Origin of the sequence: Leptospira koniambonensis, assembly GCF_004769555.1 — a bacterium.
Taxonomy (GTDB): Bacteria; Spirochaetota; Leptospiria; order Leptospirales; family Leptospiraceae; genus Leptospira_B; species Leptospira_B koniambonensis.
The window spans coordinates 1867501-1925171 of sequence record NZ_RQFY01000004.1; the positions used below are offsets into that span (position 1 = coordinate 1867501).

The following is a 57671-nucleotide window of genomic DNA, read 5'->3' on the forward strand; positions in this document are numbered from 1 at the left end:
GCATTGGCAGCACTACGGTTCATCCCCACATGCGTGGAGAATAGGTGATCTCTGCTTCTACTTCTGTTCGAGCAAGCGGTTCATCCCCACATGCGTGGAGAATAGTGGGTGATCCCCATTTTTAAACCATTGCGTAGCGGTTCATCCCCACATGCGTGGAGAATAGCTGGATAGGTAGGGTTAGGGAAGATCATAGAACGGTTCATCCCCACATGCGTGGAGAATAGCCGCTATTCCTTCTCTACATTCCAGAAACGTTCCGGTTCATCCCCACATGCGTGGAGAATAGCAGAAATATTCCCTCTGACAGTTTACAGAATCCGGTTCATCCCCACATGCGTGGAGAATAGTTTAAAATATTCTTTTCGAATAGTTTCATCCACGGTTCATCCCCACATGCGTGGAGAATAGTCCGCGCACATTAAAACAGTCATGGGTGATACGGTTCATCCCCACATGCGTGGAGAATAGTATGAATTTGATGGCGGCGATAACGATTCGATCGGTTCATCCCCACATGCGTGGAGAATAGAGATCTTCCATATTGGAAGCATCAGAGATTCTCGGTTCATCCCCACATGCGTGGAGAATAGGAACAGAAAAAGGAATAGATGCACTCGCCTGACGGTTCATCCCCACATGCGTGGAGAATAGACAAAAGAGGGCTTCAGGAAATAAATAGATGGCGGTTCATCCCCACATGCGTGGAGAATAGTTATTTACCTTTTCCTTTTCCTTTTCCTTTCACGGTTCATCCCCACATGCGTGGAGAATAGGGGCGACGATTGGTTTACTGATCTTGTGATTCCGGTTCATCCCCACATGCGTGGAGAATAGGTTTCGTTTGCAACAGGTCATGAAGGCGGACGCGGTTCATCCCCACATGCGTGGAGAATAGGGATACGCATTTCTGTAAATACCCAAGCTAATCGGTTCATCCCCACATGCGTGGAGAATAGTATCTATGAAGGTGATATTGTAAGGTGTGATGCGGTTCATCCCCACATGCGTGGAGAATAGAAGATACGCACAGCACGTTTAGGGAAACGAGTCGGTTCATCCCCACATGCGTGGAGAATAGACAACCTCAAACATATAACGATAATGAGAAACCGGTTCATCCCCACATGCGTGGAGAATAGTTTTGAAGATAGATGAGTCAAGAGCTGATTGGCGGTTCATCCCCACATGCGTGGAGAATAGAGATGAAGAAGGAATCCCAGATTTAAACATTCCGGTTCATCCCCACATGCGTGGAGAATAGCACCAGGTCTATATCTATCCTCAAAACTATCCCGGTTCATCCCCACATGCGTGGAGAATAGTTATTTTCATGGAAGTTTTGGACACTATCATACGGTTCATCCCCACATGCGTGGAGAATAGCACTACCGTAAGCATAGCCACAATTTCATTGTCGGTTCATCCCCACATGCGTGGAGAATAGAGCAGCTAGATATTCGTGCCATGAATATAACTCGGTTCATCCCCACATGCGTGGAGAATAGGAAGGTGAGATTTTACAAAGACCTTCTATTACGGTTCATCCCCACATGCGTGGAGAATAGTTAAAAAGAAACCTGCCGCTAACTTAGCAATACGGTTCATCCCCACATGCGTGGAGAATAGTTTGGGCTACGACATTAGCGGGTGTGCAATATCGGTTCATCCCCACATGCGTGGAGAATAGCGCAAAAGATTTGATCTCTCCATTGCTCCTTGCGGTTCATCCCCACATGCGTGGAGAATAGTTTCTGGGACAGATGGAATGCTACTAATTTAGCGGTTCATCCCCACATGCGTGGAGAATAGTTGGCCTGCTTTTGAAAATCGGACAGAACTTGCGGTTCATCCCCACATGCGTGGAGAATAGCCAACGCCGCACCATTCGCATTTCTGTGCGGCGGTTCATCCCCACATGCGTGGAGAATAGAGGATCTGTAGAAGGAACTCCATCTTCATATTCGGTTCATCCCCACATGCGTGGAGAATAGGAGTCAGAAATGAACTACCGGCCAATAACTGACGGTTCATCCCCACATGCGTGGAGAATAGTCGAAGGACTTCAATATGGATAAACCGTGTCCGGTTCATCCCCACATGCGTGGAGAATAGATAATTTGGCTTAAGGGTCAGGAAAAATTATACGGTTCATCCCCACATGCGTGGAGAATAGTTGCACTCTTGCGAATTCCTGGTTTCTCTTGCCGGTTCATCCCCACATGCGTGGAGAATAGGTATTCAAAACGATTGTCACATGTTTCTGGGCCGGTTCATCCCCACATGCGTGGAGAATAGTCTAAAAGATTGATTTTAAACATTTTGCCACCGGTTCATCCCCACATGCGTGGAGAATAGGAATCAGATCTATATCTCTATGGTCGAAATATCGGTTCATCCCCACATGCGTGGAGAATAGTTTTCAGAAACGTCTACAATTCCACCAGTTGGCGGTTCATCCCCACATGCGTGGAGAATAGGCTAAGAACTTGTATAGGAAAATTGAATATTATGTCTATTGAATTATTCTTTATCGTTATCTAATTCTGAAGAAAGGGAATCTGCTTTTGAACGAAAAAAATCTTCAAGACTTAAGAATGGAGAAGGAGATTCGGTCGCCGTTTCAGAACTTTCCTTTACTTCATCCGAGTCTTTCTGGCTTGCTTTTGGATCAGGTTTCGCCATTAATAATAAGCCTTCAAATTCTACGATTTCTCTGGACGGATCCCCATTAGAGCGGATTACATATCCTTGTTCTGTATTGCTGGAATATAGCATTAATGCATCTGATTTCCATTCATCACATACTTTTTTCCAGATTTGGTCTCGAACCCTTGCCCCTACAGTTGCAACAAAAACGCCAGGTTTCAGTTCAATGGCTAATCGCGACATCTCTCCCCTCTGAGAAGTCTTCACCCTCTCCAGGATCAGTACTACCATAAATCAACTCCTTTGTATCGGGAATAATACGTTTTAATAATTTACTTTGTTTGAATTTATCTCTACATGCAAATCTTACTCTTCTTTCCACATTTGCAGTATCCTCGGAAACGATCTCGAAAGAGAGGGGTATGGTTAATTCGGCTTTGTAAAGATCTGCAATATCATATATGAATGAAAGTTGTTTGCCTGTATGAACGAAGCCGATCGCGGGAGAAAATCCTGCTTGCAAAATTGCTGCATGCACCACGCCATATAAACACGCATTTGCAGATGACAATGCACGATTTATTGGATCGCTGTAATCCCAGCTACTTTGATCGTACGAACGACTTTTCCACGGAACGCCTGTTTTTTCAGACCACTCTTTATAAATTTTACGGACTCTGGCTCCTTCCATTCCTCTGATTTGTTCGATCGAAGAATTAAGCGGAATTGCTTCGGAAAATCTGAATTGATACATTCTGCGGATTACCTTATCTCTTTCCGCTCTATCTCCGTACGCTTCGACTTGGCGAAGAAGGTTCCTTGCAGAATAGGTTCCGGTATATCCTGCGGAATAAAAACGAACACCGCCCTCTCCTGTCCATGCGAGTAGGCATCTACTTTCTGAAATTCTCTTGATAGCTTCATGAGTAATCGTAGTTCCTGGGCCGAGTAGTAGGAGGCATAAGGTCTCAATCGGTATCGGCACTACTTTGTCTAAATAATGATATCCAACTGATTTTTGAAATTGGTCGATCCTACCTTTTTCGAAATATAAGTAGGACCAATTGTCTTCGAATTTTGGGAGTTCCTGCAGATTTCGATTCGCCATAACGTTATACGCATCGGAATCGGACTCTTTGAATATTAGAAAAAAAATATAGGATTTACTTTTGGCTCTATATTCTAACAATATTTGTAAATAATTTTATTCTATATTGGTATATTCGATAAGGCTCATGGATACGCTTCTCGGATATCATGGCCTCGCTAATAGCAGCATTCCGCATCCGAAGGCTTTACCGGAGCCGATCCCTTTTGTATAAGCAGTTTTAAATTTCTCTGGATCGGTGATTTTGAGGATACCCGAGAAAGTAACGGTATGGATTTTAGGGATCGTATGCTTTTCTCTTTGCTTTGTTTTGGATGCCTGATTATTCCCACTGGATTCTATAATTGCATTCAATATTTCGAATCCATTATCGATTCCTCGTCTAGATAGCCATTCCAATTGGTCTTGCTCCTTGTATATTCCGACCTTTTTAGATTTTAATTTTTCCCTTTGTTCTTTACTTACGATTTTGATCAGTTCTTCCAGTTTTACCTTTCCTTCCAAATATAAGTTTTGATTTGAATGATCACATTTTTCAGGATAATTTTTCAATTCGTCTCTAAATAAACTACGATAGTCTTTTTGCTTCTTAGTCGGATTGGCTACGACGGAAAATCGCAAAATCATACCGGTTTGTATAAATGTGGACGATATTTCTTTAATACTATATTGATCAGGGATATTTTCTAAAACTGAAAAATCTCCAAACGCGCTCTTCCAGTTCGGAACTTGAGTCGAGAATACTAAGATCCTTGGCCTAATTATACTTCCCGGATTGGCATTGGTATCGAATCTATATAGAAAAGGAGCCGATTCGGAATCCTTTTTTTCGAAATTTTCGGAAAAGGCCATCCAAAGTCTTTGGTGAATATGATAAGGATTGCGTATCCAATTCCGTGTGATTCGATTTCGGAGATCTAGTTTAAGTTCGGATAGATACATTTGGTTCTCCTACGCTTTTATTTCAACGACTGTCAGCTTCATAGTGACGTTAATAATTTTTCCGACTTATAAAACTCTTTTCTTTCGCCGAACTGCCATCGCTTACGACTTAATACGGTATCTCGGCGAGTTAGTATTTGATGGGATTCAGCTTCCGATTCATTTTCCCAAATATACTCTGTTATCTCATTCTGAAATGACGTTAGATCGTAAAAATAGGGAACCTTTGATTTTTCAAATTTTTCTTTTAGATTTTGCTCAAAAGTAGAAAAAGCCACAAATAGATTCTCTGCAATTACGAGTTGTTGAAATAAGGGTGAAGCGATAACGCAGGATTTTCTACCCAAATATAATGGGAATCGAGGAGACTTGAGCGCCTCTTCCATTTCATTGAGAAGCAATGAGCCTTTCCGTTTCCAAACGGAAACATCATAAAGAGCATCCGTATAATAGTCTCGAGAAGAAAGGATCGTGTTCAATTCCGCTTTTTCGCGTAGCTCATCTTTTCGAGTAGAATAGGTAATTTTACCCTTATTGGGCGGGGTTTGAATCGTATGATAATCTCGGAGCAATGTACCACGGCTCCAAACTTTCACCCCGAAATTGATGGAATCCGAAAGTTCTAAATGCTTTTCTTCCTCTTCTCTTTTGATACCCAATGCAGCAGCAATTAATCCTGTGATTGCCGACTTTGAAGGATACGAAAAGCTGTGTCGATTCTCACCTGTAGCAATGTCCCCCCATGAAGATAAGGGGCCGTAGAGTCGAAAAATTAAATATTCGTTCATTTTTAATCTTCCTGAATGAATTTAGAAATTGTTTCTAAATTCCCCTCCCCAGTTAGAACATTAAAGGAAAGCTCGTTATCAGAACATTTTCCGTATACCTTAGTGAAGTTCTCTTTAATTTTAAGAAGTTCTTGGATTGATTTTTCCATCAAGTTTGTATCCTCAATGGGTTGTAAGAATGCTGCATGTAAGGATCGAGGCTGCTGATTCCCTTTTTCCACAAGACAGTACATAGCCCGTGCTCGCGAAGCAAAGCTGTTTTGTTTTCCAGTTGGAGCTACAGTTGTACAAGTTTCGAGTAACGCTGCCAACGTTTTCTTTGATATCGATTCGTCCGAAAGATTTTTTTGCAACTGCTCTTGATCAATGCATATGTATAAATAAAAAAGACCGGCTCCAAATTCTGTGTCCCCAAGATGTCCTGCGCCTGCATCTACATCGTTTCTATTCAAATCATCGACCGCTGTGAAGAAGTCGTCTTCCACTGCGACTTTATGTACAGTAATTGCATGGGCAACTTGTACGGCCGCTTCCTTGTTAAATGCGGGTGAACTTGCTAACATTCGCCCAAACATGGCAATATCTACTCCAGTGTTTTCTTTTTTTAAAAGTCCAAGTTCTTCAGCATTTGGCTTTCTCTTCTCTCTGATTAGTTTTCCGATAAGCTCATTTATTTCTCTCAATTCTTCGGGACTGAAATGAGCTAATTGTTCAATTTCTAAATCGTTATTGGGAGAATCTTTTTTTTCTCCTTTCAGTTTGCCGAAAACATTTGCGATCGATTTTGCATAATCTTTGGCATCTTTTTCTTTGATTCCGCCTGCGATCAGTTTTTTGAAAATCTCTATCCCCATTTCTTTTGTGCGGGTCCCAATATAATCAGAAAGTTTTTCCTGAAAAACATCTGAGGTTCTCCAGGCTCGTTTCAAACTCTGAGAGGAAATTCGTAATCGATTGACTCCCCCTAAAATGGCAGTTTTGGGCCGATTCAAATCATCTCTATTTAAATTAGAGGGCGGATACGAAGTAAGTAAATGTAATTGTATAAATCTGCTCATTGGTTTTTTCCTTGGTCGGTTATATCATTTTCACTTTTAGTAGAAATTCCAGTTCCGTAATAATCGTAGGCCCATCTTTTCTTAACTGAGTCCCCCCAAAAATAGAGAGAGGAAAACAAATCGAGGATGTTCGCATTTCCATCCAGATGTTTAATAACTCTGATCATTTTCTGAAAGAATTGATCATCTTCCGAGAGATTTTTGTATTGTAGAATTCTTCGAAACCGAAGATCGCTAATCAATGATTGATCACTCCCCGATTTTTTATAGGATAATTGGGAAGCAAATGGGATTGTATTATTTGTCTTTACGTGGGACAAAATTCCTGCAATGGCACAGACTTTGTCTCGAGAAAGCCGATATGCGTCGTATTTAATTTTATATAACTCTGTTAGTAGTCTATGACTTGCCGGATAAAAAACGGTTTCGGAAGGATCGGAACATCTACTTAAAGTCGCTCTTTCTCCAGGGTTATTTTGTAAGTCACCCCACCAACGAAGAATAATCTCTGCGCTTGGAGAGCTTGGATCAAATAGCTTCATTTTTTGTTTTCTCCTTTGGTTGTTTTTTATCTCGGATTGGAAGACCTATCGCTTTCTTAATTTTATCACCAAAATTCCAGAGTGTAAGGTCTCGACGAGCATTCACAATCCGCTGTATATTTTCGTATTCAATGGAGCCGGATTCTACATATTGATCGAAGATTTTTAAAGACTCTTCATTTAAATATTTCAGCCAATTGAGTTTTTCGGAATCGTCAAAGATAGTTTCCGATTGCAAATCATCTCGAATCGATTTGGCGAGGGTAAAAAATTTTGATTCGGTAGCTTTGAAGAAAACAATTTTTAGATAGTTAGTGTCGCCTTTAGGTTTCTGCCTTTCGTTAAACCAGGCATCTTTAACCTTTGTTTGCAAATGATTCGCCACTTGCGTTGCCGCTGATAATATAGTTGATATTGTTGATTCGTATTTTTCGATATTATGAGGGGGGATTCGGTAAAGAGGAATTAAACTCTCATACCAACATCTTGCGGTCATAGAATCCATATCATATCCGAATGCCCAAATCAGAGTTTGCTCTTCCTTGAAAGTCCTATGTTCGTTAAAAAGATTAACTATCTTTGCATTTTTCGACTTATCCGAATTTTCGTAAATCATTGTGGCCCAGGAGTCATAAGTTATACCTCCCGGATGAGGATGGTGGCAAAACCAGTTTTCTTTGTCGAGCCTGTATGGACTGAGCGGATGTATCCAACCTCCATTTCCATAGTTAATGCCTTGATTTTTTGCTACAAAGTCCTCGATGATGACCGTTTGTTTTGCGGAGCAAATTTCGCAGTCCCCTATCTTATTATTATTGATTAGGAAGATCCTCCTTGGGTTTGACCAATATACGGAATACGAATGCAATTCATTTGAACTAATATTGCCACTGCCTTCACTTTTGAAAAATTTGTCAGTCAACCACGGAAAGATTTTCTCAAAATTCTTCCCTGGTAATTTCTTTAAATTGATGAAGGGTTCACTGATTATATTCAACCATATCTCGGTCCATAAATCTTGATTAGGGGTATTATTTTTAACAATTGTAGTTAATGGGCCTCCACCTCTGATAGAAGTGTAATTGCCAGACCCTCCTTCTGGTGCATTTATTTGCATTGTGAATAGTGCTGATGCGCTACAGGAGAAACAAGTTTTCATAATTCGGTTTCGTTTGACAAATAGATCTCTATTCTTTTCGGTCGTAGATTTCCCTGGAGAGTCTATTAAAAGGTATTCGATAGGTTTGATAGAATTTTCATTCATTTCGCTTTGAAGTCTAATATCTTGCATGAATCGGATCTTCTTGCCAAATAAGTCAAAGGCAAAGGCGACCTTATCCGTTTCTAATTTTAGAATCTCTGGCTTAGGAGGGCGATTTAATCTGTCCTCCCATTCTGATTCGTCCTTCGGGGCATAAACAGTTTGAAAAAGGCCTATCAAAAATTGATAAAGAGCGCCTTTGAAATCGGGGCGAGGGGTAATGATTTCTATAATTGGATTCGTACCTATTTTACCTGTGATTTCAAAGGGAGCAATTTTCTCTATCTCTCCATTTTTACGAACTATCGTAATCCATTTGTCTTGTAACAGATTCATACTACGACTCCGCTTTTTATTTTTCTAAAGCCAAATTTTGAATCGTATACACATTGCACGTCGTTTCCTTCTTTATCTAAGGCGGTTCCAATCCATTGGTTGTCGAAATTCTTAATCAATGGAATCAAAATTGAATATTTTCCTTTATCAGGGAGTTGTTCTTTGCATTTTCGAATTTCAGCCTCTAATTGCGGGTTTTCCTTCTCTGATTTTAAAAAATACGATAACACTTTTACTTCACTATTCGGCCATGGAGATTGTCCTATGTTGTACCAAGGAACTAATACTTCGTTTTCATATTTTGCTAATATTACCCGAACTGTTTCTTCACCCAGGCGTGTAGGTGCATTCAAATCGTTCCAAATGGCTTCATTGTCTACCGCCGTGTATCCAGACTGTAAATTGATTACGCTATTATTTGCACGAGATGCATTCTGTTTTTGGTTTTCAGTATTTTTCAGATTTCTCTCAAGTAGATTTATAGGTATTGGTTCTGTATTGCCATACACGTATTCTATTAATTTACGTGCATCTTCCGGCATTCTTAATTCTCTTTCTTGTTTTAAAATTTTTGCAGTTAAAAATATCTTTCCATGATCTGGATAAACAACCGACCCACCTTTTGAGAATGAACTATACCAATTTGCTTGTGGCTCCTCTTCGATTACAGGAGAATAGATATGAAAGGTTAAGTTTTCACGCGTATCTTTGTTTTGAACCCGATTTCCTAGGCTATTTCTCGTATGGCGATGAAGTCGTCCCGCTCTTTGGATTAAGAGATCGATTGGCGCAAGATCTGATATCATTACGTCGAAATCTAAGTCTAGTGATTGCTCTACGACTTGGGTAGATATAACAATTTTTCCTTTTCGTTGTTCGTAATTGCTGTTTGGGCCAAAATAACCTTTTACTTTTTGTTCAATATCCAGTCGATCACCCATCGCGAATCTTGCATGAAATAGTATGACCTGGTCTTCTGAAAAAATATTTCGCATAATTTCAAAGGCCTCTAAAGCATCTGCCACAGTATTTCGTATCCAACATACACACTTTCCTTCTTGGGTTGAACTTTGAATCAATGAGTGAACAATGGATTTTTCATAAATAAAATTAACTGGGGCCGATCTTTTAACTTCTTCTCGTGTAGTGATCTTGACTTCCTTTATACCTGTTCGTGAACATTGAGTTAGAAGAGGGTAATGTTTATCCAAACTTTTAGGTTCTCTTTCTTCCTCTGTTTCATTGAACGCAGATATGAATTTTTCCTTCAATGAATGTGGGATAGTTGCGGAAAGTAAAATTACAGAATTTCCTACTTTTGCCTGTGAATTTAGAAGGCTTTGGATTAACTCATTCATATATTCATCATAGGCATGGATTTCATCCAAGATCAGGACCTTATTCATTAAACCGAATAGGCGAAGAGATTGAAATTTCGATAAGAGAATGGAGATAAGAACTTGGTCAATGGTGCCGACAGCGATATCGGATAAGGTTGCTTTTTTGCTACTGTCCGCCAACCAAGCAGTGCACTGGGCAGAAGCAGAAGCCTCGTCTTGGGCGTAAGATTTATCTTTGGGAATGGTATCGGAAATTATACTTTGTCTGAATGTATCTGATAGTTTCCGGGCTCCATGCGCGAGTATGAGTGACGGAGTAGCTCCTGAATCATAAATTTTACGATAATATAAGGATACTCGATCATACATTCCATTTGCAGTCGCCATTGTGGGTAGGCCGATAAACATTCCGGTATAACCGTTAGAATTCATTAATTTCTTTGCCAAAATTAACGCCGCCTCCGTTTTACCTGCACCGGTAACGTCTTCTAATATGAATAATTGTGGGCCATCTACTAAATCCAAAGAATCGCATGCGGCTTGCAAGGGTGTTGGAGTAGAAAGATACGAAAATAATTCTATTGGTTTAGAATAGCTTGTAACTTTCGAAGGTAGGATTCCGGATTTATAAACGGCTTCGGTGGCTTGGGGAATCGCAATTTTATTCCAGTAGGATTGCAAATCTTCGACGAGCGAATTGAATTTAAAAATCTCTTTATTGGAGCCAATCCAATCGCATAAAACCGATAACCCTGCTAACCAGAACGAAAATAATCTTAAATTAACAATAGATTCTTTTAAACTTAAATCTCCTAGTTGCTTGATTTCCAAATCGGTTAGGAAAAAGTTATATGCATTTAGTAAAAATTGATAAGAATCATCGATATTCTTGGTCGTAAAGTGAAAGCTTAGATCTACCGAATTCCCGGTGTAACCGGTATTTGACGGCGGTTTTCCATGATGCCCAGTTGTAATTGAAATAAAGATGTTTAATAGATCTTTAATATCTCTATTTTGATCCGAACTTAAATAAAACAGATTTGAATCGATAAGTCTACCCGACAACTTTCCTCTCTGATTGATGAGGAAATGTTTATTCCATAACATAAAGCCAAGACTATCATGTCTTATTGAGTATGGTTTCGGAACGGTTCCCGGATTTAATTTTTCATATACTGACTTTACTTGTCCCTGAAAGGCATTTGAAAATTTTCCAAGGTCATGTATTGCTAAGAAGAATAGAAATATTTTACGAAATAGGACCGGTTCTATTTTTAAAAGATTTGAAAATTTAAATAGTAAGGAGGGGTTTTCTTGGAAGATGATTTCTCCTACTGCGGCTACATCTATGCTGTGATAAGCCAATAGATGGTAGCTATCGTCTATCCCAGCCTTTCCCCAATAGTTATAATATCCGTCTCTCATAATAGCATCTTATTCTCATCCCCGGACAAATTTCCTAATTTCCAACGTAATTCTCCCAATTCTGTTCCAGAAAACCCCTCATTCCTGATTTCGGATTATAATTAGGATATATCATACGAAATGCTGTCTCGGCAGCTTCGAGACTCGAATTGGAGATGACATTTTTTATCGCTAAGTAGATCAATCCGATGGAAGGAGATCGAGATTCGCCTAAATTGCAATGGAGGAGTAGAGGCGTATTTTTGGATTGGGCTTCTTCGATAAATCTTAACGCTGTGTCTATGATTTTCTTTGGAATATAGGCGGGATCAGCAGCATCCACTAAATTTAGGAAAAGTTGATTTTCTCTTCTCGCCAATAGGTATTCCGGATGTTGCTTAGGGGCTCCTTTACCACTGTATCCAAGTAGATTTCGGTGATACGGATCTTTACATGCATGTATAACGTACCAATTTGCTATCTTGCTTATATTTGCTTCGTAGTCGGACTGGTCGCCTACAAATAGGTTTTGCATAACTTCAATCATTTTATATATTTTTAAAAACTCGATTTATTTAATATTCCAAAATAGGATTATATTCATCTATAATGTTTTTGAATATTACTAAAGATCGAAGTAGGAAGATTGTATTTTTGAATAATGCTTCAAGGAGAAAAAAATATATTCGGATAAAATTTTAAATGACTTATGTTCCTATAAAATTATGAATTTTATGAAGCATATGAAAAAATCTGTCGGTCTACCTCCTAAATCATACCAATCTCTCCTAACGGATGTTGCCAGGATCTATGAAGATTTTCAATCATCGGCTAATTCTGACTGGAATAAGAGTTCCTTGTTGGGGAACTGGAAGATAGGGCAACGTATCGTAGAGGTAGAACAGGGAAGTCGGGAAAGGGCAGGTTATGGGGATCGAATTTTAAAGCAATTATCGCAGGATTTAAATCGCCGCTTCGGGAAGGGTTTTTCAGATCGAAATCTTAGGTATATGCGAAGATTCTATCAATTTTATAAATTGAGTATGATAAATCCGGAGCTTTCTTGGACTCATTATCGGGTTTTGCTTTTGGTGGAAGACCCTAAGAAGCGTAGAATACTTGAAACGGAGGCAATTAGGAAGGGCTGGTCTCATCGTGATCTTCTCTTAAAAGCCCAAGCTTATGTAAAAAGATCGTCTTCCAGTTCCTCTCTTTTTGACTCCGATCTTGCTATGGAAAATGAGATAGTTCTATTAAAGCGACCTATCTTACAATTATATACTTACCGCGTGGCTCAAAATTTTTCTTCAAATATGGAACGCAGCGTTCCATATTTAGATTTGGGATTCGACGTAAAGGTTGAACAATTGTTAGGTGGTTCTTCTGAATTTTCCGTAGGTTCTATCGTAAGTGTTAAAAAGGTCAAAAGAAGATATTCATTTGAAAAAATATCCGGGAATAAGAGTCTTTTTACGTTTAAGGCTTTTTTGGAGAAGGTCATCGACGGTGATACCTTATCAGTAAATATCGATTTAGGATTTCATGTTTTTATTCGCCAGCGCCTTCGTCTGAGAGCTTTGGATGCCCCCGAATTGGGGACTAAAAAGGGAATCGCTTGTAAAAAGTTTGTAGAGTCGCAGCTGCGAGATTGTCCATTTATTTTGATTAAGACTTACGGAAGTGATAAATACGATCGTTACCTCGTAGATGTAATTTATCTAAAGAAAGAAGAGACTATTTCCATTGTAGTTAAAAATGGATTATTTCTAAATAATGAATTGCTTGAGAAAGGATTTGCTGTCCCTATTTGAGATTTTGCTTTACTTCTTTCAGCAATCCGTTAGGTTTTTCGCTTCCTGTGGGTCGCTAAAAGGTCACTGCGGCCAAATGCAGTGTGTTTATTAAGATTATGTTTTCGATTTAATATTTGGCTTTGATTAGAGCGTAATACTCGTTTGCAATCTGGCGATTGCACCGACTCGCTTTCGCGGTCGTTTCCTCGCTCCTAGGGTCGCTGCGGAAGGGATACGAAGGACGCGAAGCGGACCACGCAGCCGAAGGCGAGTAGTCCGAAGCGTTAGCGTAGTCCGTAGTAGCCCGACCACACTGTTAAACGATAGGGGTTTTGTTTTTGGGAATGGTGTGTGGGACCGCCCAAGTCTTTCCAGCATGTTCCCGAGAGGACCGGGATGACGAGCCATCCGCAGCGACCCTAGGAGCGAGGATGCCAGCTGCGAAGCAGACTGGCGGGCCGAGCAAAGCGAGGTCAGTGTATCAGTTGTTTCGCCAGAAGCAGCGCTGAGTAGCTATGTTCGGCAGGAATAACCGCTGAAAGCATATAAGTGGGAAATCCTTCTGAAGATAAGATCTCCCTGGGGGTAACCCCCTGAAGAGCCCGGGAAGATGACCCGGTTGATAGGTCATAGATGTAAGTGTGGTAACACATTGAGTCGAGTGATACTAATAGCTCGTGAGGCTTGACCATATTACGAAAGTTCCAAAGAAGACTTACTCTTCTTTGGTGGTAACAACGCCAATAGAGCATCTCTAATAAAGATGCTCTGCATGAACATCCATACAATGATGATCAGCAACAGCTCAATTCAAAGTTATATTCAATGTTGAAGTTTATTTAAAAAGCCAGAGTGATTAGCTCTGGCTTTTTTATTTGTAGATAGGAGGAGAAAAAGAGGTATTAGGATTTTAGAATATTCTTAAATCTTAAGGACGAACTTTCCAGAGATCGTTCTGAAATTCATTGTTTCCGTTTGAATCAATACCCTGTCCGCCAAAGATCCAGATATTTCCTTTGGAGTCTGCCCATCCGTTCGATCCAAAGCGACCTCCTGGATAATAATCTGTACCTGCTTTTCCTTTTGCTCCGAAGTTACCAGCTTGTGTTGCAAGATCAGTTCCGCCTTTCCAGGTCCATTTTTTCCCGTCGAAGATCCAAAGATCGTTTAGTTGACCTTCATTGCCGGCTGAACCAAATCCGGATCCACCGAAAACCCAGATCTTCCCGTTTGGAAGTTTTCCTCCAATGGCGCTGCTTCTCGATCCTATTATATTATTGGAACTTGATACATTCTTCTTACCATAAACACCTGGCTCATTTGATGTGCTGGAACCGCTTACCCACACCCAATTTGTGCCGTCAAACTTCCAAATATCATTCCAATCGCCGTCGAAGCTAGATCCTCCGAATAACCAAAGGTTGCCAGCAGAGTCGATCCAGTACACAGACTTTCCTCGAGACGACGGAACATTACTTGCGACAGCGACACCTTTTACGCCACGATCGCCATCTCCAGGATTTCCTAAAATTTTAGGTCCAGCTACCCAGGTCCAATTTGTTCCATCGAATTTCCAGAGATCGTTAAGTGTTGAGGGGAAGGATCCAGTTTCTGCCCGACCGGAATTCGCTCCGAATATCCATACATTACCGGAAGAGTCTAACCATCCTGCTGCGCCTTGCCTTCCTCCGGGAAAGTTCGCAGAGTTCGCTAAACCTTTTGTACCGTAGACTCCGTTTGTATCTTTGGTATTTGGCCCTGACACCCAAGTCCAATTGGTTCCATCGAATTTCCAAAGATCACTGAAACATTCCGAACTGTTAATATTACCACAACCTCCGAAAAGCCAGAGATTTCCGGAGGAGTCTACCCAAGTAGTTCCTCCCATTCTTGCTCCAGGATCATTCCCAGGATCAGCCACACCTTTTGTTCCATATGATCCACTCGAGTTTACAGTGTTGGCTCCTTTTACCCATGTCCAATTTGTTCCGTCAAATTTCCAAAGATCGTTTAGTCTTCCGAAACCTGTTCCAGGATCTCTTCCTGTACCACCGAATAACCATAATTGGTTTGAAGAATCGGTCCATTGCATCGCGTCTTGGCGTCCTCCCGGAAAATTTGCAAGATCCGCGACTCCTTTTGTGCCATAGACTCCGATACCGTATCCGCCTCCTACAGTATCAAACGCTCTTCCACTTACCCAGGTCCAGGTAGTAGGGAGTTCTGGAGATCCTCCTAATAAGGCCAATAAACCGAGAGAATTACTTCCTCCTCCTTCTGAACAAGAGAGAAGAAATATAATAAAAATCGAATATAGAATTTTTGTTTTTCGTATCAAAGAGATCATACGCATGTCCTGAAAATACAGATGAGACAATAATATCAGAACAAATGTATAAGCGATATTGGTACTAATACCTACGAGCTTAGGCAAATCCGTAGTTATACGATATTTCTGCAGGAATGTCTTTCGATGACCGCGAAGAAATACTTAAGTAAATGCTTGACTATTTATTTCGCATCCGAATACTTAAGCAAATGCTTAACAATTATTCACTGGACAGGATATTCTATGCTTTGTCTGATCCGACTCGTCGCGATATAGTAGAAAGACTGAGTAAGAAGCCAGCTTCTGTAAGTGAGCTTGCCAGTCCCTTGGCTATGAGCATGGCTGCAGTAGTCCAGCATGTGCAAATTTTGGAAGAAAGCGGTTTGATCAAGACCCAAAAGATAGGTAGGGTGCGGTCATGCAAGGTAGAAACGAATTCATTAGAGCTAATCGAGAACTGGCTGAACCAGCGTAGAAAATTCTGGGAAAGGAATTTTGATCGATTAGGAGAATTTTTGGAAAAAACGGAGAAAGGTAAGAAGTAAATATGGAAACACTGAAAATCGCTCACGAAATTTTTAGTATAGAAAGGGTTTATCAATCAGATCCAGAATCCGTGTATTCTGCATGGAGTAATATAGAAGCAAAAGCAAATTGGTTTATAGGTCCAGGCGATTGGTCAGTTGTGGAGAGAAAACTGGACTTTCGCATCGGAGGAGAAGAGATACTACATGGTCGTTTTCCTAACGGAAAAGAGACCTTATACAAAGCTAGATTTTCCGATCTAATAAAAAACCAAAGGATCGTTTTCGTTTACGATATGATCTTAAGCGGAATAATCCACTCAGTCTCCATCGCCTCTGTAGAAATTGAAAGAGTGGATCCATCCAGCACTAAATTAACATTCACAGAACAGGTCGCATTTTTGGACCGGACTATCGGAAGAGAAGGTGTTGCATCTAGAAGGGAAGGCACCTTGGCACATTTAATAAGATTAACAGATTATCTTGAAAAGGTAAAATAAGGAGAATTAAAATGAAAGTTTCTAATTTATTATATTATATTTCTATATTGTTCACGGTTGTTACTTGTTCCTCAGGCAAGCCATTTCAAATCAGAGAAACACCGACTCTGATTATATCCGAACCGATCGAAAAAGGCCTCGCTCCTATCAAAGATATCCAGATGTATTATGAGATCCATGGTAAGAAGGATGGGATACCTCTTGTTCTACTGAATGGAGGAGGTTCCACGATAGAAGTAACTTATAGCAGGATACTTCCTCTTCTTGCTCAAAACCGTAGAGTGATTGCTTTAGATGAACAAGGACATGGAAGAACTACAGATAGAAATGCTCCTGTCAGTTTTGAAACTTCTGCGGAAGATGTGGTTGCTCTTCTAAAATTTCTTAAAGTGGAGCAAGTCGATATTTTTGGTTTTAGTAATGGTGCAAGCGTTGCGCTGAATGTGGCGATCAAACATCCGAAACTCGTACGAAAACTTATATTTGCTTCTTCCATCACAAAGAGAGACGGTGCTTATCCTATGTTTTGGAATTTTATGAAGAATGCTACTTTCGAGAATATGCCTCAAGCTCTTAAGGATGCTTTTCTAAGGGTAAATCCTGATCCTCAAAAATTACATACTATGTATGAGAAAGATGCTGCGAGAATGCGCAACTTCAAAGATCTTAGCGATAAAGATATTAGAACTGTCGGAATTCCAACATTGATCTTACTTGGGGACAGGGATGTTCCTAAACTTGAGCATGCTGTGGAGATGGTCCGAATGATCCCCAAAGCAAGACTTTTGATTTTGCCTGGAGGACATGGAGATTATTTGGGCGAAGCGATCATGTCACAGGGAAAGGATCGATTCCCTGAATTGACCTCTGCTTTGGTCCAAGATTTTCTGGATTCTCCATAAAGATAAGATCAAAATCCGTATACCGACAGTCTATTTTCTAAATATAGATCGGGAAATAAAATGCTAGATTGGATTAATAACTGGATTAAGGATCGAAAGACTCTACAAAGAGGAAAAGAATTATTTTCTAAGATCCAAAACGGAGACAAACAAGGTTTCAGAAAAATTTTAGATCTGATCCCAAATAAAGGAGAGCTAAAAGAATGTACCAAAGGACTTCTTGGGTTTTGTGCCTCTGAGATCCAAGATCCATTTTACTTGGAGACTTTGTTGAACGCTGGCTTGGATCCAAATCTTCCGGATAGAAACGGGATTTTTCCTATTCATAAAGCTGTTGAAAATGGTAAAATCCAACCTGTTCAGATCCTTTTAGAACATGGAGCTGATCCCAACGTTGCGGATCCCCAAGGTGTGACTCCATTACATATTTCTTATAGTTATGATGGATTAGCGGAAATTTCAGATCTTCTAATTGCTAAGGGTGCGGACACGGAAAAAAGAGATAATTTGGGCAAAAGATATTTAATGTAATTTCTACTGCAGGAACTCCAACATTTTTTACTTGTAAAAGTTACTACTCAGTTTGTTGGAATTCCCACATTATGTAGGAGTTCAAACCTCACGGTATAAACAGTTTTGGGCGGCCCGCTCGCTTTTGCTCGGGCCGCGCTACTTCGATTTCGCTATCGCTCATCCGGACTTGGTCCGGACTAAAGATCTACGTATCGCTGCCGCAGGAAATTTTGCTTTGTATTTAAAATTTCATATTCAATCCGAATATTTTGGAATATTTTATAGTTCGGACCTTTCCCATTTATGTCCGAGAGTTTTCGATGGGAACGTATTTCAAAAAAGTCTGGCTACTTCTTCTAATATTCTTTGGTGTTTGCTCCGGAGTAGAAAATTTCCAGTATTCCGCTTATAATATTAATATTAGCGAAAAGGAAGAAGTAATATCGTTATCTAAATGGGCGACGGAAAAACAATTTCAAACAAGCAAATCTAAGATCCGCACAAATGCAATTTTGGTCATCCAAGACGGAAAGACAATATTAGAAGCTTATTCTTCTGGATTCGGACCGAAAACGTTACATCCAACCTGGTCCATCAGCAAATTTTTATTGAATGGAGCTGTAGGTCAGGCAGTTGCTTTAGGGAAATTGGATATGGAAAAACCTGTCCGATTTTATCTGCCAAAATCACCAGATCCAAATTCGGAAGAATTGAAAGTGAAACATTTGCTCTTTTTCGCTTCCGGGATCGACTGGAAAGAGAGATACGAATGGGCGCCTTTCAATTCTGATATTCTGGAAATATTATACGGAGAAGGAAATCGAGATATCGCAGATTATATTTCTAAATTAAAGTTTTCTCATGCTCCAGGGGAAAAAATTTCTTATTCAAGCGGAGATTCTAATTTATTATCTGCAGTTTTAGATTCAGTCGAAAAAGATTTTCCTGAAGTCTATTTTAAACGGATCGGGATCCAATCCTATGTTTGGGAAAGGGATGGCAAAGGAGTTCCGGTAGCTTCTTCTTACGCATATCTATCTGCAAGAGATCTTGCAAAAATTGGATCACTGTATTCGGAAGAAGTTACAGGAAAGTCATCTGGGATCTTTCCGAAGGATTGGATCTCTAAAACTTTTAGAATTTACGATCTTAAAAGCAAAAGACCTTGGTATCTGGATATATTTCATATTCCGACTATGGGAGGACATGTGTATCTAAATCGGTTCTCTCCTAATTCGGAAGATCTTTATTACCCGAAACTTTCTTCCGAGTCTTTTTTTGCCTCTGGACATTGGGGGCAATATATGATCGTAGATCCAAGTAAAAAATTGGTAGTGGTCCGTTTGGGGAATGATAGAGGTGCAAGATTTCCAATGAAAGAGTTTCTAGATCGTTTACTTCCTATCTTGGATAAAAAGGATACAGGGAAAGCTCCATGAAGAATTTTATAAAAGTATTATATATTTTGGGTGCTGCAGTCTTAATATTGTTCTTATTTGTCTTTTCAATCTGGAAATGGAAGATACTTCCAGATTCTCTCGGAAGAGTATATTCTTCTTTTGTAGCGAAAGAAGGTTGTTCTTGTTTATTTGTTGTTAAAGGTTCGGAAGAATATTGTAAAGATTATACAAAACAATTTTTCTCCCCGGATCGTTGGATCCAGGAAGAGAATTCTCTATCTGTTGAATTTTCTAGCCTGTTTACCAATTTTAGATCAAAGGCTGTTTTTAAACCGAAGCAGGGTTGTAGCTTGGATTTTCCTTAATCCATCTCTAAAAGTTTTTTTAGTTTTCGGATATTCTTATTATCCGGATCTATTTCTTCTACGGATTTTGTGAAACCGATTGCTTCTTCTCTGTTTCCTAAAAGTCGATTTAGATCAGAAAGATGGACCAGATTTTGTACATTCATTGGCTGCATTTGGTTTACCATCATTGCTGCTTCTAAGGATTGAGCCAAATTACCAATTCGCTTTTCTGCAATGGATAGATAATACCAAAGCTCTGCTGTATCCGGATCCTGGCTCAGATATTTGCTGAGCACTTTTACAGCTAATGGATAATCTTTTTCTTTAAAGCTGATCAACCCGAGTAGTTTGTTCAGTTTTTGATTATTATTATCTGTTGCATACGCATCCAGAAGGATCGAGATCGCTTTCTGAGCCTCTCCATTACGATATAATTCTTTTCCTTCTTTATAAAGACTTTGTAAAACTACTTTGTCTGCGAAGTCATTTCGATCTTCTCTTTGATCAATCGCAGGCGCGTTTACTTCTTGGAATCCTATTCTTAGAATAGAAAGGTCATCGATGACTTCTCCAATACTTCGGATATTTTTTTCAATGGATTTGATCTCTCCGTGAGATCTTTCTACCACATCTAAGAATACATTTTCGTCTTCGTTGATGACCCTCTTATTATTCTGTATGTCTAATAATAGATCGTCTCTTCCGTCCGACGCCAGTATGATCAAATCTCCAGGATGAAGTTGGAATTTTTTCACCTTAAATTCGAACTCTGAATCCAATCCTAATTTACGAAGTTCTAATGTGTCTTCTAGGAAAGAAGCTTTGCCATCTCTGTATAATACAGAGAACGGGTGTTCTGCGTTCCAATAGAACATCTCTCCTGTTTCATCGTCGATCAATGCTACGGTCGCGGAGATGACCATGGTCCCATCAAAACTTTTGAATACTGAATGGATTTCCGTATAGGTTTCCGTCAGCCATTCTTCCGGTGTTTTTGATAGGACTCTCTTGTTTGCAGCGGATCTTGCCATGATTGAGTTCATCACAACTCCCATGACCAAGGAACCTCCTGCTCCTTGCATTGATTTTCCCATGGCGTCCCCATTCATGGCCATAGTGAATTTTTTATAATTATCAGGAGTTCCTAATCTTAAATTCCCAGTTAAGCAGATATCCCCCCCGAGTTCTCCTTGCTTATTCCGAAATTCGAAATATTTTTTTTGCCTGATAAGAAAGCTAGTGTTTACTTTAGAAGACTTGTTCGCATTATAGAAGAGAGGTTTTGCAAGTAGGGAAGTTAAGAAATAGTCCCCGTCTTGTTGGATTTTCAGTCTTTGGACTTCTTCCATTTTTTCTTGGACTTCTTTTGTACGTTCTTCTACCTTTTCTTCTAGATGGTCTGCATGTTCTTGTAATTGTTCTCTGGCGCCTCGGATTGAATCTACCATTGAGTTAAATGATAGAGATAAGAAACCGATCTCATCCATTGTTTTGATCGGAACGTTTACATTTAAATCTCCATGGTTAACCTTTTCCACTCCGGATAATAGGTTATTGAGAGGATGGATCAAACTTACTCTTAATAGGATAGGGAATGCTATTAATATAAAAATTGTTGTTCCAAGGATGATCAGTATTAACCAACGAGCGACATCGTGGATAACTTGTCTGAATTCTGCATATGCGAATCCAACTTCGTATCTAGTTTGTCCTATCACGAAATCATAATGAATATAAAATTCTCCTGCTATCCTGAAAAGTCTGGAGCTTAAAGGAAGATTTGTTTCTTTCATTTCTTTTAGGGTGATCGCCTCTAATTCGGATTCAGATTTTCCTTTATGTAATTTTTTATTCTTCTCGATAGCCTCCTTGAGCTGTTGGTTTTTATAATACCTTTCTCCTTCTTTCAAAATCGTTTGGTTCAAGCCATCTTTGGAAAATAAGATCTCATATTTATGATCGAATATGCCTGGGCCAACCGGGCGAGATAAAACGTATCTTACGTTCGGAGGAAAATTTGTGTCTCCGTTACGGATTTCGGTTTTGACAGAGTTCATCTCCACTAAATCTTCTTTCTCGATGGATTTATCTGTGGAGAATAAGGTGATATAACTGATGGCTCCTAACGCTAATACAACAGTGACCACAGCACTTGAGAGGATCTTTCCCATAAAACTTGTAGGTTCTGGAGAATGATTTAGATAAGCACTCTGTATGAAAAATATTGTGATTACAGATAAGATAAAATATGTGATCGCATACGTGTCGTATGATAGAACTCCAGACTTATTCAGCACGTTATTATATGCATTTAGTATATTTAAGATCACTGTGAGTAAGAATGCTCTTAGCGCGATCCCTTCCTTTCTGGCAGGAAGCAAGATTCTCATAATATTTAAAGGAAGAAAGAGTAGGGTTTTAACCAATATACGAACAGGAAGAGCCGAAGAGCTTACTGCAGTATTCCATCTTTGGAATATTCCCGTATAACGAGAAAAGTAAATGATCTTTCTGATTAGAATAACTGTGCTGATAATGAAGCAGAGAAGAATTGCAAAACTCGCTTCTTTTCCAAAATCGAAACTATAATGGTGAGCAGAAAATAGATAAATTTTTTCCATTCCCGCTGTTTTCAGAATGAAATGGATCCATGCCGCGAGTGCGATCACCAATGATAAAGGGATGATGATCTTGGATTCTCTAGGATAAATATTTCTCGGGAAATGATAACAGAAGCCTATAAAACCTACAATCCCGAAGATTACAAAAACTGTAAGATATCTATGATAGGCTGCTAATGGACTGAATATGGAGTAAGAAAGAAAATAACCAAAAAACATGGTCCCATATCCCAGATACATTAGGATTAAATAATATGTGGGTAAAGACCTGTGCTTATTGAATACCAAGAATCCACTTAGAACGAAGGTTAAGAGGAACAGAGAGAAGACGCCGCTTGCATGATGGGAGAATAGAATGGAGGCTTCCATATTGGAGTTGTTAGATTTTGCATAAACGACTAATTGTCAAGAGGATTCCTGAATGCAGGATAAATAGCACCAAATGAGGCGGCTATTTTAGATTTTTATCGAGCGTTTGATCGACAAAAGAAAATCATTTCAAATCTGTTTCAGAATTTATGATAAATTGCTATATGCACTAAAACTTTTGTATTATTTTCTTCTTTCGACTTTTTATAATTAGGTGAATTTGGCTTCGTAGCCGTTGTCCCACCTTAATCGATCTAAAAATGTCTCGATTAAGGTCGAACAAGAGACGGTTTTAATTTAACCAAACCTTTTTGTTTTGTTCTGCATACTCATCAAAGGAGATTGGGTCCTTTCCTGTAATCTCCCGAACAGTATTTAGTATAGGAGAAGAATGGCCATCTTTCAGTGCTCCAGCAATAAATACCATAAAACTTGCATAGTCTTCAGGAACACCTGCTTGTAAAAGGCCGGACTTAAATTCCTCTGGGCTGATATCTATGTAACTCACCTTCAAGCCGGTATGTTTAGAAATTTTTTCGGCTACTTCTTCATGAGTAAGCGCTTCTTTTCCGGTCAACGTTATACCTTTTCCATTGAACCCGTCATTCAAAAGAGCAGAAACAACAGAAGAAGAAATATCATCTGTATGGATAAAACTAGTTTTTGCATTTCCAGCCGGGAAGAATATTTTCTTATCTTTTAAGATCCCAGACAGCCAATATGTTTGGAAATTTTGCATGAACCAATTCGGTCTTAAAATTGTATAAGGAACTCCAGAATTTTCTAAACTAATCTCTAACTTTCTGAATGGAGCCTCAGGAGGTGCGAATTCAACTCCCATCGCACTCATTAAAACCACCTTCTTCAAAGAATAAGTTTTAGCTTTTTCAAACCAAGGACTTAATACTGAATATTGGTCTGTGTATCCTGGGGGAGAAATGAAGAAGGCTCTCTCCACTTTTTCCAAAATTTCAGTTCCCTTTGATGCTTGAGTTGCATCCGCAAATACCCAATGTAGCCCCGGAAGTTTTTTACCTGCATCTGGATTTCTGGTGCCTGCATATACCTCATGTCCTAGATCCAATAGTTTAGAAATTACGGAACTAGAGATCTGTCCTGCTCCGCCATAAACGAAAATTTTCATTTGATTTATTCTCCTGTAACTTTGAATGATACAAGATGTCCTGAAATTAGGCTATGTCCCAGGATCTAAAAAACATATCTAAGAGTATAAAGGAATCGACTTTTGGATATTATATCGTATTCTTAAAATATGGATATTTTATCGGAAATATTGACCAATGCGGGTTGGAAGGCGGATCTACTCGCAAGAACTTCTCTGTATAAACCTTGGGGATTTCGTTTTCCATGCGAGAAGAGCGGAGGATTTCATATTCTTTCCCAGGGTTCCTGTTATGCAAGGATCAAAGGAAAATTGATCCACTTAGAAAAAGGGGATATTCTATTCGTCGCAAAAGGTTTGGATCACGACCTTGTATATTCTCCTGATGATAAGGTCGTACATATTTCCAAGTTTATGGAAATGTCTGAAAAACAAAAGAAGTCTGAAAAACTTCCCTTAACCACATTCGTTTCTGTTCGTTATGAGGTTCCAGATACTGCTCAGCATCCGTTCTTCTTAGAACTTCCTGATTATATTTTAGTAAAGTCATCTGATGTTCTGGCTCATCATCCGTTAAACACCACTCAAGTATTAATTTCTCAGGAATTAGATTCAGGCATTGGTTCTGATCTGATATTACAAAGGTTAACCGATATTCTTTTGTACTACGTAATCCGGCATTGGTTGGAAATCCATCCTTCTTCTTCTCCTGGATGGAGAAGCGCTTTTAAAGACGAAAAAGTTTTAAGAGCGTTAGAGGCATTGCATCGAAAACTTTCTTATCCTTGGACCTTGGAAAAATTATCCAGAGCGGTCGGAGTTTCTAGAGCTTCCATTGCAAATCGATTCAGAGATGTTTTGGGATGTACTCCTATGGACTATTTGGCAAAATTAAGAATGGATAAGGGAAAAATTTTGATGGCAGAGGAGAATTTTACCTTAGAGGAGATTGCAAGGACAGTGGGTTATTCCTCTGCATTTGCTTTTTCCAAAGCTTACAAAAGAATTCATGGACTTTCTCCTAGAAATTCGGAGCAGGAAAGATTGGGGGCTTGAAAATTTAGAATATTCCTTCTTTTTGATTTTCAACATTCTTTTCTATTTTAATTTGTCCGTCTTTAGCGGAGAAACGATAATTTTATTGTTCTATGTTACTTACTATTTCTACAACTAGGGAGCAGGCTACCGATCTAGGTTTTTTGCTGCATAAACATCCTGAAAAATTTCAGACTTCTGATTTTTCTTTTGGGAAGGTTCGTCTTTTTTATCCTGAAAGAGATCCAAATAAAACCACCTTCTGTTTAATGTTGGAAATCGATCCGATTGCTTTGGTTCGAGGAAGGCGAAAAAATGGAGAGTCTCAATTTGCTTTAGAACAATATGTTAACGATAGACCATATGTAGTTTCTTCTTTCTTGTCAGTTGCGATTGCTCAAACTCTTTCATCTGCCTTGAACGGAACTTGTAAAACAAGACCTGAACTAGTTCAGGAAAAGTTCCCTCTAGAGATTCACATTCCAGTATTGCCTGCCCCGAAGGGAGGAGAACCTTTAATTCGTTCATTTTTTGAACCTTTAGGGTACGAATGCGAAATTAAGAGAATTCCCTTAGATCCAAAGTTCCCTGACTGGGGAGAAAGTAGATATTACTCTCTGGCATTAACGAATAATATCACAATTAAGGAACTTCTCTCTCATTTATATGTCTTAATTCCTGCCTTGGACTTGGATAAACATTATTTTATAGATAAGGGAGAAATAGATAAGTTAGTCAAGAAGGGAGAAGGTTGGCTTACTTCTCATCCTCAAAAACAAGTGATAGTTGGACGTTATTTATTGAATATTAAACATTTTGCAAGAAGTGCGTTGCAAAAACTTAATGATGAAGAACATATTGAAGAAAAGAATGAAACACAAGAACCTGAGGATAAAGTAAAGAAGGAATCTTTAAACAAGATCAGGCTCAAAGAAGTTGTAAAAAAGATATCTGAATCTGGCGCAGAGAAAGTTTTAGATCTAGGTTGTGGGGAAGGGAAACTCACTAAAATTCTTTTACAGAATAAACAATTTTCTGAAATTTTGGCGATGGATGTTTCTTATTCAGAACTTTTAGTAGCGAAAGAACGATTAAATTACGAACAACTCCCCGAAAGGCAAAAGGAAAGGTTAAAATTTATACAAGGATCTCTGATTTATAAAGATCCGAGGCTGCAAGGTTTCGATGCAGCCGCAGTAGTCGAAGTGATTGAACATATGGATTTGAACCGATTGAGATCCTTTGAAAGGGTACTTTTCGAATTTTCACGCCCTAAAACTGTTGTACTCACTACTCCGAATAGAGAATACAATGTACTTTACGATAAACTAAAGAATTTCAGACATCACGACCATCGTTTTGAATGGACTAGATCCGAGTTTCAAGATTGGTCCGGAAAGGTTTGTGATAAATTTGGATATTCCGTAGAATTTTTTCCAGTAGGAGAAGTTGCGGAAAACATAGGAGCTTCAACTCAAATGGCGGTATTCACGCTTGGAGATTAATATACCTGAGTTATCCGTAGTGGTAATGATTGGAACTTCCGGTTCCGGCAAATCTAGTTTCGCCAAAAAACATTTTTTAAAAACGGAAATTCTTTCTTCTGACGAGTGTCGGGGAATTGTTTCCAACGATGAAAATGATCAAGAAGCTACTACGGAAGCGTTTGAGCTTCTGCATTATATATTAGGCAAAAGACTAAAAAAGGGACTTTTGACCGTAGTGGATGCTACGAACATTCAGAAAGAATCGCGCCGTCCCATTATTGAAATCTCTCGTTCATACCATTGTTTACCTGTTGCGATTGTTCTGGATATACCGGAAAATATATGCATAGAAAGAAATAAAAATAGAACAGATAGAACTTTCGGACCTCACGTTATACGAAACCAAAGAAGCCAGTTGAAAAGATCTATTCGTAATTTGCGAGAAGAAGGTTTTCGCAAAATTTACGTACTAAGATCACCAGAGGAAGTAGATTCAGTTCTTTCGATAATTAGAGAAAAATTATATAATAATAAAAAAGAAGAGTTAGGGCCATTTGATATTATAGGTGATATTCATGGTTGTTATGCAGAGACTAAGGAGCTTTTAGAGAAGCTTGGCTATACAATCCGCGAGGTGGAGGATGACGGATCAAATTTTGGTTTTGATATACTGCCTCCGCAAAATAGAAAAGCAGTGTTTGTGGGAGATTTGGTAGATAGAGGACCAGATTCTCCTTCTGTACTTCGACTTGTCATGTCCATGGTCCACTCCGGTGCTGCTTTCTGCGTGGCCGGAAATCATGATTGGAAATTGCAAAAGTATTTAAATGGCAAAAAGGTCAATTTAAAACACGGATTAGAAAGAACAGTCGAACAATTGGAAAAGGTTCCTGAGAATTTTGTAAAATCTGTACAAACTTTTTTAGATAATTTAATCAGCCATTACGTATTTGACCAAGGTAAGTTAGTGGTAGCTCATGCAGGCTTGAAAGAAGAGATGCAAGGTCGAGGATCTGGTGCAGTTCGAAGCTTTTGCATGTATGGAGAAACTACTGGTGAAATTGATGAGTTTGGATTACCGGTCAGATATCCTTGGGCAAGAGAATATCGCGGTCGCGCTAAGGTAGTTTATGGTCATACTCCAGTAAAATATGCCGAGTGGTTAAACAATACGATTAATATAGATACTGGGTGTGTTTTCGGAGGCAAACTAACTGCATTACGTTATCCTGAAGAAGAGATTGTACAAGTAGATGCGAAGGAAATTTATTTCGAATCCGCAAAACCTTTAGATTTTGATCAGAAACCCGGCTTTTCTTCTCAACAAGATGACGATGATTTACTCGATATTTTAGATGTGATTGGTAAACGGATCGTTCAAACTAGTTTAAGAAATAATATCACGATTAGAGAAGAAAATTCCATAGGTGCTTTAGAGGTGATGAGCCGATTTGCGGTGAATCCTAAATGGTTGATCTATCTTCCTCCTACGATGTCTCCATGCTCTACAAGCGAGCTTCCAGGATTTTTAGAACATCCACTTCAAGCTTTTCACTATTATAAAAAAAGGGGAATTGCTAAGATTGTATGTGAAGAGAAACATATGGGTTCTCGTGCAATCATAACGATTTGTAAAAGTGAAGAAGTTGCAAAACTTAGATTTGGTGTAGAAGGAGAAGGATTCGGAATTTGTTATACTAGAACAGGTCGGAACTTTTTTAATGATCCTAATCTTGAAAAGGAATTTCTGGATCATCTGAATCGAGCCTTAACCATTAGTGGCTTTTGGGAGAAGTTTCAGACGGATTGGGTATGTATAGATTCCGAATTGATGCCTTGGTCTTTGAAGGCCCAGTCTCTTATACGAGATCAATATGCAGCAGTTTACTCCGCAGCTTTTGCTTCGTCTTCGGAGGCAATTCGTCTATTAAAGCAAGCAGCAAACCTCGGGCTTGAAGAAGCTTCCGAATTAATTAGGGACTTCGAAAATAAACAAGCCTCTGTTTCAAAATATGAAGAAGCATATTCTGCATACTGTTGGAAAGTGGAATCGATTGCAGATTTAAAGTTGGCTCCTTTTCATATTCTTGCGACAGAAGGAAAAACTTATACTGACAAATCCCATACTTGGCATATGGAAAATATTTCGGAGATTTGTAGATTCGACTCAAACCTATTAAAAGCGACTGAATATAGATCGGTAAATTTAGAATCAGAAAAGGAAACCGAAGATACAATTGGCTGGTGGCTAAATCTAGTTTCAAAAGGAGGAGAAGGTGTTGTGGTTAAACCTTTTGACTTCCTTGCTTTTGGAAAAGAAGGTCTACTGCAACCTGCTATTAAGTGCAGGGGACCTGAATATCTTCGCATCATATATGGTCCAGAATATGATCGCCCTGAAAATCTTGAAAGGTTAAGAAAAAGAGGTTTGGCTAGGAAAAGGTCCTTAGCGTTACGTGAATTCGCTTTAGGTATTGAGGCGTTAGAACGTTTCGTAAAAAAGGAACCGTTGCGCAGGACTCACGAATCCGTATTTGGAGTTTTGGCCTTAGAAAGTGAAGATATAGACCCTAGATTATAATTTAGTCTTGGATTTCATATGGTCGTTGCATCAAGATGATTATCGCTTTATTGATAGAAATTTCCTCTAGAGTTTTCCCCTATAACCGGTTCTAATCCGTAAACAATCTTCTTGACGGATATCGGTTTTGAGATTCTTTTTATGCTGCCGATATGGATCAGTTCTATTTTAATTTTTACTTTTTTGGTTCTTTGCTCGCCTGCCTTTTTTCCATCTACGTTACCTTCTTCTTTTTAAGTATTAAAGACGGAAGTAAGGCTGCATTTCACTTGGGTCTTTCGACCTTAGCAATGACCATTTTTCACTTAGCTTATATTATAGCATTCATCTCTTTTGATCAATGGACAATCATACATCGATGGCTCGCGATCCCTTCTCCTATGATGGGATTTACTCAGTGTTTTATATTTTTCTTTTATTTTCCAAATCCTAGGAACGTTAAGTTTGGTTTAACTGTTTATTCTATTTTATATGCGGGACTCGCGATCGTTGAGGCGACATTTATCGCAGTGACATTGCAGTCCGATCATCGTTTCAATATTGGAAGTAATTATTGGGATTTCGAGTCTCATAAATTTTATAAAATTTTTTCCATTATAATTTTAATATATAACTTTTCCTTTTTGGCCTCGGCTACTTGGAGAGCCATTGTAGAGAAAGGAAAAGAAAGAAGATGGATCATTTATATCGCGATCGCTTATTCTACGATTACGATCATTCCAGGCATTTTGAATGTGATGAGTAGGGACGGTTCCGTTTCTAGAAAAGTATTCCAACATACTACCGATATTGCACTTGTAGCTGGTCTTTTTCTAGTGTTGATCATTTACGCGAACGCCACCAAGGAAAGGACTACGATCCTGAGTAAGATTGTAGCTGTGACTATGGCAACTTTTCTTTTGGCGTTCCAGTTAGTTGGTTATGCTATATTAAATGGTTATGATACTTCTTTTGATACATTAAAAGTCCAGGCTTCGGAGCTCGCTGCGTTTCAAGGAAAGAAGCCTGAGGGTTTTGCCTATCTGCTTTCTTTTGATACTGAATCTAAAGAATTCATTATGGAAAAAGGGGAGAAGGACTCAAGGTTCGATTCAGAGGATCGTTTAGAGATCAAATTTTTCAATGTGACCCGAAAGCTTACGAATTTGGGAACATTAAATGCAAAGGAAAGATGGGAAAGATCTAAAATGATCCTCGCAGATTCTCCTAAAGAATTTTACGCGTATTCGGAAGGAATAAAGAATTTTTATGAATCAAAAGGTGATGCGAAGGTTTCAGATGCTGAACTTATTGATTTTTTTCGTTTCTTAAATAAAAGACTGAATATTATAAAAAACAAATTTTCCAATCTACCTTCTAAAAATGATCCGACTGCTTTGGCCAAACTTCTGAATTCTGAAGAGATTGGTTTAAAGTCAGTGCTTGAACAAGTCCGTAAAAAAGTAGAAAAGGATATTTCTTCAGGGAAGTCAGAGCTTGAGGTTAGATCTTCGTTTATTCTTCCATTAACTTCTTTAAGAGAAGTGGGGGAAAGGATGTATAGAGGAGCAAAGTTTAATAAGGCGGATGAAAAAACTCCTGAGTTTTATTTAGCATATTTGGTGATCCATCCTCAAAACGAAAAAATTTACGAAGTAGGATTCACTTATAGATCTTTCAGGGAATATTTACATTCTCCTTCTTTGGTATTGGTGATCTGCCTTTTGGTGATGGTCGTTACTATCAGCTTTGGATTTAGATTCTTCTTTCATAATGCAATCGTAAAACCTATGGAAGACGTTGTGGTTGGATTGACCGAAGTTAACTCTGGAAATTTGGAATATAGATTAGTCCCAAGAGTAGAAGATGAAATCGGTTTTATTGCGAGATCTTTTAATAGGATGGCAAGATCTATTCAGGCAGCCAGAAAAAGATTAGAGCAGTATGCTAACGAATTAGAAGAAAAAGTAAAAGATCGAACCAAAGAATTGGAACAAACTTTGAATGAGGTTCAGGAATTAAAACAACAACAGGACGCTGATTATTTTTTAACTTCTCTTTTAATCAAGCCATTAGGTTCGAATAAGGCAAATCAAGAAAATGTAAAGGTCGAATTTCTTTTAAAACAAAAGAAAAGATTCACTTTTAGAAAGCATGAAGATGAGATCGGTGGAGACTTAAATATCTCTAATCATATAGATTTGCAGGGGAGGTCCTATACTGTATTCTTAAATGGGGACGCCATGGGTAAGTCTATGCAGGGTGCAGGAGGTGCATTGGTTCTCGGATCTGTTTTTGAATCCATTGTTGAAAGAACAAGAGTAGTAGACACAATCAAAAAACAATCTCCAGAGAGATGGTTAAAAAACGCATTTATCGAATTACATAAAGTTTTCGAAAGTTTTGACGGGTCTATGCTTGTCTCCTCGGTTATTGGTCTTGTGGATGATGAACTTGGAATATTATATTATATTAATGCAGAACATCCTTGGACGGTTTTGTATCGAGATGGAATAGCAAGTTTTATAGAGAATGAGTTTATGTTCCGGAAACTAGGAACTACTGGTGTGGAAGGGACTATTTTTATTAAAACTTTTCAGTTAGAACCTGGGGATTGTATCTTTGTAGGATCTGACGGTAGGGACGATATTATCCTGGGAATGGATTCTGATGGAGATCGGATTATCAATGATGACGAAAAATTATTCTTAAACTCTGTGGAAAAGGGGAGAGGAGATCTCCAAGAAATATATAATGTGATCCTGAATATTGGTAAATTGAGTGATGACCTTTCACTCATCCGATTATCTTTTGCTGGAAATGGAAGGCATACAATTCAGCATGATGAAAAGAGACAAAGGATCAAAGAATTGCTTAGGAGCGCAAAAGAGACCTTCTTAAATAAAGATACACAAGAAGCGCTCAGTTATTTAGAAGAGGCAGAATCTCTGGATAGCAGAGTCCCAGAGGTGAAAAAGAATTTTATAAAACTATTCTTAAAATTGAAAGATTATCAAAAGGCAGCCAGATACGCGGAAGATTATTTTAAGATGAATCCTATTGATAGCGAGATCTTGTATGTGGCTTCCTTTGCAGCTAGAAAGGCAGGTCAGATCAGAAAGGCTCTGGATTTTAGCGAGCGACTTCGTTTGAGAGAACCTTCTCATATTAAAAATCTAACCAATCTTGCTGAGATCTATATAGCAGTTAAAAATTTTGATAGAGCAGATTCTATATTAAACGAAGCGATCCGTTTGGATCCATCCAACGAATCTGTTTTGAAGGTAGGAGAACTTTTGAAAAAATATTTGGATAGGCTTTCAAATGGAAACGGACAATCTAAAGAACCCTAGATTGTCCGGCCTATGTTTTATTATTTTTTAATATGATATCCTGTCTTGAACATCCAAGCCACAACGCATAGACAAGAAATTAAGAAAAGTGAGATCATAGTTAGACTGATCTCAAGGCTTACATCACCGATCTCATAAAAGCTCCATCTAAATCCGCTGACCAAATATAGGATCGGATTGAATAAAGTTACAGTCTGCCAAAAAGGAGGGAGCATATTTGCAGAATAGAAACTTCCCCCTAAGAAAACCAAAGGAGTGATGACGAGCATTGGGATCACTTGCAACTTTTCGAAATTATCGGCCCAAATACCTATTATAAACCCGAATAGACTGAAAGAAACACAGGTAAGTATCAAAAAGAAGACCATCAAGAATGGATGAGCGATCTTTATTTCTACAAACAAAGAAGCAGTAGCGAGCATGATGGATCCTAAGATCAAAGACTTGGTTGCGGCAGCTCCCACGAAACCGATTACTGCTTCCATGCTAGAGACAGGGGCGGATAAAATTTCGTAGATGGTTCCAGTAAACTTAGGGAAATAGATCCCGAAAGAAGCGTTAGAAATACTTTCGGTCAATAGTGAAAGCATGACGAGTCCTGGCACAATAAATGAGCCGTAAGAAACTCCGTTTACTTCTTGGATCCTGGAGCCTATCGCAGAACCGAAAACGATAAAATACAAAGAAGTAGAAAGAACAGGCGACGCAATACTTTGCATCAATGTTCTTCTTGTTCTTGCCATTTCGAAAAAATAGATGGCTTTGATTGCGTTCAGATTCATTTGGATTCCTTCACTAATTGTACGAAAATTTCTTCCAAACTGCTTTGGGTTGTATTCAAGTCCCTGAATTCAATTCCGGACTTTTTCAATTGTTCTAAGAAGCTTGCGATCCCGGTCTGTTTTTCCTGGCCGTCATAGGTGTATAATAATTGTTTCCCTTCATTCTTTAGTTCTAATTCGTAACCGTTAAAATTATTTGGGATACTTTGGAGAGGGGAAACAAGATCAAGTAGGATCTGTTTTTTTCCAAGCTTATGCATTAGTTCGGTTTTCTTTTCTACAAGGACTAGTTCCCCCTTGTTCATGATACCGACTCTATCTGCGATCTCTTCTGCTTCTTCGATATAATGTGTAGTGAGAATAATGGTAACACCTTTGTCTCTAAGAGCTCTCACTACATTCCACATATCTTTTCTGAGCTCTACATCGACGCCTGCGGTTGGTTCATCTAAAAATAAAACCATTGGTTCATGTGATAATGCTTTTGCGATCAAGACCCTTCTTTTCATTCCGCCAGATAAGGTCATGATCATCTGATCTTTTTTTTCTAAAAGAGAAAGGGACTTTAGAAGTTCATCGATATAATCTTTGTTAGGTGATTTTCCGAATAGGCCCCGGCTGAAATTCGTAGTAGTTAAAACAGATTCAAATGCATGAACAGTAAGCTCTTGCGGGACAAGACCGATCATAGATCTAGTCTTTCTGTAATCTTTGATAATATCGTAACCGCCTACGGACACAGAACCCGAAGTCGGATTGACTATCCCGCAGATGATCGAGATCAGAGTGGTCTTTCCTGCACCATTTGGGCCTAAGAGTGCGATGATCTCTCCTTTTTCAATATCCAAGTTAATGTTTTTTAAAGCTTGGAATCCATTGGAATAGGATTTGGAGAGGTTTTGGATGGAAACAATTGGAGAGTTGGAGTTCATGCGATTCCTTCAAACCGTTCAATAAATTATTCGATTATCCAAAATACAAAACTCAAAGATATTGGCCCACACCAATTTTAGAAGATAGAATGGTTTTGTGGACCAATGGAGATTGGTCGGTTTCCACCAAATGGAAACCGCATGTTGGAATTCCTACAAGTTTAGAAAAAAGATCAGTTACGACCTTGTTTCTCTCTTAAATAAATATAGTATGCAGCTCCTACTGCCACACCAGGAACCACTCCGAGTAGAAGAGCGATCCATCCATTTTTAACTCCTTTTGTTTTTGCTTCGTATACGATCCAAGCAGCGAGAACAAGCCAGGTAAAAATTATATCTAAAGCATAAGCGCTTGAGAATGGATTAACGAATCCCCCTAAAAACGCACCGATCACATCAAAATTTTGTGATAAAGGTGGAAGCACTAAATACAAAAAGCCTGCGGTAAACACAGAGCCAAGGATAATCAGTATATTTCTAAATGTCGAAAGGTTCATTTTATTCTCTTGGTTAAAAATTTAATAACAAAGAGTAAGAATTTTTGTAAAGAAGGCCAGAGAAATTTTACTTTAGGAATAAAAACTCTAGAAAAGATCTTAAAAAACCGGATTGGCAAAAACTGGATCTGATCCAAAAAGGAAATTGTCCAAATGTCCGATCTACAAGAATTAAAAAAAATATTCGGGGTTTCCGAATTCAGGTCTTCTCAAGAAAAAATTATTAGGGATGTTTTAGAAGGGAAAAACTGCCTAGTGATCATGCCTACTGGGATGGGCAAATCTTTATGTTATCAATTGCCCGCATTGGCATTGGAGGAGCTGACAGTCGTAATTTCTCCATTGATTGCACTTATGCAGGATCAAGTGGATAAGCTGAAATCTTTGGGAATAGATGCAGAATTTGTGAACTCTTCCATTTCTAAAGAAGAGCGTAATCTTCGTTATGAAAACTTAAAGAATGGAAAGTATAAAATTCTTTACGTTTCCCCAGAGAGATTTCGTAAATTTCATTTTTTAGAAATTTTTAAGACTAGAAAAGTTTCTTTATTGGTTGTAGATGAGGCACATTGTATCAGCCAATGGGGACATGACTTTAGGCCGGACTATACTAAAATTTCAGAATTCAGAAAGATCCTAAAAAATCCTAGGATCATCGCTTTGACTGCCACAGCGACAAAAGAGATCCAAAAGGATATAATCAAACAGATTGGATTATCTGAATCAGACATTCAGGTTTATAACGAAGGAATTTCTAGACCAAATCTTTATTTAGAAGTTAGGACTTTTGTAGATTCTTCTTCTAAGGCAAAGGAATTGATCTCTTACTTAAAAAATTTGAAAGGTAATACGATTGTATACTTCAACCTGATCAAAAATATAGAAAAGTTTTCAGAACTTTTGGATGTAGAAAAGATCCGGTATAGAATGTATCATGGATTATTATCTCCTGATAAAAGAAGAAAGATACAAAGTGATTTTCTAAATTCGAAAGACACTTTACTTTTAGCTACGAATGCATTCGGAATGGGTGTTGATAAAGCGAATATTCGCACAATCATTCATGCGGAACTACCTTCTTCCTTGGAATCTTATTATCAGGAAATAGGAAGAGCAGGAAGAGATGGTAATCCTTCCGACTGTCTTTTGTTTTATAACCAAGATGACCTAACTGTTCTTATGGATTTTATTGAATGGCAGAACCCTGATGAGAATTTTATGATCCGAGTGCATCGTGTCTTGAAATCTGTGGGAGAAAAACTTTCTTCTCTTGAGTATGAGGAATTGCAGGCCATGGTAGTTCATAAAAATCGGGGAGACCATCGTTTACAGACTGTCCTTAATCTTTTCGAAAGACATGGAGTTACTTCGGGCGATCTGGAAAGAAAGTCTCTTGTTTTACGTGGAGAATTACCTGACGTTCTAACGGATCCGAAAGTTTTAGAAGAAAGAAAAAAAGCCAGCTTGAATCGATTGTATCAGATGCTTATGTATTTAAAGTCTGAGAAATGTAGAAGGGAATTTTTATACGAATATTTTGGAGCAAGTTTCCATACTTGCGAAAATTGTGATATTTGTTCTAAAAATTAAACTCTCGGAATAGAAAATGTAAATTTGCTTCCTTTTTTTTCTTCAGATTCTACTGAAATTTTTCCGTTATATGCTTTTATAATACTATAAACTAAAGGTAGACCTAAGCCTGTTCCAGATTCATTTTTAGTTCCAAGTCGAGTAGATTTGATTTCTGTTAAAAATAAATTCGGGATCATATCTTTAGGCATTCCGATCCCGGTATCTTCCACAAAAAATTCCGGATCATTCTTCTCATTAGAAAATCCTATACTGATCGTATCATCTTCTCTGCAGAATTTTATAGAATTAGAAATTAGATTAATAAATATTTCGGAGAATAAGGTCCTATCTACATTCAACTTCACATCATCCGGGATCCTATTTATGATCTGGATCTTCTTTGCTTCTGCTTGAGGAAGAAGTTTTGCTAGTACTCCTTCGACCTCCGGATATACATAGATCAAACTATTGTCTAAAGGAAATGAGCCTGATTTGAGTCTGTTCAGATCCAAGAGAGTCGCAATCATCTCTAAGGATTGAGAAGAAGTATATTCCGCCCTATCCACCCATTCTAATAAGGATGTATCGTCTAATTGTTCGTAATCATTTCGGATCAAATGTAGGATTCCGATTACTGTTGTAATAGGTGATCTTAAGTCATGAGTCACTAAAGATAAGAATGTATCCTTGAGTGAATTCGCTTCTTCTGCGGTATGTTTTGCTTCTGCTAATTGTCTGGTTCTTTCTATTACTTTTTGTTCCAAAGATTTTTGCAGCTCCTCTAATCTCACGAACGCATTGGAAAATCTAATGGATAACATTACCGTCTGGGAAAATAAGAATGCGAGAAGTCCCCAGCTTGCTAAATACTCCGCCTTTATTATTAAACTTTGGTTTAAAATATCATTTAATGTGGTTATGAAAAGTATAAGAGATCCAACTGCGAATAGAATGGCTCCTTCTCTCCTTCTGAAAATACAAAGAGCAATCATTATAAAAAAGTAAACAGTGCTTATTCCCACGAAAGCTTGGAATATTCGAATATAATTCATATACTCCGCAGAAGGAAGTGCTAAAACCAAAACGAAGAATACGAAGCTAACTCCTATAAATAGATTATTGAAATAATTATGGAATTTTTCGTCTGGAAATACTGCTTTTAAAAAAACAGAAAATAGGGGAAGAGCTAGAACAAATGTTAAAATGTCCAGTTTATGGATGTACACCCAAAAAGAGTCCGGCGTGACTTCGTATATAAATACTGATCCTGTGAAAAATCCTCTAACGCTTAGATCAATGCAGAATAATCCGAACCAAAGTGCCGATTTATCCACTCTTCTCATTAGAAATAGTATCAAATGATAAAGACCCATGAAGAATGTTGCGCCAAAAACCACCCAGCCAAGAGCGATCTGTCTTTTTTTCTCTTCGAATACTGATAATGTATTTCCTAACTTAATGGATTTGCGGAGCCCACCGGTTATATGATAAAAATTTGATATTTGTAATGTGAGTTTTAATTCTTTCGATTCCTCATCTATTAAGACAATTGGATGTTTATAGGAAGGGAGCATTTCTGCTCTTGAATTTCCGATCTTTCCATTTTCGATCAGAAGTTTTCCGTTCAGAAAAAGTTTGTATGCTGTAGAAACATCTCCAATTTGAAAAGATAGATCTTTTACTGGTTTGTCTAAGAGAACTGTAAGTTTGTAAGTTCCGAGACCTTCGCCACCATGGCTTTTACCATTTTTTGTAAATAAATTCCAAGCACCTGGGACAGAAATGAATCCATCTTTTACAAAAGTTTCTGGAGCTATCACTCCATCTGCAAATTCCCAATTACCATCTAAGGCAACTGTAGAGAAACGATCTCTATCCCAATTCCTCAAATCTAAAATTCCATCTTTTGCTTGAGGAGAGTAGATCTCGGTTTTCCCCGAACATCCAAGAAAAACCAAGAGAACTAGTAAATGAAAGATAGATGATCTCATTCTAATCTCTGGTTTCCAGTTTATTCCTCGCCTAAACCCTGTATAGAAAATTGCAGAATGATATTTTTAAAAAAAGACTGAAAACCCTAAAAAGAATCCTCTTAAAATCTCATAGTTCCCTGATCTAGAACCATTACTAATAGAGCTAGAAGAAGGTGAGGAAATATTATAGCTCAGATTCAATTGGTCAAAATGCAAATAACTGAAATAAGAATAAATTTGGTTATATCCCAAATGAAATCTCATATTCTCATTAAATTTATATTGGAGAGAAATTTCTGACTCATAACCTCTAAAAATTCCTCGGGTCCCAGCACTTCCATTTGTAAAAACTAATGTATCTGGAGAGATCATTGGAGTTCTAAAAAATCTGGTTCCTTCCGTATAAAACACATCTAAACTTAGATTCGCAGAAAAATTTTCCATAAATTGATAAGAAGATTGGATGGAAACCTGAGGCCCGTAGGTATAAAAATATTCCTGGAAGGCGCCGTCTAAGATGTATTTGCCGTAGGTGTACTTATTGATATTACGAAGCCCTCCGCCCAAATATAAATTCCAATTTTGAGTTGGAGAAATGATCTTATAAAAATTTGCTTCGAACTCAGATCTTGCTAAAGGAGAATAATAAAATCTTTCTGCAGATAAGGCACCTGAATTGGATCGGATCACATTCGAATTTGGATTTACCAATTCTATTTCGTAATAAGAGATCTCAGCCCTATAATTCTTTTCATAATTTTCATAGCTGAAAACTGCTGGAACCAATACCTTTTGATTTTGCTGCAAATGGTTTGTTTCTATAGAAACATTAGGGTCTGTTTTTTCAGAATAAGAAGTGAAATTATAAGGAATAAAACTATAAGTCTGCCTTTTTAATAATAATTCGAATTTTTGTTTTTTCTTATCGACGATCCCGTTTTTAGGAATTTCTTCCGAAGCTTGTAAACTCGAAATTAAGAATAAATTTAAAAGAATAAAAATGATATATTTTTGTGAAAGATCCATATTCTTCTGCACCTAAAAAGAATAAGTTAGATGATCTTTTTAAAATATAAAAGGTCAACGACTTTCAGATTTTCTAGTATACTTACCAAACTTTCCATTCGAGAATTGGATCTCGGAGATATTATGAATTTATTTATTACCGGAGCTTCCGGATTTGTAGGCGGTGCGATCGCTCGTCATTTAAAAGGAAAACATAAGATAAAGGTATTATCCAGATCTGCAAAAACAGACTCGGTCCTAACTGAACAGGGTTTTGAAATAGTAAGCGGAAGTTTAGAATCTATCACTTCTCAAGATCTTAACGGAATAGATATTGTGATCCATTGCGCAGCATTTGTTGGTCCATGGGGAAGTCTCCAAGATTTTTGGAAAGGAAATGTAGAGGGGACCACTCGTTTATTAGAGGCTTCTCAAAAAGCAGGAGTTAAAAGATTTATACATATGGGAACAGAAGCTGCTCTGTTTCACGGACAAGACATGGTCCAGATAGATGAGACTTATCCATATCCTAAAAAAACTCCTTACTATTATAGCCGCAGCAAAGGAGAGGCAGAAAGAAGAGTGGTCTCAGCAAATCGTTCTGGATTTGAAACGATAGCTCTTAGGCCTAGACTAGTTTGGGGTCCAGGAGATACTTCAGTTCTTCCTGTTCTCAAAAAGATGGTGTCTGAAGGAAAATTCATGTGGCTGGATGGGGGAAGTGCCAAAACTTCTGTGACCTGTATTCCTAATTTGGTGCATGCAACTGAACTTGCTTTAACTAAAGGTGTGCCAGGCCAAATATATTTCATCACTGACGACGAAGATAAAACAGTAAAAACATTTTTAACAGAGATGATGCAAACCCAAGGAATTTCACTTCCTCAAGCTTCTATCCCTTCTTCACTTGCCGGATTTTTGGCGATGATAGTGGAGGGGATCTGGAGAATATTCGGAATTCGTAAAGAACCTCCTATGATGAGATTTCCTGTGGATATTATGGGAAAAGAATGTACTATCCGTATCGATAAGGCTAAAAAAGAATTAGGATATAAACCTGTGGTTAGTATTGCGCAAGGTTTACAGTTAATGAAAGGTTGAGTTTCTGAGTTAGACTTTCATCTCGGAAACTTCTTCTTGCCGGCTTTCTATCTTTGCGCTTTTTAAAATAGTCTCGAGTAGACCTGGAAATTTTTTTTCCAGGTCATCCTTTCGGATGATTGAAAATCTTTGAGTCCCTTCGTATCTAGTAAAAATCATCCCGGCATCTCTCAATTTCCCCATATGGTAGGAGAGATTTGTTTTCGGCGCATAGACAAGAAAGGTGGAACAATTGGATTCACCTTTTTCTGAAAGATCCAATAATATCTTCCTGCGGATCGGATCACTTACCGCTTCGAATATAGAGTTCAATTCTATCTGATCTAAATTGGGATGAGTTGGCTGTTTAGACATCGGAATTTTTTTCCAATACTCCTTATAAAGTTCAATAATATTTGAACAAAAGATTGACAAGCACTTTCTAAGTTTTAAAGTTCAAATATTATTGAACTAATGGGAAAAAGCCTCGATTTGCCTTAATATCTAAAGATTGCGCAAACGGGACAAAGGAGACTCCTATGAGAATACTTAGGTCGATTCAGAAAACCTACCAATATTTGCCGATTCTGCTGTTTTCCTTCTTCTTTATCACTCCTCTTTTCGGAGATGAGGTAAGGCTGAAATCAGGGAAAGTCCTGAAAAATCTGAAATTGGAGAAGGAAGCGGAAGAATATTATATTTTTAGTTTAGAAGATTCTATCCCGGTCCGGATCTCAAAATCTGAGGTCGAAGTATCCAGGCTGAAAACAATACACAAGAATTGAAGGAACAAAAACAGATCCCTTCCAAAAGAAATTATGATCTGGTTTGGACTCAGGCCCTGACAAATGATGTGTTCATCAACGGTAACAGTTTATTCGGAAACGCTTTTGATAGAAGAGCAGGTCTTCCTTATTCAGAAGTCCCTAGATCATTGATCCTGGATACAATGGTGAATATCCCAACACCTGTAGAAGGTTTGCAGCTGATCATCAGAGATTATTCTCCTTTGACCGGAAGAACAAACAGAGATGTGGATGGAGTTTTTCAATCACATCCATATGGACCAGGGGTCGATCTGGATAAGGTTGCAGAAGATCCAAATACAAATAGATTGAGAAAGGAGCCTAACGGACTTAGAGAAGGTCTTGCCACTCTTCTTAATTATAAATGGTCCACAAATCGTTTAGGAGATTGGAATGCAGGTTGGATCTATTACGCGAACAACCAGCCGAGTTTTGCTCTAGGACTTTTCACTTTTGGTTGGGCATTGCCTGTTTTGAAGTATATTCATCCGACCTACACTTATAACGTGAGAGTGACTTCTGAAAGAATTGGAGGCTCAAGTATCGCAGGGGAGAAGGACCTGGAGTCTGGATATCCTACGAATGCATTTAATGGCACAACTTTTCATAGATTCTCAGTATTTCATGAATATGAGATCACTGAAAATTTTAAGATCCAACCAGGGATCGATTTTGGATACCAATACTATAATGATAATATAGATAGAAGGTCCGGATTTAAGAATATAGATTATAAGGTAACTGTAAAGTATTTGGGATTCTCTTTTTCACTCACGGATGTTTATAGACCAAATACCTATATGATAGATAATAATTATTATTATCCAAATAACGTGGGAGGTCAAACAGTAGGGACAGTTCCGGGAGCAACTTGGGTTGGTCCATTAACTGGGAATTCTAATGATGGATTGACTATTGATCCTTCTAAAGGTTATGGACTCGTGAATGATTTTATCTTAAGTTCCATCCAAAATTCAGGATTAGATCCTAATGTAAAGCAGGCTCTCGTAAATAAACACCTGGAGCAAAAGATCCCTCTTCATAGTATTATCTGGTCTTTTGGATATTCTATCAGGATCTAAAATAAACACCGGAAGAGAATATTAGAAATTTATGATCTGATTCTTCTTCCGGTGTTCTTTTCGAATGGTTAAACAAATTATAAAGCTCTGCCTATTTTGGTAGCTTCTTCTACTTCTACAAGTTTTCCAGTTTTCACATCGTAGAAATATCCATAAACAGGAATATCCTTAGGGATCAAAGGATGGTTTCTGATCCTTTTTACATCATCTACCACACTTTTTTCTAGACTTTCAAATGTAAGAAAGGAGATAAACCTAGCTTCATCCGAGCCTCCAGATTCTTCTTTATTCTTCCATCCGCTGGAATCCACAGTTGCTGTTTTTAAACTTTTTTCCAAAAGGTTGCGAATAATCTGATCAGTGAATAAAGCCATTCCACAATCAGAATGATGGATTACGAAAAATTCTTTCGTGCCCAAAAGTTTGTGGGAGATGATAAGAGATCGGATCGCATCGTCACTCGCTCTTCCTCCAGCGTTTCGTATAACGTGCGCATCTCCTTCCGAAAGACCCGCGTACTTAGCCGGATCCAAACGTGCGTCCATGCAGGTCAGGATGGTAAAACTTCTGGCAGGGGGAAGAGCCAATTCTCCCTTTTTACCGAACTCAGAAACATATTTCTGGTTCGCTTCTATGACTTCTTGATGCACTTTGCTGGTTTCTTTTTGCAATGTAGTTGAGTTTGACATGGTGGATATTGTATCCGTAATAGCAGATATTGCTTTTGATTTTAGCAGAGATGGGAGAAAAAAGGCCTTAGATTGTTTAATCAGTTAGGGAGAAGGTCAGTATTTTATACTAAAAGATCGATGGGTTTAAAAACCGCAGGTTGGAGTTCCTACTTGGAGAGAAGGAGTTCCAACTAAACAGGAAATAAATTTCCAGAAAATATAAGATAAACCATGTCTGAATGATCGGCTGCCTTGGTATAGATTTCAGGATGGAAGTTCCAAATCTATGATCAAAAAAATATTCTGCCTAATATTCTTATCCATACTCGTACTGAATTGTTCAAGCTTTCAGAAAATTTTTAAGAAAGATCGCGATGATTTTCTATTTTCTTCCCGTTATAAAGAAACTCAGGTGTTTTTCATCCAAGCAGGTAAGGATTCTCAAATAAAAGGAGAAGAGGGAACTATTATACATTTTCCTCTTGGTTCTCTTCTTGGAGAAAATGGGAGACCATTAGTGGGAGAAGTTCGAGTAGAACTTTCAGAATATTATTCAAATGCAGATATTTTGCTTTCTGGTTTAACCACTACAAGCGGAGAAAAATCGATCGAGACCAAGGGAATGATACGCTTAGAAGTATATTCATCCGAAGGACAGAAAGCAAAGGTTAATAAAGGAAATCCTGTCCGTGTAGAATTTAAAAATCCTATGGAACCGGGTTATGAGATTTTCTATGGGAAGAAGAAAGAAGACGGAAGTTTGGATTGGACGAATGACAGTCTCAGTTGGAAATCCGATCTTTCTTTTGCTCCTGCTAAGACAAAAGCACAAGCAGCAATGCCTTCTTCTTATGGAAGAGAAGAGTCAATTTCTGTAACACAAGGGGCAGGAGTTGCAATTTATAATTTCAATTGGATCAATTGTGATCGATTTCTGAAATTTGCACCGATCATTCCGCTTCATTTGAATGTTTTGGAAGAAGAGTTATTAAAAAGGAATTACGAGGACAGACCAGTCTTTTTACTGATATTTAAAGATATCAGTTCTATTATGCCTACATATATAGAATCGAGCAAAAGAGTTTTATATTTTCCTAATTTACCTCCAGGAAAAAAAGCAACTGTGATCGGATGGAGAAAGTCCGGTGAGACTAGATGGCTTTATTGGAAAAAAGATGTAGTGATTGGCGAAGAAGATAATCTAAATCCTGAATGGACTTCTTATACCACAAAACAATTGGCTAAACTTTTAAAAGAGATAAAGCCTGAGGTGCAGGAAAATAAATAAGAATACTGCAAGTATGTTTAGCCTTTTGTTCTAAAACATACTTTAAATAAAACGAATGTTTTAGCTTATTTATAAATTTTGAAACTTACTCTCAAATTGAAGGATAAAAAAATTCTAATAATCTAACTTTTTTCTGCCTCCAGGCCTTGACCGATTTTAATTCTAGAACTATTCTAAGCGAAAATTTTGTCGGCGATGTGGAATGAAAGTAACGCTGTTTTCACGAATCGATTCCAAGTTTTTAGGATGTATATTTCTTATATTCGTTTTTTATTGTATAGGTTGTGATTCTCAAAAGAAAAAAGACACTGACCTAACGGAGCTTACCTATATTCCGAGCGGAATTTTAGGATTACCAGACTTACCTGTCCCTAAGAATAATCCTCAATCAAACGACAAAGTGTCGTTAGGCGCTAAATTATATTCTGATAAACGATTTAGTGCAGATGGAACTGTGTCCTGCGCCACATGTCATAAGCCTGAACAAGCATTTGTAGATAAACTGAAGGTATCTAAAGGTATTAAAAATCTTACTGGAACCAGGAATGCTCCTACAGTATTAAATGCAGTTTATTATAAGACACAATTCTGGGATGGAAGAAGAAATGATTTAGAAAGTCAGTCTAAAGATCCTCTTTTGAATCCAGTAGAGCATGGCTTATCAAGTCATGATGATCTTATAAAGATCGTAAAATCAGATCATGATTACACTTCTAAGTTTAAAGTAGTATTTGGGATCGATCCAGATTCTATTAAGATAGACCACGTCGCATTAGCAATCGCGTCCTTCGAAAGAACAATCATCTCCGGAAATTCTCCTTTTGATCGTTATAGATTTGGAAAAGAAGAGAAAGCTTTATCTGAATCTGCGATCCGAGGTTTGAATTTGTATATGGGTAAGGCTAGATGCCAAGATTGCCATACGATAGGAGAAACATACGCAATCTTTATTGATGATAAATTCCATAATTTGGGAGTGGGTTTTAAAAGGATCCAACCTAAATTAGAAGAGATCCTTCAGAAAAAAGCAGAATCCAAAAATACTCCTACTTCTGACGAAGAAATACTTACGAATTTAGAATCTTCTGAGCTGGGAAGATTTGCTGTTACCGGAATCAGTGAAGACCTCGGAGCATTTAAAACTCCGGGGCTTAGAAACATCGCATTAACTTCTCCTTATATGCATGACGGAAGTTTAACAAGCCTAGAACAAGTCATTGATCTGTACGATAGAGGCGGAGAAACGAATCCTTTCTTAAGTAGCGGTATTCGTCCTTTGGGACTGAGCGGCCAAGAGAAAGCAGACCTTGTATCTTTTTTAAAATCCTTAACGAGTCCGGTATTGCCTAACATGCCGAAATGAATGGATCGGAAATATTCCGATGGGAGGAAAGTTATGGAAGAGAGTAACCTAAGCAGGAAGGATTTTTTGCGCGGAATGGGAGGTTTACTCGCCGCGAGTATTGTTCCAATGAGTTTGGTTGAGATTGCCTGTGGAGGAAGAGGAAAGGGCACTCATGAAAAATTTACTTTTGCCTTTATATCTGATCCTCACCTAACACATATTAAAGGAACAAATTTCGTTCGTAATTTTGACACTGGTCTGAATAAAGCAATCGAAACCGTAAACTTAATGTTCCCAAGGCCTGACTTTGTAGTATTCGGAGGAGATCTTGCACAATTAGGAAAAAGAGAAGAATTGGATCATGGTATGGAGCTTCTCTCTAAGTTGAAAGTTCCAGTCAAGTATGTGATCGGAGAACATGATTATTACTTGGATATGGGAAATTATTGGCAGGATAAGATCAGCAAACTCAATTATTCGTTCGATCATAAGGGAGTTCATTTTGTAGTCTTGAATAGTATTCTTACATATGATACCTGGATCAAACGTTGGACAACTCCTGAAGAAAGAATGAATGAAATGGCCCGTTTGGATAATCCGAATGGCTCTCCATTTATGGTGGGCGATGATCAGATCGCCTGGTTGAAAAAAGATCTGGAGAATATTAACAGTGGAACTCCATTAGTAGTTCTTTCTCATTCTCCATTATATAAAATTTATAAACCTTGGAATTTTTGGACTGACGATGCTGAGAAGATCCAATCCGTCCTAAGTAAATTTGATAATGTAACAGTCTTCCATGGGCATGTACATCAAGTTTTGTACAACCAGATCAAGAATATAAGTTTCTATGCCTTGATGTCTACTGCTTGGCCATGGCCTTATCCTGAAAGTTATACTCAATCACCGCATTATATTCCTAAGATGACAGTTTTCATGAATCGTCAAGATCCATTCCATGAGAGAGATGGAACTGGTTGGGCATTCGTGAATATGGATAATGCAAGAGAGGAAATGCATTATAAACTTTGGGAGAATAAGGACCGGATCGTAAGATACGACGAATCCGCAGGGCATCCGGTAGATTCAACTTACCAAAAGCCTGAATCTAGAATTCTTCCTCAAACTCATTATTAGGAGAATCTTATGGACGATAGGCTAATGTTTAGAGAAAGATCTAAATCTAAAATTTTATTCGGTATCTGTATTTCTGTTTTCTTTTCTATTTTCGGAACTGCTTCCTTGGTTTTCGCGGACGACTGGGATAAATCAAACGAAGATAAATGGAATGCTGCATTTATGGAAACTGTAGCCCGAGGAGAAAAACTTTTTCATGGACCTGAATTAGGAGGTAATACAGTTCAATGCGCCATGTGCCATCCGAACGCCACCAATACTCACCCGGAGACTTATCCTAAATTCCAGAAACAGATCGGGAAGGTTTCCACATTAAGAGAGATGATCAATTGGTGTATCCAAAACCCACTCCAAGGTAAACCTTTGGCATATGATGATCCTAAGATGATTGCATTAGAAGCTTATATCATGTTTGAGAGAAGGAATTCTGTTCTAACTCCAGGAAAACATTAGAGGAAATGAATATGATTCGTTATCGTTTGTTTTGGGGAATTCTTTCTGTTTTATTTTTCTCGTTTGTTTTTTGTGGTTCCGAGATCAGTGATTCCAGATGTAAAACAGATTTGGAAAAAGGACTTTCTATCTTTGGAACTGTAGAAGATATACATGCAGAGAAGGCAATCTCGATTAAGGAATCTTTTTCCTCAGGAAGTAAGGATTTGCTGTACGTTCCCTTCTCCGCTAATATAAAATTAAAGGAAGATGTTCGAAATTATGTTCATCATGCCCAAGAAGGAAGATATCATAGGGAATATGTTGGCTGGGTAATGCAAAATTCTGCAAATAAATCAGGAACGGAAAAACTTTTGCATTTTTCGTTGCTGGCTAATCTTTCTTCTTCTCGCTGGTATGATGCGAAAAGTGGTCAGATCATTCCTTTGAAGGGAATTTTAAGATATAAAAAAGAGGGAAACGAATGGATTTCCTTAGGTGCATTTGATAATTAAAATTTTTGAATATGCAACACCACAGCATTTGATCCGCAGGTTCCTTGCGGATTCTTTTTATCTGAGGAAGATCTATAATATTCTTCCTTATGAAAAATTACTGAGAAAATCTTTTATCACTCTTTTTGCGGGTTTTATCTCCGATCCATTGGAATGTTTGGACTAAAGCGATCAGAACGAAAACAGTAGCAAACATGATATCGTCTTCGTATCTATAATATCCAAATCGGATTGCAAGATCTCCAATTCCACCACCACCTACAATTCCTGCCATCGCAGAATATCCTAATAAACTGATGGTTGTAACTGTAATCGCTGAATAGATCCCGGGTAATGCTTCCGGTATCAAAACTTCTCTGATGATTAGTGAGAGTTTTGCTCCTGTAGAAACTGCTGCTTCTAAAACTCCTTCTGGAATTTCTCTAAGGGAGGTTTCGACTAACCTGGCTAAAAATGGGATGGCTGCTACAGAAAGTGGAACAGATGCCGCGAGTGGACCGATTGTAGTTCCTACTAATGTTTGAGTGAGAGGGATAAGTGCAACTAACAGGATCACAAATGGAATGGATCGAATTAAGTTTGCCAATATTCCGAGTACTGCATGAAAGAATCGATTTGGTATAAATAGTTTCTTATCAGTTAGATAGATCAAAAATCCCAAAGGAATTCCAAATACCAGAGCAGAAGATAAGGATATTCCAAGCATTAGGAATGTTTGCCCGAATGCATTGATCAGTTCCGGATATAATTCTATCCATTTAGAAAAATTCATTTGAATATTTCCTCCACGACGGCTCCATATCTGACGAATGCAGCTCTGACGGTATCTGTGCTATCATCTGAGGGATCAGTTTCTAAATAAAAAATTCCGATTGGTTTTCCCGAAATATATTCAATTTTACTATAAATGATATTCGGGACCTGATTTGTAGCGCGGATGACTTTTCCAAGCACTGGCTCAGTTGCGATCTCATTCTTCAAAACTACTCTGAGTATCCTGCCCTCTGTTCTTGCTAAGGTCTCTTCTGGAATAGAATTTGTGAATGCATGTCCTGTAAGCTTTTTAGTAATTTCCTGAGAAGGATCTGCGAATAGGGAATATACAGTGCCTGTTTCGATCAATTTACCTTTTTCTAATACTGCTACTGAATTACAGATCTCTCTGACTACATTCATTTCATGGGTAACAATAAGTATTGTGATTGAGAACTTTTTATGAATGTCTTTGAGTAACCCTAAAATGGAACGAGTGGTTTCTGGATCCAGCGCCGAGGTTGGTTCATCGCATAATAGTAGAGTAGGGTGATTTGCAATTGCTCTTGCAATCCCCACTCTTTGTTTTTGTCCGCCGCTGAGTTGATTTGGATAAGAATCTATTTTATCTACGAGTCCGATCAAGGATAGAAGTTCAATCACTCTGGAACGGATCTTTTCTTTTTTCCAATCGGCCGCTTTTAAAGGAAGAGCGATATTATCAAAAACTGTTTTATTTAGAACCAGATGGGATTGTTGGAATACCATCCCCACCTTGGATCTATGATGTCTTAGGTCTTCTCCCTTTAAATGAGAGATGTCAGTAGATTCGAAAAATACCTGTCCTGAATCAGGGGTTTCCAGTAAATTTGCGAATCTAAGTAAGGTACTTTTTCCAGCTCCGGTTGTTCCTATGATCCCGAAAATTTCTCCCTTATCTATTTTTAAGGAGATACCCTCAATAGAAGGGTGTATAGATTTCGGGAACGTTTTAAAAACGTTCCGAAATTCTAATATAGTTTGTGAGTTTTCTTTTACTTCCGTTTCCCGAACCATTCCGGCTTTTGGAATCCTTTAAAGTCTTGGTCTACAATTTTTTCGAAGTTTTCAGACTTCACTGCCTCGACTATGTCCTTGGCAAATACGCTGTCTTTTTCTTCTTCTCGAACTACGATTATGTTTTTATGTTCTTCTGCCAATTTTTCCAAGATCACTGCTTTTGTCAGATCCAAACCGGAAGCGAGTGCGAAATTTCCATTGATCGCAGAAAAGTCTGTGCTTTCCAAAGATCTAGGAAGTTGAGCCGCTTCTAATGGCAAAAATTGGATCTGCTTTTTATTTTCAGTGATATCGCTTAAGGAGGCTTTAGTTGGAAGTGCATCCGGGTTTACTTTGATAAAACCTAATTCTTGGAAAAGTTTTAAAGCTCTTAACAAGTTTGTCGGATCATTTGGAAGTGCGATCGACGCCTTCTCCTTTATATCCTTAGGGTTCTTAGTTTTTCCTGCAAACACAGACATAGGAGCAGTAGGAATATTGATAATAGCGCTTAACTTTAGATTTTTATCCGCAGTAAACTTTTTAAGATAAGGAAGATGTTGGAACAAATTTGCATCTATATCACCGGAAGCTAATGCAAGATTTGGTTGGATATAATCGCTGAACTGAACGATCTCAATTTTGTATCCCTTCTTCTCTAGATCAGGAAACACACCTTTTTTTAAAAGATCCCCATATGGTCCTGGGCAAATTCCGATCTTCAGAATTTTTCTATCTCCCGGAAGATTGGGAGCTTCTTTCTTTCCACAGCTTATAAAGAAAGGAAGAAGGGCCAATAATATGATAACTAATTTTCGATTCATTGATTCACCTTGCCTAGGAATTATCTAGTCCAAGGATTTTCAGATTGGGTCTTCTTGGATACTAGAAAAATCTGTTATATTGAATAAAATGTTTAATATAACTCGAGTCCCGGAATATACGTTCCACGCGAAAATTCGGAGGCGGATAGCCTTATTCGGAGTGGTAGGAACTCCTTACTGCAAGGATTCCGCGTATTCTTTCAGTTTAGATAAGAATCGATCTGCTTCCGGATAAGCAAGATGGAGTGCATCGCTATCTTCGTAGATATCTTTATTATCTATAAACCAAAGATATTGAGAAGGAGGAAAATTTTTCTGAACAGTTTCTCTGGTCCTGGTTTCTTTAGCTGAGACAAGGATTTCAGGATGCATTGGCATTTCGAAAAAAATAGGGCGAATACCTTTGGCTTCCAATTCTTTCAGAACAGAAGAAAGGTATATCATTCTATCATTTAACTTTTTCTGCTCTACCGCGGCGCCATACCAACGTTTTACTTCTTGTAGATGTTCTTGTTTTAATCTTTTAGAAATTTCAAGAGCTTCTTGTTCTGCTTTTGGTTCTGGTTTTGCTTCTGAAGCAAAAAAACGATCCGTAAATTGGATCACGAATCCCACTGCATAATTCAAGGGTTGTTTTTCAGATCTAAGAACAGGGAAATTCCTTCGGGTAAAAATAAAAAACGGCTCGGTATTTTCTTGGGAGAATTTTATATTTTCTTTCACGGAAAGTTGATTAACTTCTATCAAAACAAATTTGGGAGAAGTATCCGAATTTTTTAATATAGATAATCCTGTGAGTGCACCTTCTCCCACTAAGGAAAGATTGAACCAGTCTGAATTGGACTTTGGTAACATTCTGTCCGACATGGAAGATCCAACGATCACATATTTGGAATCTTTTCCTTCTGTTAAAAAACTTTCTACCCTAACTCTATTATGCTGCCACCAACTCTGCTTTGGTATTTTCTGAGGAGAAAGAAAATATACAAAAGCAGAATATAGTCCTAAAAAGATCAGAAAGAAGGTAATGAGTCGGATAAAAAATTTCATAATTAAAACTGAAAATAAATAAATGCGGCAGAAGGCCCCTTGTTCAGAACGATCATAAATAGAAGGAATGCATAACCTATATTAGAGACCTTCTCCATTGTTTCTTCCGGATATTTCTCTTTATACCATCCATAAAAATGATAGAAGAACACAGGGATGGAAAAGAATATTAAGAATGTACAAAGTTCCCAGTCAGTTCCAAGGCTCAAATTTGTACCTAATAATTTTAGATACTTAATAGCAGTTTCGAAATCGGGTAAACGGAATAATAACCATAAAAGCGAAACGCATAAGAATACAAAACCTGCCTTTATAAAAGAGAAAAAACGATTTTCAGGAAGTTTATACGGAAAATTTTGATCTAAAAATCTTTCTACTAGTAATAATAATCCATGGCCGATTCCCCAGACCATATATCTCCATTCTGCTCCATGCCAAAGCCCACCTAATGCCATGACTAAGAATAGATTTATATAAGTCCTGAAGTTTCCTTTTCTATTTCCGCCTAGAGGAATGTACAAATAATCTCTGAGCCAGGTAGAAAGAGAGATATGCCATCTTCTCCAGAATTCTGAAAAGTTAGAAGATATATAAGGAAAATTGAAATTGGTTGGAAGTCTATAACCGAATAAGAATGCAGTTCCAATCGCAATCAAAGAGTATCCGGCAAAATCTGCAAAGATCTGAGCAGAATAACCAAAAATCAAAAATATTAAAGTGAGAGTGGAATGATGTGCATTATAAGGAAAATCGATAACGAATGTAAGATCATTCAGATTATCCGCGATTACTGTTTTTAAAAAATATCCAAGTATTAGGATCTTGGCGGCTTGGATCCAAGGAATGTCCTTGAAATCTTTCGTTTTTATCTGAGGAAAAAATTCTTTTGCCTTAACGATAGGCCCAGCTACCAACTGAGGAAAAAAATTAATATAGAGAGAAGATTGAAGGATCAGTTTAGGGTAGGGGACCTTCTCCTTGAAAATTTCAGGACCTATCCTGTAAAAATCCACCACCATGCTGATCCCATGAAAGGTATAAAAAGAAATACCGATTGGAAGAGGGATTAGAAAAATCCAATGTAGGTCTGAAGTACCAGAACTTCCCAGGAAAGTTTTAGCGAATAGCCCGCTATATTTAAAGAAAAATAATACACTTAAGTTTAGAACAACACCTAATGCTAAGACTGATTTTTTAGATTTGAAATCAGGGGTTTGGATGAGGTAAACGATACTCGCGTTCCAAAAGATAGAGAACAAAAGTAAGATAAGTAACCAAGGATCAGTATAAGCGTAAAAATAAAAACTCGCTCCGACTACTGTCAGAAGTTGGAATCTTTTTAGAAAAGGTAGATAATAAAGAGTAAATGTGATCAGTAAGAATAGGAAAAATCCAAAACTATTAAAATTCATGGGAAAGAAAATCTGACTGGTTCAAATTCTTTCCTGGGACCCTTAGGTCAAGAACCTATTATACTTCTCTGGCCTCCTTCACCAAAAACATTTCGATCTCTCCCTTATTCTTAGCTTTTATCAATCCTCTAGACTCGCAGATAAAATCTTCTCTCACAAAATGGAAGGTATCTAAGGAGATATTCACTTCTCCCGCAACGCCGGAGCTTTCCATACGGCTAGCAGTGTTAACCGTATCACCCCAGATATCATAGGCAAATTTTTCAGTTCCGATCACTCCCGCCACCACGCTTCCAGTGTGGATTCCTAAACGTAGTTCCCAGGTAGGAAGTCCTAAACTTTGTCTTTCTTCCTTTTGTTTTTTCATGAATTGTTGGAATTCCAACCCACAGAAGACTGCATCTCTTGCATGAGTATTATTTGGTGTAGGAAGTCCAGCAACGGCCATATAGGCGTCTCCGATCGTTTTGATCTTTTCCAAACCATATTTTTTGGCGATCTTATCAAATTCAGCAAAGAAAAAATGTAGTTCCTTCACTAGTTCTTCTGGAGTCATTTTTTCTGCGATTTGAGTGAAACCTGCCATATCAGTGAATAATACTGTAACACTATCATAACGTTTTGGTTGGACAGTATCATTCATTTTCAATTCATCTGCGATAGATTCGGGAAGGATGTTCCTAAGTAGATTGTCTGACTTCTTCCTTTCTATATTCAGGTTTCTGCTAAGTATAAAGATCAATATCCCGGTAAGGATTTGGACGAAGATATAATTTCCTCCCAGATCCATATATTCTGAATCTCTGTCTTTTTGAGGAACAATGAAGTTTGGGTATAAATATTCAAATACATAGAGGAAGCCGGTTACGAATGCATAAAATGCATAGATGAATATGATATTATGATTTTTTAAAAGGATGGTGGCGATCACCAACGCAGGAATGAAATAATAATGATTTCCTCCGTTAGAACCTCCATGTAAAAACCAAAGAGAAGATAAATAGGTAAGAATTGTTAGATTTAAAGGCCAGAAAAGAACATAATAGATATTCTTAAATCTGGAAAAATAATACATAATGAGCAGGATCAGGCCTGAGACCAAATTTAGAAAAATGACTCTGTGAGAGTATTCGGTTGTCTCTTCGAATATGGAGCCGAGAATATTTAAACTTCCATTCACTAAGGAAATCGCATTAAATAATCTATGCTCAAGAGAGTTCTTTTTAGGATCTCCAAAGATCAGATAAATGAGCTGTATAAGTTTCTGTTTCATATTGAAAGATCGGAGACGATTCTGGTCCCGAAGTAAAAATCTTTCAATGCTTTTATAATAGAAAAAAGGCCAGCTCCCTTAGATTTTGATTGTCTGGAAATTTGGAATAGTATCTTCCATTGGGAGAATAGTATGGAATATCTTTCTTTTAGAGAAAATCTTGGGTCGTATATATTCGTAGATTCTGAAGTAACTCCGTTCAATTCTACTATATGTAGATCTTTTCCTTCTAAAAAATCTTTGAGGGATGAAAATCGTATATCGTATCTTCCGAAATAAAAACCTTTAAAAGAAGAAGAGATTTCATGGATCTTATTTTCTAATTCAGAAGTGATCCATTCCGAGCCGTCTAAAAATAAGGTTCCCTGACAGTGGTTTCCTGCTTCTGAAAGACAGATAGTTTCTCCTAATATAGGGACCTTCTCCCAAGATTCTGAAAATCTTTTTTGAAATGTTTCTTTCTGTATTCTAAATCTGGGATGGTTTTCCACTAATTGGGAAAGAGTAGAGATCCCATTGCCGGTTAGCTTCGGAAATACTTTTCTGGTAATCGAAAATATTTTACCTTTGGTTTCGTTTGGATATCTATAATAAAAAACTCCAACTTCAAATGGTCCCGGATGGAATTCTTGGATGAGCAGATCCACATTCGATTCAAGTAAACATTCTTCCAAATGTTTTGGGGTTAAGATCTTTCTAACACCTTGGCCTCTTTGTCCTGAATCTGGTTTAAGTATAATAGGAAATTTTAATCCGAGAGAATTCATTTTTTCTAAAATAGAATTTGTATTTTTGGAACCTTTGGGAACTAAAAAGAATTTTAATACATGTTTAGGATCTATACTTTGTAAAATTTGAAATTTAGATTCTCCTACAAGTCCTCCCAATGGAATACCAGGATTTGCGGACGCGATTCTTCCAAATCCTAAAGAAGAAATAGATCCTGATCGAATAGAGCGAAAAGATTCGAATGCAATATAAGGGACCAGAGGAAGATACAATTTCCAAGTGGGCCAGAACTCCATTGGATCTGACTTTCTTAGGAGATCCTGCTCTGTTTGGGTTTCTAACATTAGATGACTGGATCCCAAGAGAGAATTAGCTTGTTTGCATTATATTGTAATGTAGAAATCGCAAATCCAAAACTTTCTGGAATATCTTCGAATCCAAGATCGTGTTCGAGAGCCACTCGGATGATTGCCTCATGATGGATTGTATGTTCTTGCACATAAAGTAATTCTCTTTCCCAAGAAGAACTTACCACATTCTCTAGTCCTGAAGAAGTATGAACTAGATAAGATACTTTAACTTCTCCTTCCCAATTCCTTAGTTCGAATTCTTTTATTAATTCAAGAAGGCGATCTGCCGCTGCATTGGGAGAATTTTCATAGAGAGGATTTCTTTCTCTTTGGTCATAAGAAACAAGTCCAGTATCATAGCCGTTCAATAAAGCTTCCGCAAATTCTAAACAATGACGGACTTGTTTACCTATACTTGCTCCGGACAATAGATGTAAAGGGCGGGTATAATTTCTTTCCGAAATCCTATATAGTAAGTCTGCAAATCTCGAAAAGAGGATCTCGAGGGAATCGGTTAAATCTAATTTTGTCTGCCTCATCGAGGGAAACTTCGATAATTAGGAGTTTAGGTTACAGAGTAGGATAAAAAAACGCCTGCATAAGCAGGCGCTCTGAAAGGAATATTCGGTTTGCGATCAGCCGAATTTTCCAGAAATATAATCTTCCGTTTCCTTTTTAGAAGGATCGTGGAACATTTTCTTAGTATTATCGAATTCCACCAAACGACCCATATAGAAGAAGCCGGTATAATCGCTCACCCTCGCAGCTTGTTGCATATTATGTGTTACGATCACGATTGTATAAGAATCCTTAAATTCAGAGATGAACTCTTCTACCTTTTTAGTAGAGATCGGATCTAATGCAGAACAAGGCTCATCCATTAAGATCACTTCAGGATTCATTGCGATCGCTCTTGCAATACATAACCTTTGCTGTTGTCCACCGGAAAGTCCAAGAGCGCTATCATTCAATCTATCCTTTACTTCTTTCCAAAGCGCGGACTTTCTCAAACTTTCCTCAACGATATGATCCATCTCATCTTTAGAGACCTTACCGTTCAGTTTTAATCCGTAGGCGATATTCTCATAAATAGATTTAGGAAAAGGGAAGGATTTTTGGAAAACCATTCCGACTCTTTTTCTAAGTTCCACAACGTTCATCAGAGGATCATAAATATTGATGCCGTCTATTTCCAGTTTACCATTTACTTTAGAGCTATCGATCACATCATTCATACGATTGATAGATCTTAAAAAAGTAGATTTACCACAACCAGAAGGTCCAATGAACGCTGTGACCTTCTTCGCATGGATCTCTAAAGAAATATCATGCAATGCTTGGTTCTCACCGTAGAAAAAATTGAAATGGCGGGATTTTATTTTTACTTTTGTATCTTTCATCTGCGATTAACTCCTCGCATCTCCAATAAAAACGTTATACATGGGCTTTGCCCCTGGATTTCCTGATTCTGTATCTTAAGAATGTAGCGAAAAAACTCATCCCGAAGGTAAGAGTTAATAATACGACTGTGGTAGCATATTGTTTCGGCATCGCTGCGTCTACATCAGGCGATTGGGTTGCCAATACGAATAAATGGTAACCTAATTGCATGAACTGATCTGAAAGGTGCGAAGGTAATTCAGGCAAAGAATACACAACTCCCACGAATAAGATCGGAGCCACTTCTCCTGCTCCTCTTCCAATTGCAAGGATCGCTCCTGTTAAAATTCCAGTTAAAGAATTTGGTAGGATCAATTTCCAAATGGTCTGCCATTTGGTTGCGCCTAATGCGAGGCTGGATTCTCTCATTTCTCTTGGAATACTTCTCATCGTTTCTTCTACAGAGATAATGACTACAGGCAAGGTAAGGATTGCGAGAGTCGCCGCTGCCCAGATTAGAGCTGGTTTTCCCCAAACTGGAGTAGTGTTGTTCGCAACATAATCCATTCCTTTTCCCAGGAATTGGATAAAAAATCCAACACCGAATAGGCCAAATACGATGGAAGGAACTCCAGCTAAGGTATTGATCGCAAATCTAACAGTCATCGCAAACCTAGAATCTCTTGCGGTATATTCAGATAGAAAGATCCCAGTCGCAGTCCCAATTGGAATGCTGAATAAGATCATTATAAAAACTAGATATACTGTTCCATAGATTGCGGGAAATATCCCGCCTTCTAAGTTATTATTCCTTGGTGCTTCCGTCAGGAATTCCCAGTTAACGCCGGAAATTCCTTTGTAGAAAATATTCCCAAGCATGAGAACAACTGCAGTTAAGATCAGTCCAGTCGCAAGCATAGGAGCACCGAGGGCTAATATGGAATAAATTTTATCTTGTACGACTCTTCTTCTTTTAAGTCTGACTTTTTTCCATTTCAAAGAGGTTTACCAAATCTTGTTTGTTTAGGAGCCTTGGAACTTTTTCATAAGCCGTTTTTTAACGTACAGCTCAGTGATTGCGTTCAAGGAAAAAGTGAATAGGAAAAGAAGAACTCCTAGGAAGAACAGAATATTATAATGTTCTGATCCCCAAATAACTTCTCCCATTTCCGCACCGATCGTGGCGGCAAATGTCCTACTCGGATCAAAAATACCGAAACTCATCATAGGGGCGTTACCAGTTGCCATAAGAGCGATCATAGTCTCTCCAAAAGCTCGGCCGATCCCTAAAAGTACTGCGGCAAATACACCAGGTAATGCAGCAGGAAGCATAACTCTATAAGCAGTTTGCCATTCAGTAGCACCTAATGCTAAAGACGCCTGTCTATAAGATTGAGGCACTGTACTTAATGCATCTTCCGCAACAGTGAATATGATTGGAGTGACTGCAATCGCAAGACC

Annotated in this window: 50 protein-coding genes, 1 CRISPR repeat array and 1 other annotated feature (2 of these 52 only partly in view); of the genes, 20 read left to right on the forward strand and 30 right to left on the reverse strand. The window is 38.1% G+C overall.

Going from position 1 to position 57671, the window contains the following annotated elements; all coding sequences use genetic code 11:
• Positions 1-2480: direct repeats of the CRISPR family, unit length 29 nt; unit sequence CGGTTCATCCCCACATGCGTGGAGAATAG (it extends 473 nt beyond the left edge of the window).
• Positions 2481-2523: 43 nt separating this feature from the next.
• The 9 genes from cas2e to EHQ52_RS12830 form a co-directional block, all read right to left on the reverse strand.
• A complete protein-coding gene (gene cas2e, locus EHQ52_RS12790) occupies positions 2524-2892 on the reverse strand; it encodes a type I-E CRISPR-associated endoribonuclease Cas2e (RefSeq protein ID WP_244244861.1) in 369 nt (122 codons plus the stop codon).
• Positions 2873-3757, reverse strand: a complete 885-nt coding sequence (cas1e, locus tag EHQ52_RS12795) for a type I-E CRISPR-associated endonuclease Cas1e (RefSeq protein WP_135615517.1) — start codon at positions 3755-3757, stop codon at positions 2873-2875. Before cas1e ends, cas2e begins: the two co-directional genes overlap by 20 nt.
• A gap of 147 nt (positions 3758-3904) precedes the next feature.
• Positions 3905-4699, reverse strand: coding sequence for a type I-E CRISPR-associated protein Cas6/Cse3/CasE (gene cas6e, locus EHQ52_RS12800; RefSeq protein WP_135615518.1), 795 nt, complete (start codon positions 4697-4699; stop codon positions 3905-3907).
• A gap of 38 nt (positions 4700-4737) precedes the next feature.
• Positions 4738-5487: a type I-E CRISPR-associated protein Cas5/CasD gene (gene cas5e / locus EHQ52_RS12805; protein ID WP_135615519.1), complete on the reverse strand. Its 750-nt coding sequence runs from the start codon at positions 5485-5487 to the stop codon at positions 4738-4740.
• A gap of 2 nt (positions 5488-5489) precedes the next feature.
• A complete protein-coding gene (cas7e, locus tag EHQ52_RS12810) occupies positions 5490-6545 on the reverse strand; it encodes a type I-E CRISPR-associated protein Cas7/Cse4/CasC (RefSeq protein ID WP_135615520.1) in 1056 nt (351 codons plus the stop codon).
• On the reverse strand, positions 6542-7087 hold the full coding sequence (gene casB, locus EHQ52_RS12815; protein WP_135615521.1) for a type I-E CRISPR-associated protein Cse2/CasB: 546 nt from the start codon (positions 7085-7087) through the stop codon (positions 6542-6544). Before casB ends, cas7e begins: the two co-directional genes overlap by 4 nt.
• The gene (gene casA / locus EHQ52_RS12820) at positions 7074-8684 is read right to left on the reverse strand and encodes a type I-E CRISPR-associated protein Cse1/CasA (RefSeq protein WP_135615522.1); all 1611 of its coding nucleotides are present in this window, start codon (positions 8682-8684) and stop codon (positions 7074-7076) included. The genes casB and casA overlap by 14 nt, the downstream gene beginning before the upstream one ends.
• Entirely contained in the window at positions 8681-11449 is a 2769-nt protein-coding gene (cas3, locus tag EHQ52_RS12825) for a CRISPR-associated helicase Cas3' (RefSeq protein ID WP_135615523.1), read from the reverse strand. The genes casA and cas3 overlap by 4 nt, the downstream gene beginning before the upstream one ends.
• A 34-nt stretch (positions 11450-11483) precedes the next feature.
• Positions 11484-11963 carry a protein-tyrosine phosphatase family protein gene (locus EHQ52_RS12830; protein WP_244244862.1) on the reverse strand — a complete coding sequence of 160 codons (480 nt, stop codon included), beginning with the start codon at positions 11961-11963 and terminating at the stop codon, positions 11484-11486.
• Positions 11964-12171: 208 nt separating this feature from the next.
• On the opposite strand from EHQ52_RS12830, the gene EHQ52_RS12835 reads away from it, so the two are divergent.
• Positions 12172-13239: a DUF1016 N-terminal domain-containing protein gene (locus EHQ52_RS12835; protein WP_167492204.1), complete on the forward strand. Its 1068-nt coding sequence runs from the start codon at positions 12172-12174 to the stop codon at positions 13237-13239.
• A 402-nt stretch (positions 13240-13641) separates the two neighbouring features.
• Positions 13642-13900, forward strand: a sequence feature (23S ribosomal RNA rRNA prediction is too short).
• Between the two features lie 249 nt (positions 13901-14149).
• On the opposite strand, the gene EHQ52_RS12840 is transcribed toward EHQ52_RS12835, so the two are convergent.
• Positions 14150-15568, reverse strand: a complete 1419-nt coding sequence (locus EHQ52_RS12840; RefSeq protein WP_135615525.1) for a Kelch repeat-containing protein — start codon at positions 15566-15568, stop codon at positions 14150-14152.
• Between the two features lie 191 nt (positions 15569-15759).
• Here EHQ52_RS12840 and EHQ52_RS12845 point away from each other — a divergent pair, with 191 nt between their 5' ends.
• The 6 genes from EHQ52_RS12845 to EHQ52_RS12870 all read left to right on the forward strand — a co-directional run bounded on the left by EHQ52_RS12845 (position 15760) and on the right by EHQ52_RS12870 (position 19754).
• Entirely contained in the window at positions 15760-16095 is a 336-nt protein-coding gene (locus EHQ52_RS12845; protein WP_135615526.1) for an ArsR/SmtB family transcription factor, read from the forward strand.
• Positions 16096-16097: 2 nt separating this feature from the next.
• Positions 16098-16574: an SRPBCC domain-containing protein gene (locus tag EHQ52_RS12850; RefSeq protein WP_135615527.1), complete on the forward strand. Its 477-nt coding sequence runs from the start codon at positions 16098-16100 to the stop codon at positions 16572-16574.
• Between the two features lie 11 nt (positions 16575-16585).
• Positions 16586-17476 (forward strand): alpha/beta fold hydrolase, encoded by an 891-nt coding sequence (locus EHQ52_RS12855; protein ID WP_135615528.1) that lies wholly within the window; start codon positions 16586-16588, stop codon positions 17474-17476.
• Between the two features lie 60 nt (positions 17477-17536).
• Entirely contained in the window at positions 17537-18007 is a 471-nt protein-coding gene (locus EHQ52_RS12860) for an ankyrin repeat domain-containing protein (RefSeq protein WP_135615529.1), read from the forward strand.
• 302 nt (positions 18008-18309) lie between these two features.
• Positions 18310-19428 carry a serine hydrolase domain-containing protein gene (locus EHQ52_RS12865; protein ID WP_135615530.1) on the forward strand — a complete coding sequence of 373 codons (1119 nt, stop codon included), beginning with the start codon at positions 18310-18312 and terminating at the stop codon, positions 19426-19428.
• Entirely contained in the window at positions 19425-19754 is a 330-nt protein-coding gene (locus EHQ52_RS12870) for a hypothetical protein (RefSeq protein ID WP_135615531.1), read from the forward strand. Before EHQ52_RS12865 ends, EHQ52_RS12870 begins: the two co-directional genes overlap by 4 nt.
• On the opposite strand, the gene EHQ52_RS12875 is transcribed toward EHQ52_RS12870, so the two are convergent.
• Together EHQ52_RS12875 and EHQ52_RS12880 are read right to left on the reverse strand one after the other, a co-directional pair.
• A complete protein-coding gene (locus EHQ52_RS12875; protein WP_135615532.1) occupies positions 19751-22726 on the reverse strand; it encodes a SpoIIE family protein phosphatase in 2976 nt (991 codons plus the stop codon). The two genes, EHQ52_RS12870 and EHQ52_RS12875, sit on opposite strands and share 4 nt — an antisense overlap.
• Before the next feature lie 292 nt (positions 22727-23018).
• A complete protein-coding gene (locus EHQ52_RS12880; RefSeq protein ID WP_135615533.1) occupies positions 23019-23870 on the reverse strand; it encodes an NmrA family NAD(P)-binding protein in 852 nt (283 codons plus the stop codon).
• Positions 23871-23999: 129 nt separating this feature from the next.
• On the opposite strand from EHQ52_RS12880, the gene EHQ52_RS12885 reads away from it, so the two are divergent.
• The 4 genes from EHQ52_RS12885 to EHQ52_RS12900 all read left to right on the forward strand — a co-directional run bounded on the left by EHQ52_RS12885 (position 24000) and on the right by EHQ52_RS12900 (position 32284).
• Complete coding sequence (locus EHQ52_RS12885) at positions 24000-24905, forward strand: AraC family transcriptional regulator (protein WP_135615534.1); 906 nt, start codon at positions 24000-24002, stop codon at positions 24903-24905.
• Between the two features lie 92 nt (positions 24906-24997).
• Positions 24998-26389 (forward strand): 3' terminal RNA ribose 2'-O-methyltransferase Hen1, encoded by a 1392-nt coding sequence (locus tag EHQ52_RS12890; protein WP_135615535.1) that lies wholly within the window; start codon positions 24998-25000, stop codon positions 26387-26389.
• Positions 26379-28952, forward strand: coding sequence for a polynucleotide kinase-phosphatase (locus EHQ52_RS12895; RefSeq protein ID WP_135615536.1), 2574 nt, complete (start codon positions 26379-26381; stop codon positions 28950-28952). The genes EHQ52_RS12890 and EHQ52_RS12895 overlap by 11 nt, the downstream gene beginning before the upstream one ends.
• Positions 28953-29104: 152 nt before the next feature.
• Positions 29105-32284: a SpoIIE family protein phosphatase gene (locus EHQ52_RS12900; protein WP_135615537.1), complete on the forward strand. Its 3180-nt coding sequence runs from the start codon at positions 29105-29107 to the stop codon at positions 32282-32284.
• Between the two features lie 20 nt (positions 32285-32304).
• On the opposite strand, the gene EHQ52_RS12905 is transcribed toward EHQ52_RS12900, so the two are convergent.
• From EHQ52_RS12905 to EHQ52_RS12915, 3 genes are all read right to left on the reverse strand, one after another.
• A complete protein-coding gene (locus EHQ52_RS12905; RefSeq protein ID WP_135615538.1) occupies positions 32305-33066 on the reverse strand; it encodes an ABC transporter permease in 762 nt (253 codons plus the stop codon).
• Complete coding sequence (locus EHQ52_RS12910) at positions 33063-33998, reverse strand: ABC transporter ATP-binding protein (protein ID WP_135615539.1); 936 nt, start codon at positions 33996-33998, stop codon at positions 33063-33065. The genes EHQ52_RS12905 and EHQ52_RS12910 overlap by 4 nt, the downstream gene beginning before the upstream one ends.
• A gap of 173 nt (positions 33999-34171) precedes the next feature.
• Positions 34172-34495: a DUF2834 domain-containing protein gene (locus EHQ52_RS12915; protein WP_135615540.1), complete on the reverse strand. Its 324-nt coding sequence runs from the start codon at positions 34493-34495 to the stop codon at positions 34172-34174.
• Between the two features lie 153 nt (positions 34496-34648).
• On the opposite strand from EHQ52_RS12915, the gene EHQ52_RS12920 reads away from it, so the two are divergent.
• Positions 34649-36085 carry a RecQ family ATP-dependent DNA helicase gene (locus EHQ52_RS12920; protein ID WP_135615541.1) on the forward strand — a complete coding sequence of 479 codons (1437 nt, stop codon included), beginning with the start codon at positions 34649-34651 and terminating at the stop codon, positions 36083-36085.
• Here the strand turns inward: EHQ52_RS12920 and EHQ52_RS12925 are convergent.
• Together EHQ52_RS12925 and EHQ52_RS12930 are read right to left on the reverse strand one after the other, a co-directional pair.
• A complete protein-coding gene (locus EHQ52_RS12925; protein ID WP_135615542.1) occupies positions 36082-38058 on the reverse strand; it encodes a sensor histidine kinase in 1977 nt (658 codons plus the stop codon). The two genes, EHQ52_RS12920 and EHQ52_RS12925, sit on opposite strands and share 4 nt — an antisense overlap.
• 66 nt (positions 38059-38124) lie before the next feature.
• Positions 38125-39066 carry an LA_2444/LA_4059 family outer membrane protein gene (locus EHQ52_RS12930; RefSeq protein ID WP_135615543.1) on the reverse strand — a complete coding sequence of 314 codons (942 nt, stop codon included), beginning with the start codon at positions 39064-39066 and terminating at the stop codon, positions 38125-38127.
• Between the two features lie 123 nt (positions 39067-39189).
• Here EHQ52_RS12930 and EHQ52_RS12935 point away from each other — a divergent pair, with 123 nt between their 5' ends.
• Positions 39190-40146, forward strand: a complete 957-nt coding sequence (locus tag EHQ52_RS12935; protein ID WP_135615544.1) for an NAD-dependent epimerase/dehydratase family protein — start codon at positions 39190-39192, stop codon at positions 40144-40146.
• Positions 40147-40155: 9 nt separating this feature from the next.
• Here EHQ52_RS12935 and EHQ52_RS12940 read toward each other — a convergent pair whose 3' ends face one another.
• Positions 40156-40500 carry an ArsR/SmtB family transcription factor gene (locus EHQ52_RS12940; protein ID WP_135615545.1) on the reverse strand — a complete coding sequence of 115 codons (345 nt, stop codon included), beginning with the start codon at positions 40498-40500 and terminating at the stop codon, positions 40156-40158.
• A 164-nt stretch (positions 40501-40664) separates the two neighbouring features.
• Here EHQ52_RS12940 and EHQ52_RS20265 point away from each other — a divergent pair, with 164 nt between their 5' ends.
• Positions 40665-40910: a hypothetical protein gene (locus tag EHQ52_RS20265; RefSeq protein ID WP_244244863.1), complete on the forward strand. Its 246-nt coding sequence runs from the start codon at positions 40665-40667 to the stop codon at positions 40908-40910.
• Positions 40907-42013: a hypothetical protein gene (locus EHQ52_RS12945; RefSeq protein ID WP_244244864.1), complete on the forward strand. Its 1107-nt coding sequence runs from the start codon at positions 40907-40909 to the stop codon at positions 42011-42013. Before EHQ52_RS20265 ends, EHQ52_RS12945 begins: the two co-directional genes overlap by 4 nt.
• A gap of 77 nt (positions 42014-42090) precedes the next feature.
• Here EHQ52_RS12945 and EHQ52_RS12950 read toward each other — a convergent pair whose 3' ends face one another.
• Positions 42091-42702: a beta-class carbonic anhydrase gene (locus tag EHQ52_RS12950; RefSeq protein ID WP_135615546.1), complete on the reverse strand. Its 612-nt coding sequence runs from the start codon at positions 42700-42702 to the stop codon at positions 42091-42093.
• 268 nt (positions 42703-42970) lie between these two features.
• Between EHQ52_RS12950 and EHQ52_RS12955 the strand changes: the two genes are divergently transcribed.
• The 5 genes from EHQ52_RS12955 to EHQ52_RS12975 all read left to right on the forward strand — a co-directional run bounded on the left by EHQ52_RS12955 (position 42971) and on the right by EHQ52_RS12975 (position 47401).
• Positions 42971-43972 (forward strand): hypothetical protein, encoded by a 1002-nt coding sequence (locus tag EHQ52_RS12955; protein ID WP_135615547.1) that lies wholly within the window; start codon positions 42971-42973, stop codon positions 43970-43972.
• A 202-nt stretch (positions 43973-44174) separates the two neighbouring features.
• On the forward strand, positions 44175-45335 hold the full coding sequence (locus EHQ52_RS12960) for a cytochrome-c peroxidase (RefSeq protein WP_135615548.1): 1161 nt from the start codon (positions 44175-44177) through the stop codon (positions 45333-45335).
• A gap of 33 nt (positions 45336-45368) precedes the next feature.
• Positions 45369-46454, forward strand: coding sequence for a metallophosphoesterase family protein (locus EHQ52_RS12965; RefSeq protein WP_135615549.1), 1086 nt, complete (start codon positions 45369-45371; stop codon positions 46452-46454).
• 9 nt (positions 46455-46463) lie between these two features.
• Positions 46464-46907, forward strand: coding sequence for a c-type cytochrome (locus EHQ52_RS12970; RefSeq protein WP_244244865.1), 444 nt, complete (start codon positions 46464-46466; stop codon positions 46905-46907).
• Between the two features lie 11 nt (positions 46908-46918).
• Positions 46919-47401 (forward strand): hypothetical protein, encoded by a 483-nt coding sequence (locus EHQ52_RS12975; RefSeq protein WP_135615550.1) that lies wholly within the window; start codon positions 46919-46921, stop codon positions 47399-47401.
• 97 nt (positions 47402-47498) lie between these two features.
• Here EHQ52_RS12975 and EHQ52_RS12980 read toward each other — a convergent pair whose 3' ends face one another.
• The 11 genes from EHQ52_RS12980 to pstC all read right to left on the reverse strand — a co-directional run.
• A complete protein-coding gene (locus EHQ52_RS12980; protein ID WP_135615551.1) occupies positions 47499-48173 on the reverse strand; it encodes a methionine ABC transporter permease in 675 nt (224 codons plus the stop codon).
• Entirely contained in the window at positions 48170-49210 is a 1041-nt protein-coding gene (locus tag EHQ52_RS12985) for a methionine ABC transporter ATP-binding protein (RefSeq protein ID WP_135615552.1), read from the reverse strand. The genes EHQ52_RS12980 and EHQ52_RS12985 overlap by 4 nt, the downstream gene beginning before the upstream one ends.
• A complete protein-coding gene (locus tag EHQ52_RS12990) occupies positions 49189-50016 on the reverse strand; it encodes a MetQ/NlpA family ABC transporter substrate-binding protein (protein WP_135615553.1) in 828 nt (275 codons plus the stop codon). The genes EHQ52_RS12985 and EHQ52_RS12990 overlap by 22 nt, the downstream gene beginning before the upstream one ends.
• A 174-nt stretch (positions 50017-50190) precedes the next feature.
• On the reverse strand, positions 50191-51066 hold the full coding sequence (locus EHQ52_RS12995; RefSeq protein WP_135615554.1) for a hypothetical protein: 876 nt from the start codon (positions 51064-51066) through the stop codon (positions 50191-50193).
• Positions 51067-51068: 2 nt separating this feature from the next.
• Positions 51069-52478, reverse strand: coding sequence for an MBOAT family O-acyltransferase (locus EHQ52_RS13000; RefSeq protein WP_135615555.1), 1410 nt, complete (start codon positions 52476-52478; stop codon positions 51069-51071).
• A 58-nt stretch (positions 52479-52536) separates the two neighbouring features.
• Entirely contained in the window at positions 52537-53751 is a 1215-nt protein-coding gene (locus EHQ52_RS13005) for an adenylate/guanylate cyclase domain-containing protein (protein ID WP_135615556.1), read from the reverse strand.
• On the reverse strand, positions 53748-54824 hold the full coding sequence (locus tag EHQ52_RS13010; protein WP_135615557.1) for an ATP-grasp domain-containing protein: 1077 nt from the start codon (positions 54822-54824) through the stop codon (positions 53748-53750). Before EHQ52_RS13010 ends, EHQ52_RS13005 begins: the two co-directional genes overlap by 4 nt.
• The gene (locus EHQ52_RS13015) at positions 54824-55369 is read right to left on the reverse strand and encodes a hypothetical protein (protein ID WP_135615558.1); all 546 of its coding nucleotides are present in this window, start codon (positions 55367-55369) and stop codon (positions 54824-54826) included. Before EHQ52_RS13015 ends, EHQ52_RS13010 begins: the two co-directional genes overlap by 1 nt.
• Before the next feature lie 96 nt (positions 55370-55465).
• Positions 55466-56230, reverse strand: a complete 765-nt coding sequence (pstB, locus tag EHQ52_RS13020) for a phosphate ABC transporter ATP-binding protein PstB (protein ID WP_135615559.1) — start codon at positions 56228-56230, stop codon at positions 55466-55468.
• A 34-nt stretch (positions 56231-56264) separates the two neighbouring features.
• On the reverse strand, positions 56265-57209 hold the full coding sequence (gene pstA / locus EHQ52_RS13025) for a phosphate ABC transporter permease PstA (RefSeq protein WP_135615560.1): 945 nt from the start codon (positions 57207-57209) through the stop codon (positions 56265-56267).
• A 24-nt stretch (positions 57210-57233) separates the two neighbouring features.
• On the reverse strand, positions 57234-57671 hold the 3' end of the coding sequence (gene pstC, locus EHQ52_RS13030) for a phosphate ABC transporter permease subunit PstC (protein ID WP_135615561.1). The gene runs 645 nt beyond the window's last position; only the last 438 of its 1083 coding nucleotides appear in the window; its start codon lies beyond the right edge, outside the window — the gene reads right to left on this strand; its stop codon occupies positions 57234-57236.

Bases quoted from the DNA above. Each gene is read 5' to 3' on its own strand.
- EHQ52_RS12950 (WP_135615546.1), bottom strand. From the start codon at position 42,702: ATGTCAAACTCAACTACATTGCAAAAAGAAACCAGCAAAGTGCATCAA.
- casB (WP_135615521.1), bottom strand. From the start codon at position 7,087: ATGAAGCTATTTGATCCAAGCTCTCCAAGCGCAGAGATTATTCTTCGT.
- EHQ52_RS12840 (WP_135615525.1), bottom strand. From the start codon at position 15,568: ATGATCTCTTTGATACGAAAAACAAAAATTCTATATTCGATTTTTATT.
- EHQ52_RS12965 (WP_135615549.1), top strand. From the start codon at position 45,369: ATGGAAGAGAGTAACCTAAGCAGGAAGGATTTTTTGCGCGGAATGGGA.
- EHQ52_RS12875 (WP_135615532.1), bottom strand. From the start codon at position 22,726: ATGGAAGCCTCCATTCTATTCTCCCATCATGCAAGCGGCGTCTTCTCT.
- cas1e (WP_135615517.1), bottom strand. From the start codon at position 3,757: ATGGCGAATCGAAATCTGCAGGAACTCCCAAAATTCGAAGACAATTGG.
- EHQ52_RS13000 (WP_135615555.1), bottom strand. From the start codon at position 52,478: ATGAATTTTAATAGTTTTGGATTTTTCCTATTCTTACTGATCACATTT.
- EHQ52_RS12905 (WP_135615538.1), bottom strand. From the start codon at position 33,066: ATGAATCTGAACGCAATCAAAGCCATCTATTTTTTCGAAATGGCAAGA.
- EHQ52_RS12870 (WP_135615531.1), top strand. From the start codon at position 19,425: ATGAAGAATTTTATAAAAGTATTATATATTTTGGGTGCTGCAGTCTTA.
- EHQ52_RS12830 (WP_244244862.1), bottom strand. From the start codon at position 11,963: ATGCAAAACCTATTTGTAGGCGACCAGTCCGACTACGAAGCAAATATA.
- EHQ52_RS13005 (WP_135615556.1), bottom strand. From the start codon at position 53,751: ATGAAACAGAAACTTATACAGCTCATTTATCTGATCTTTGGAGATCCT.
- EHQ52_RS12890 (WP_135615535.1), top strand. From the start codon at position 24,998: ATGTTACTTACTATTTCTACAACTAGGGAGCAGGCTACCGATCTAGGT.
- EHQ52_RS12955 (WP_135615547.1), top strand. From the start codon at position 42,971: ATGATCAAAAAAATATTCTGCCTAATATTCTTATCCATACTCGTACTG.
- cas3 (WP_135615523.1), bottom strand. From the start codon at position 11,449: ATGAGAGACGGATATTATAACTATTGGGGAAAGGCTGGGATAGACGAT.
- EHQ52_RS12970 (WP_244244865.1), top strand. From the start codon at position 46,464: ATGGACGATAGGCTAATGTTTAGAGAAAGATCTAAATCTAAAATTTTA.
- EHQ52_RS13010 (WP_135615557.1), bottom strand. From the start codon at position 54,824: ATGTTAGAAACCCAAACAGAGCAGGATCTCCTAAGAAAGTCAGATCCA.
- EHQ52_RS12850 (WP_135615527.1), top strand. From the start codon at position 16,098: ATGGAAACACTGAAAATCGCTCACGAAATTTTTAGTATAGAAAGGGTT.
- cas5e (WP_135615519.1), bottom strand. From the start codon at position 5,487: ATGAACGAATATTTAATTTTTCGACTCTACGGCCCCTTATCTTCATGG.
- EHQ52_RS12845 (WP_135615526.1), top strand. From the start codon at position 15,760: ATGCTTAACAATTATTCACTGGACAGGATATTCTATGCTTTGTCTGAT.
- EHQ52_RS12915 (WP_135615540.1), bottom strand. From the start codon at position 34,495: ATGAACCTTTCGACATTTAGAAATATACTGATTATCCTTGGCTCTGTG.
- EHQ52_RS12910 (WP_135615539.1), bottom strand. From the start codon at position 33,998: ATGAACTCCAACTCTCCAATTGTTTCCATCCAAAACCTCTCCAAATCC.
- EHQ52_RS12940 (WP_135615545.1), bottom strand. From the start codon at position 40,500: ATGTCTAAACAGCCAACTCATCCCAATTTAGATCAGATAGAATTGAAC.
- EHQ52_RS12860 (WP_135615529.1), top strand. From the start codon at position 17,537: ATGCTAGATTGGATTAATAACTGGATTAAGGATCGAAAGACTCTACAA.
- EHQ52_RS12920 (WP_135615541.1), top strand. From the start codon at position 34,649: ATGTCCGATCTACAAGAATTAAAAAAAATATTCGGGGTTTCCGAATTC.
- EHQ52_RS12925 (WP_135615542.1), bottom strand. From the start codon at position 38,058: ATGAGATCATCTATCTTTCATTTACTAGTTCTCTTGGTTTTTCTTGGA.
- EHQ52_RS12990 (WP_135615553.1), bottom strand. From the start codon at position 50,016: ATGAATCGAAAATTAGTTATCATATTATTGGCCCTTCTTCCTTTCTTT.
- EHQ52_RS13015 (WP_135615558.1), bottom strand. From the start codon at position 55,369: ATGAGGCAGACAAAATTAGATTTAACCGATTCCCTCGAGATCCTCTTT.
- EHQ52_RS12885 (WP_135615534.1), top strand. From the start codon at position 24,000: ATGGATATTTTATCGGAAATATTGACCAATGCGGGTTGGAAGGCGGAT.
- cas2e (WP_244244861.1), bottom strand. From the start codon at position 2,892: ATGTCGCGATTAGCCATTGAACTGAAACCTGGCGTTTTTGTTGCAACT.
- EHQ52_RS20265 (WP_244244863.1), top strand. From the start codon at position 40,665: ATGAGAATACTTAGGTCGATTCAGAAAACCTACCAATATTTGCCGATT.
- cas7e (WP_135615520.1), bottom strand. From the start codon at position 6,545: ATGAGCAGATTTATACAATTACATTTACTTACTTCGTATCCGCCCTCT.
- cas6e (WP_135615518.1), bottom strand. From the start codon at position 4,699: ATGTATCTATCCGAACTTAAACTAGATCTCCGAAATCGAATCACACGG.
- EHQ52_RS12855 (WP_135615528.1), top strand. From the start codon at position 16,586: ATGAAAGTTTCTAATTTATTATATTATATTTCTATATTGTTCACGGTT.
- EHQ52_RS12980 (WP_135615551.1), bottom strand. From the start codon at position 48,173: ATGAATTTTTCTAAATGGATAGAATTATATCCGGAACTGATCAATGCA.
- EHQ52_RS12995 (WP_135615554.1), bottom strand. From the start codon at position 51,066: ATGAAATTTTTTATCCGACTCATTACCTTCTTTCTGATCTTTTTAGGA.
- EHQ52_RS12985 (WP_135615552.1), bottom strand. From the start codon at position 49,210: ATGGTTCGGGAAACGGAAGTAAAAGAAAACTCACAAACTATATTAGAA.
- EHQ52_RS12935 (WP_135615544.1), top strand. From the start codon at position 39,190: ATGAATTTATTTATTACCGGAGCTTCCGGATTTGTAGGCGGTGCGATC.
- casA (WP_135615522.1), bottom strand. From the start codon at position 8,684: ATGAATCTGTTACAAGACAAATGGATTACGATAGTTCGTAAAAATGGA.
- EHQ52_RS12960 (WP_135615548.1), top strand. From the start codon at position 44,175: ATGAAAGTAACGCTGTTTTCACGAATCGATTCCAAGTTTTTAGGATGT.
- EHQ52_RS12835 (WP_167492204.1), top strand. From the start codon at position 12,172: ATGAAAAAATCTGTCGGTCTACCTCCTAAATCATACCAATCTCTCCTA.
- EHQ52_RS12880 (WP_135615533.1), bottom strand. From the start codon at position 23,870: ATGAAAATTTTCGTTTATGGCGGAGCAGGACAGATCTCTAGTTCCGTA.
- EHQ52_RS12900 (WP_135615537.1), top strand. From the start codon at position 29,105: ATGGATCAGTTCTATTTTAATTTTTACTTTTTTGGTTCTTTGCTCGCC.
- EHQ52_RS12975 (WP_135615550.1), top strand. From the start codon at position 46,919: ATGATTCGTTATCGTTTGTTTTGGGGAATTCTTTCTGTTTTATTTTTC.
- EHQ52_RS12930 (WP_135615543.1), bottom strand. From the start codon at position 39,066: ATGGATCTTTCACAAAAATATATCATTTTTATTCTTTTAAATTTATTC.
- pstB (WP_135615559.1), bottom strand. From the start codon at position 56,230: ATGAAAGATACAAAAGTAAAAATAAAATCCCGCCATTTCAATTTTTTC.
- EHQ52_RS12865 (WP_135615530.1), top strand. From the start codon at position 18,310: ATGGGAACGTATTTCAAAAAAGTCTGGCTACTTCTTCTAATATTCTTT.